At 57.5% G+C, this 44,190-nt stretch carries 43 protein-coding genes and 2 pseudogenes; 23 read left to right on the forward strand and 22 right to left on the reverse strand.

What is annotated here, in order from left to right:
* Positions 1-342 precede the first annotated feature (342 nt).
* The 3 genes from A8O26_RS27000 to A8O26_RS27010 form a co-directional block, all read right to left on the reverse strand.
* Entirely contained in the window at positions 343-4,812 is a 4,470-nt protein-coding gene (locus A8O26_RS27000; RefSeq protein WP_064120682.1) for a hemagglutinin repeat-containing protein, read from the reverse strand.
* Positions 4,813-4,909: 97 nt separating this feature from the next.
* A complete protein-coding gene (locus A8O26_RS27005) occupies positions 4,910-6,637 on the reverse strand; it encodes a ShlB/FhaC/HecB family hemolysin secretion/activation protein (RefSeq protein WP_064120683.1) in 1,728 nt (575 codons plus the stop codon).
* Between the two features lie 108 nt (positions 6,638-6,745).
* Positions 6,746-7,879 carry an MFS transporter gene (locus A8O26_RS27010; RefSeq protein WP_064120684.1) on the reverse strand — a complete coding sequence of 378 codons (1,134 nt, stop codon included), beginning with the start codon at positions 7,877-7,879 and terminating at the stop codon, positions 6,746-6,748.
* A 98-nt stretch (positions 7,880-7,977) separates the two neighbouring features.
* On the opposite strand from A8O26_RS27010, the gene A8O26_RS27015 reads away from it, so the two are divergent.
* The 3 genes from A8O26_RS27015 (at position 7,978) to A8O26_RS27025 (ending at position 11,537) form a co-directional block, all read left to right on the forward strand.
* A complete protein-coding gene (locus tag A8O26_RS27015; RefSeq protein ID WP_064120685.1) occupies positions 7,978-8,742 on the forward strand; it encodes an AraC family transcriptional regulator in 765 nt (254 codons plus the stop codon).
* Between the two features lie 96 nt (positions 8,743-8,838).
* The gene (locus A8O26_RS27020; RefSeq protein WP_064120686.1) at positions 8,839-9,948 is read left to right on the forward strand and encodes an HlyD family secretion protein; all 1,110 of its coding nucleotides are present in this window, start codon (positions 8,839-8,841) and stop codon (positions 9,946-9,948) included.
* Positions 9,945-11,537 (forward strand): DHA2 family efflux MFS transporter permease subunit, encoded by a 1,593-nt coding sequence (locus tag A8O26_RS27025; protein WP_064120687.1) that lies wholly within the window; start codon positions 9,945-9,947, stop codon positions 11,535-11,537. Before A8O26_RS27020 ends, A8O26_RS27025 begins: the two co-directional genes overlap by 4 nt.
* Positions 11,538-11,675: 138 nt before the next feature.
* Here the strand turns inward: A8O26_RS27025 and A8O26_RS27030 are convergent, their stop codons facing one another.
* On the reverse strand, positions 11,676-12,116 hold the full coding sequence (locus tag A8O26_RS27030; RefSeq protein WP_064120688.1) for a carboxymuconolactone decarboxylase family protein: 441 nt from the start codon (positions 12,114-12,116) through the stop codon (positions 11,676-11,678).
* A 186-nt stretch (positions 12,117-12,302) separates the two neighbouring features.
* Between A8O26_RS27030 and A8O26_RS27035 the strand changes: the two genes are divergently transcribed.
* A complete protein-coding gene (locus A8O26_RS27035; RefSeq protein WP_064120689.1) occupies positions 12,303-12,602 on the forward strand; it encodes a hypothetical protein in 300 nt (99 codons plus the stop codon).
* Positions 12,603-12,787: 185 nt separating this feature from the next.
* Here the strand turns inward: A8O26_RS27035 and A8O26_RS27040 are convergent, their stop codons facing one another.
* The 3 genes and pseudogenes from A8O26_RS27040 to A8O26_RS27050 all read right to left on the reverse strand — a co-directional run.
* Positions 12,788-14,359: a sensor domain-containing diguanylate cyclase gene (locus A8O26_RS27040; protein ID WP_064120723.1), complete on the reverse strand. Its 1,572-nt coding sequence runs from the start codon at positions 14,357-14,359 to the stop codon at positions 12,788-12,790.
* Positions 14,360-14,536: 177 nt separating this feature from the next.
* Entirely contained in the window at positions 14,537-15,310 is a 774-nt protein-coding gene (locus A8O26_RS27045) for an aldolase (RefSeq protein ID WP_064120690.1), read from the reverse strand.
* A gap of 12 nt (positions 15,311-15,322) precedes the next feature.
* A pseudogene (locus tag A8O26_RS27050) lies at positions 15,323-15,898 on the reverse strand (HAD-IA family hydrolase); the annotation flags it as partial.
* Here A8O26_RS27050 and A8O26_RS27055 point away from each other — a divergent pair.
* Positions 15,893-16,324 (forward strand): annotated as a pseudogene (locus tag A8O26_RS27055) (LysR substrate-binding domain-containing protein); the annotation flags it as partial. The pseudogenes A8O26_RS27050 and A8O26_RS27055 overlap by 6 nt on opposite strands.
* Positions 16,325-16,341: 17 nt before the next feature.
* On the opposite strand, the gene A8O26_RS27060 reads toward A8O26_RS27055, so the two are convergent.
* The 4 genes from A8O26_RS27060 to A8O26_RS27075 form a co-directional block, all read right to left on the reverse strand.
* Positions 16,342-16,869 (reverse strand): hypothetical protein, encoded by a 528-nt coding sequence (locus A8O26_RS27060; protein ID WP_064120691.1) that lies wholly within the window; start codon positions 16,867-16,869, stop codon positions 16,342-16,344.
* Positions 16,866-17,594: a hypothetical protein gene (locus A8O26_RS27065; protein ID WP_064120692.1), complete on the reverse strand. Its 729-nt coding sequence runs from the start codon at positions 17,592-17,594 to the stop codon at positions 16,866-16,868. Before A8O26_RS27065 ends, A8O26_RS27060 begins: the two co-directional genes overlap by 4 nt.
* Before the next feature lie 3 nt (positions 17,595-17,597).
* Positions 17,598-18,095, reverse strand: coding sequence for a PAAR domain-containing protein (locus tag A8O26_RS27070; protein WP_064120693.1), 498 nt, complete (start codon positions 18,093-18,095; stop codon positions 17,598-17,600).
* Positions 18,096-18,229: 134 nt separating this feature from the next.
* On the reverse strand, positions 18,230-18,895 hold the full coding sequence (locus A8O26_RS27075) for a ribonuclease T2 (RefSeq protein WP_064120694.1): 666 nt from the start codon (positions 18,893-18,895) through the stop codon (positions 18,230-18,232).
* Between the two features lie 165 nt (positions 18,896-19,060).
* On the opposite strand from A8O26_RS27075, the gene A8O26_RS27080 reads away from it, so the two are divergent.
* Complete coding sequence (locus tag A8O26_RS27080) at positions 19,061-19,531, forward strand: hypothetical protein (protein ID WP_064120695.1); 471 nt, start codon at positions 19,061-19,063, stop codon at positions 19,529-19,531.
* Positions 19,532-19,537: 6 nt separating this feature from the next.
* Here the strand turns inward: A8O26_RS27080 and A8O26_RS27085 are convergent, their stop codons facing one another.
* The gene (locus A8O26_RS27085) at positions 19,538-20,392 is read right to left on the reverse strand and encodes a LysR substrate-binding domain-containing protein (protein ID WP_064120696.1); all 855 of its coding nucleotides are present in this window, start codon (positions 20,390-20,392) and stop codon (positions 19,538-19,540) included.
* 101 nt (positions 20,393-20,493) lie between these two features.
* On the opposite strand from A8O26_RS27085, the gene A8O26_RS27090 reads away from it, so the two are divergent.
* Together A8O26_RS27090 and A8O26_RS27095 are read left to right on the forward strand one after the other, a co-directional pair.
* Positions 20,494-21,135 (forward strand): FMN-dependent NADH-azoreductase, encoded by a 642-nt coding sequence (locus A8O26_RS27090; RefSeq protein WP_064120697.1) that lies wholly within the window; start codon positions 20,494-20,496, stop codon positions 21,133-21,135.
* 104 nt (positions 21,136-21,239) lie between these two features.
* Positions 21,240-22,025, forward strand: coding sequence for a transporter substrate-binding domain-containing protein (locus A8O26_RS27095; RefSeq protein ID WP_172828218.1), 786 nt, complete (start codon positions 21,240-21,242; stop codon positions 22,023-22,025).
* Here A8O26_RS27095 and A8O26_RS27100 read toward each other — a convergent pair.
* Positions 21,994-22,845 carry a helix-turn-helix domain-containing protein gene (locus A8O26_RS27100; RefSeq protein ID WP_064120699.1) on the reverse strand — a complete coding sequence of 284 codons (852 nt, stop codon included), beginning with the start codon at positions 22,843-22,845 and terminating at the stop codon, positions 21,994-21,996. The two genes, A8O26_RS27095 and A8O26_RS27100, sit on opposite strands and share 32 nt — an antisense overlap.
* 160 nt (positions 22,846-23,005) lie before the next feature.
* Here A8O26_RS27100 and A8O26_RS27105 point away from each other — a divergent pair, with 160 nt between their 5' ends.
* Positions 23,006-23,917, forward strand: a complete 912-nt coding sequence (locus A8O26_RS27105; protein WP_064120700.1) for an alpha/beta hydrolase — start codon at positions 23,006-23,008, stop codon at positions 23,915-23,917.
* A 49-nt stretch (positions 23,918-23,966) separates the two neighbouring features.
* On the opposite strand, the gene A8O26_RS27110 is transcribed toward A8O26_RS27105, so the two are convergent.
* Positions 23,967-24,179, reverse strand: a complete 213-nt coding sequence (locus tag A8O26_RS27110) for a hypothetical protein (protein WP_064120701.1) — start codon at positions 24,177-24,179, stop codon at positions 23,967-23,969.
* Between the two features lie 178 nt (positions 24,180-24,357).
* Here A8O26_RS27110 and A8O26_RS27115 point away from each other — a divergent pair, with 178 nt between their 5' ends.
* A complete protein-coding gene (locus tag A8O26_RS27115; RefSeq protein ID WP_253757055.1) occupies positions 24,358-24,726 on the forward strand; it encodes a DUF7079 family protein in 369 nt (122 codons plus the stop codon).
* Positions 24,727-24,804: 78 nt separating this feature from the next.
* Here A8O26_RS27115 and A8O26_RS27120 read toward each other — a convergent pair whose 3' ends face one another.
* Positions 24,805-25,305 (reverse strand): Lrp/AsnC family transcriptional regulator, encoded by a 501-nt coding sequence (locus A8O26_RS27120; RefSeq protein ID WP_064120702.1) that lies wholly within the window; start codon positions 25,303-25,305, stop codon positions 24,805-24,807.
* Between the two features lie 119 nt (positions 25,306-25,424).
* Here A8O26_RS27120 and A8O26_RS27125 point away from each other — a divergent pair, with 119 nt between their 5' ends.
* From A8O26_RS27125 to A8O26_RS27135, 3 genes are all read left to right on the forward strand, one after another.
* On the forward strand, positions 25,425-26,459 hold the full coding sequence (locus tag A8O26_RS27125) for a histone deacetylase family protein (RefSeq protein ID WP_064120703.1): 1,035 nt from the start codon (positions 25,425-25,427) through the stop codon (positions 26,457-26,459).
* Between the two features lie 50 nt (positions 26,460-26,509).
* Positions 26,510-27,562, forward strand: a complete 1,053-nt coding sequence (locus A8O26_RS27130; RefSeq protein WP_064120704.1) for an ornithine cyclodeaminase — start codon at positions 26,510-26,512, stop codon at positions 27,560-27,562.
* 127 nt (positions 27,563-27,689) lie between these two features.
* Complete coding sequence (locus A8O26_RS27135) at positions 27,690-29,105, forward strand: amino acid permease (protein ID WP_064120705.1); 1,416 nt, start codon at positions 27,690-27,692, stop codon at positions 29,103-29,105.
* 44 nt (positions 29,106-29,149) lie between these two features.
* On the opposite strand, the gene lepB is transcribed toward A8O26_RS27135, so the two are convergent.
* From lepB to A8O26_RS27150, 3 genes are all read right to left on the reverse strand, one after another.
* Positions 29,150-29,947, reverse strand: coding sequence for a signal peptidase I (gene lepB, locus A8O26_RS27140; protein ID WP_064120706.1), 798 nt, complete (start codon positions 29,945-29,947; stop codon positions 29,150-29,152).
* A gap of 82 nt (positions 29,948-30,029) precedes the next feature.
* The gene (locus A8O26_RS27145) at positions 30,030-30,437 is read right to left on the reverse strand and encodes a hypothetical protein (protein WP_064120707.1); all 408 of its coding nucleotides are present in this window, start codon (positions 30,435-30,437) and stop codon (positions 30,030-30,032) included.
* A 147-nt stretch (positions 30,438-30,584) separates the two neighbouring features.
* Entirely contained in the window at positions 30,585-30,947 is a 363-nt protein-coding gene (locus A8O26_RS27150; protein WP_064120708.1) for a DUF6124 family protein, read from the reverse strand.
* A 462-nt stretch (positions 30,948-31,409) separates the two neighbouring features.
* Between A8O26_RS27150 and A8O26_RS27155 the strand changes: the two genes are divergently transcribed.
* From A8O26_RS27155 to A8O26_RS27170, 4 genes are all read left to right on the forward strand, one after another.
* The gene (locus A8O26_RS27155) at positions 31,410-31,955 is read left to right on the forward strand and encodes a PAAR domain-containing protein (RefSeq protein ID WP_064120709.1); all 546 of its coding nucleotides are present in this window, start codon (positions 31,410-31,412) and stop codon (positions 31,953-31,955) included.
* A 10-nt stretch (positions 31,956-31,965) separates the two neighbouring features.
* Positions 31,966-32,748 carry a hypothetical protein gene (locus A8O26_RS27160; protein WP_064120710.1) on the forward strand — a complete coding sequence of 261 codons (783 nt, stop codon included), beginning with the start codon at positions 31,966-31,968 and terminating at the stop codon, positions 32,746-32,748.
* Positions 32,733-33,095 (forward strand): DUF7079 family protein, encoded by a 363-nt coding sequence (locus A8O26_RS27165; RefSeq protein ID WP_064120711.1) that lies wholly within the window; start codon positions 32,733-32,735, stop codon positions 33,093-33,095. The genes A8O26_RS27160 and A8O26_RS27165 overlap by 16 nt, the downstream gene beginning before the upstream one ends.
* A 67-nt stretch (positions 33,096-33,162) precedes the next feature.
* Complete coding sequence (locus A8O26_RS27170) at positions 33,163-33,798, forward strand: hypothetical protein (RefSeq protein WP_064120712.1); 636 nt, start codon at positions 33,163-33,165, stop codon at positions 33,796-33,798.
* 414 nt (positions 33,799-34,212) lie between these two features.
* On the opposite strand, the gene A8O26_RS27175 is transcribed toward A8O26_RS27170, so the two are convergent.
* From A8O26_RS27175 to A8O26_RS27185, 3 genes are all read right to left on the reverse strand, one after another.
* Positions 34,213-35,091 (reverse strand): DUF2971 domain-containing protein, encoded by an 879-nt coding sequence (locus tag A8O26_RS27175; protein ID WP_064120713.1) that lies wholly within the window; start codon positions 35,089-35,091, stop codon positions 34,213-34,215.
* A gap of 174 nt (positions 35,092-35,265) precedes the next feature.
* Positions 35,266-35,580 carry a hypothetical protein gene (locus A8O26_RS27180; protein WP_064120714.1) on the reverse strand — a complete coding sequence of 105 codons (315 nt, stop codon included), beginning with the start codon at positions 35,578-35,580 and terminating at the stop codon, positions 35,266-35,268.
* Between the two features lie 356 nt (positions 35,581-35,936).
* Positions 35,937-37,079, reverse strand: coding sequence for an HNH endonuclease (locus A8O26_RS27185; RefSeq protein ID WP_064120715.1), 1,143 nt, complete (start codon positions 37,077-37,079; stop codon positions 35,937-35,939).
* Positions 37,080-37,295: 216 nt separating this feature from the next.
* Between A8O26_RS27185 and A8O26_RS27190 the strand changes: the two genes are divergently transcribed.
* The 3 genes from A8O26_RS27190 to A8O26_RS27200 all read left to right on the forward strand — a co-directional run bounded on the left by A8O26_RS27190 (position 37,296) and on the right by A8O26_RS27200 (position 39,067).
* Positions 37,296-37,568: a hypothetical protein gene (locus A8O26_RS27190; protein WP_064120716.1), complete on the forward strand. Its 273-nt coding sequence runs from the start codon at positions 37,296-37,298 to the stop codon at positions 37,566-37,568.
* A 65-nt stretch (positions 37,569-37,633) separates the two neighbouring features.
* Positions 37,634-38,620 carry a tRNA dihydrouridine(20/20a) synthase DusA gene (gene dusA, locus A8O26_RS27195; protein ID WP_081265266.1) on the forward strand — a complete coding sequence of 329 codons (987 nt, stop codon included), beginning with the start codon at positions 37,634-37,636 and terminating at the stop codon, positions 38,618-38,620.
* Positions 38,621-38,695: 75 nt separating this feature from the next.
* Positions 38,696-39,067 (forward strand): DUF2388 domain-containing protein, encoded by a 372-nt coding sequence (locus A8O26_RS27200; RefSeq protein ID WP_064120718.1) that lies wholly within the window; start codon positions 38,696-38,698, stop codon positions 39,065-39,067.
* On the opposite strand, the gene A8O26_RS27205 is transcribed toward A8O26_RS27200, so the two are convergent.
* Complete coding sequence (locus A8O26_RS27205) at positions 39,068-39,901, reverse strand: undecaprenyl-diphosphate phosphatase (protein WP_064120719.1); 834 nt, start codon at positions 39,899-39,901, stop codon at positions 39,068-39,070.
* Positions 39,902-40,406: 505 nt separating this feature from the next.
* Here A8O26_RS27205 and A8O26_RS27210 point away from each other — a divergent pair.
* The 3 genes from A8O26_RS27210 (at position 40,407) to A8O26_RS27220 (ending at position 43,846) form a co-directional block, all read left to right on the forward strand.
* Positions 40,407-41,147 (forward strand): winged helix-turn-helix domain-containing protein, encoded by a 741-nt coding sequence (locus tag A8O26_RS27210; RefSeq protein WP_064120720.1) that lies wholly within the window; start codon positions 40,407-40,409, stop codon positions 41,145-41,147.
* Between the two features lie 279 nt (positions 41,148-41,426).
* The gene (locus A8O26_RS27215; RefSeq protein WP_064120721.1) at positions 41,427-42,059 is read left to right on the forward strand and encodes a winged helix-turn-helix domain-containing protein; all 633 of its coding nucleotides are present in this window, start codon (positions 41,427-41,429) and stop codon (positions 42,057-42,059) included.
* Between the two features lie 392 nt (positions 42,060-42,451).
* Positions 42,452-43,846, forward strand: coding sequence for an undecaprenyl-phosphate glucose phosphotransferase (locus A8O26_RS27220; RefSeq protein WP_064120722.1), 1,395 nt, complete (start codon positions 42,452-42,454; stop codon positions 43,844-43,846).
* Positions 43,847-44,190 lie beyond the last annotated feature (344 nt).

Raw genomic sequence — 44,190 nt, forward strand, 5'->3', positions numbered from 1 at the left:
GAAGGTGGTCGCAGTCTGACGTCCAACGCAAAACCAAAGTGGGAGCGAGCTTGCTCGCGAAGGCGGTATATCAGGCACTGGTTGCAGTGACTGGACGGACGCTTTCGCGAGCAGGCTCGCTCCCACAGGTTTAATGGGGGGTTGAATCAGCCCTGCTGCTGAGATTCAGAAGGTGGTCGCAGTCTGACGCCCAGCGCAAAACCAAAGTGGGAGCGAGCTTGCTCGCGAAGGCGGTATATCAGGCACTGGTTGCAGTGACTGGACGGACGCTTTCGCGAGCAGGCTCGCTCCCACAGGGTTCGGTGGTGGATGGCCGATCAGGCACATCCATTGCCGTTGGTTTTAGCCTTTTTCGTCGATCCCGGCTTGCAGGGTCTGGGTGTCGAGATGACCACTCAGAGTGACGGGGCCGACTTTCAGATTGCCGTTTTCGAGGGAGACCTTCGGTGCGTTTTCCTCGGCTTTGTGCGGCAAATCAAGGCCCGCTTTCACGCCGTAATCACGATTGCTCAAGTCAGTGCTGCGGACCTTCGAACCACCCAGATCAACTTTTCCATCCGCCGCTGAAAGCCGCGCGCCGGTCAGTTGTGTCGCGCCGCCGACCGCGAGGTTCAGGCCTTGACTGGCACTGATGCCGGACGCCTGCGCAACGCTGTCCTTGTGCGCATATTCACCCTGCGCGTTCAACGTCGGCTTGTAGTCAGTACCGGCGACTTTCTCTTTGTCGCTCGGTGGATTTTTCTTCGCGGTCAGGCCCAGATCAACATCGACCTTGGCGTGGTTGCTTGAGTCCTGACGGCTTTCGACGCTGAGATCACCTGCGACTTTGCCGCTGACAGTTTTAGCGTCGATCCGCGCACCGGCCAGCTGTGCATCACCGGCGCTGTTCAACACCAAGCTGTCAGCCTTGATCTGACTGTTCTGCTGGGTGCTGCCCTGCAAGTAATCCACGCCCACCTTGGCCCCGGCATTGAAACCGTGATCGCTGCTCGCCTTCTCATCGGCGGCGGTCGGGGTTTTGCTGCTCAGGTTGCCGCCGGCATTCAGCGCAACATTCCAGTTATTGCGATGGTCGGTGGACTGCGCCGACTCCTGCACGTAACCACCCTTTTGCGCGTCGATGCTGACGCTCGGCGCGCTGACTTGCGTGCCTTGCAGATGAATCGAATCACCGCTCAGGGCAATGCCGTTCTGGCCGTTGAGCTGGCCACCGGTGAGGGTCTGCGAATCCTCATTGACCCGACCGATATTGAAGTTGCCACTCAGATTGCCGCCCTGATCGCGGCTCTTCTCGCTGCTGGTTTTGCTGCCACCGCCCTTCAAGCCGCCGCCGAGGTTGCTGCCGGTGGCGGTGTGCGTGTCGGTGGCCGCTTGCAAATCGAGCTTGCCGTCGGCGTGCAGATCGATGGCGCCGGCGCTGTCGATTTTCGTGCCTTGCTGCGTTTGGTTGCCGCCGCTGCTCAACTGCACCGGGCCGTTGCCGGTGATGCTGGCAACCTGGGCCTGCGTGTCGGTGCTTTGCTTGCCGGTGTGATCGAGCTGGAAACCGGCGCCGAGATCGACATTGGTGCCATCGGTGCCCGGCAAGGTACCGACCGTCAACGAACCATTGCCGCGCAGGCTGCTGTCATTGTTGCTCTGGCGATCGTTGGCCTGATTCAGCGCCAGATCACCGCCGGTGTTGATGCTCACACCGCCCTGCCCGCCGTCGAAACGGCTGCCTTCGAACTGCGCATCGCCGCCGACCTTGATGTTCACACCCTGACTGCCAGCATAAGCGCCGACCACGGCGCTGGCGCTGTCCTTGCTCGACGCACTGCTGCCACCCGCGCCGCTGCCAGCGACGTTCACATCTTCACCGGTTTTGGTGTAAACGCGCACGTCGACCTTGGCATCCACCGCGTTGGCGCTGCTGTTGTGCGTGTTGCTCGCGGCATCGGCAAGCAGTTTGTCGGCACTGATGTTCACAGTGCCTGCGCCGGCGTTGTATTGAGTGCCTTGGTCGTGCAGCGTGCCGCTGGTTTTCACATCGACGCTGCCACCGTCAAAACGGCTGACCACGGCGTTGCTGCTTTGCTCGGTTTTGCTGGCGCTGCCGTGACCGACCGCGACGTCGATCCCGACATTCGGCTGACCGAGATTGGCCAGTGCGTCCTTGTCCGGCACCTTGCCGTTCAGCACGTCCTTGACCGCGCCCGCAATCGGCCGGGCGATGTCCTTGTACTCGACGTTGGCGCCGATGTCCGCCGACCAGTTGCTGTCGTTGTGCGTACTGCTTTCGCTGTTGCTGGCCGCGCGATTGTCGACTTCGTTGGCGGCGACGTTCAGACCGTTACCGGCCTTGAGCTGCGCACCTTCAGTGGCGAGTTTGTCGGCATTGATCGTCAAGCCGCCGCTGCTCTGCACACTGCTGGTTTGCGCGGTGGTTTTGCTGGTCGAATCCTGCGCCGTGCCGTGGGCGAAATCGATGCCGCTGCCGGCACGGTCGAGGCCGCCGGTGTAGTAGAAACCACCGCTGGTGCTGGACGTGTCGGAAGAAGTTTTGTGGCTGTCTGCTTCGGCCAGCAACGACACGTTTTTGCCGCTCAGCGTGGTGTCGCCAGCGCTGGATTTCACTTCCGCGCCCTTGAGCGTGACGTCACCGCCAGCCTGCACCTGCACGCTGCCGCCGCTGAGGCTGGAGCCTTGTTGGGTGACATCGTTCTGGGTCACGGTTTGCTGTTTGTCTTGGTAGTGAATCCCGGCGCGATACTGCTCTGGCGTCTGCTCTTTGGCGTACGCATCGAAGCCACGGGTTTGCGTGGTGGAACTGCTGTCAGCCGTGTTCTGCGCCGCATGCACATTGACGTCGCCCGCCGCGTCGGCGGTCAGCGCACCGTCAGCCTTGACCGTCGAGCCCGCGACCTCGATGTCCTTGGCGCTCTTGAGCTTGAGGTTGCTATCGGACACCAGTTCGCTGCGCACGGTGCGGCTGTCCTGGCTGTTCTGCCGCGACTCGTCCTTGGTGATGCCGAAGAACTTGCTGTCCTTGTCGTGATTGTTGCTGTGCGAAGTGTCCTGCACGCCATCGATCACCAGCGAACCTTTGTCGCTGATCACACTGGCGTCGGTGCCGCCACGTACCTGGCTGCCGCTGATGCGCACGTCGTCAGCCTTGACGATCAGTTTGCCGCTGGCGTTGACCTTGCTGCCCTGATGCTGGGTCTTGCCCTTGTCGGCGTCGCCGGCCTTGCCGAAGAAACCACCGCCAACCAGGTCACCGGAATAGCGATTGTCGCTGCTGCGATCAGTCCGCGTGGCGGTGGTGATTTCCACCTGCTTGCCGGCCAGTTGCACGTCGCCGGCGCTGCTCAATTCAGCACCTTCGGAGCGCAACAACGCCGCGGTTTGCAGGGCAATGTTGCCGGCCTTCAATTGGCTGGTGATGCTGCGCTGCTCTTCGCTGCTGCTGTTCCAGTCGGCTTTCCACAGGTGCTTGCGGTGGTTGCCTTGATCGGTCTGGGTGTGGCTTTCAGTGGCGGCGGTCAGGCGCAGATCGCCAGCGCTTTGCACGCTCAGATTGTTCGCGGCTTCGACCTTGGCGGCTTTCAGTTCGGTGTCTTTGCCGGACGACAACCTGGCGTCGCGGCCGGCAATAATCTGGCTGCCGTGCTGACGCGATTCGCTGTCAGTCTGGGTGCGATCGTAAGTTTCCCAGGTGATGCCGATGGTGCTGTTATTCCAGTTTTCGCGCTTTTCCTGAAGCTTGCGGCTTTCGACTGTGGACAGGGTCAAGTTGCGTTTGGCGTCGACCGTGACGTCGCGAGCGCTGACATCGGTGGCCGCCAACGTCAGATCCTTGCCGCTGTGCAAACCGACATCACCCTGACTGCTGCGGATACCGGCGCGGGTCGCGTCGAGGCTATTGGCCACGGCTTCACCGCTGACACTGAGGTCACCGGCGGAACGAATCTGCACGCCGTCACGCCCGGCCACTTGCACCGCGCCAACCCGCACGCCTGCGCCTTCGGCGGTGCTTACAATATTGATGCGCCCGGCCTGCATCGCGCCAAACAGGCTAGCGTCTATGCGTTGATCGCCGGTGTTGCCGGCAGGATCAACGGTTTTCACCTGACCGCTGGCGTAGTCGACCTGATTACGCCCGACCGTAAGGTTCAACTGATCACGCGCAGTGATCGCGCCCTGGCTGTCGATGCGCGGCGCGATCAGGTTGATCGAGCCCTCGCCGTTACGCAGGCCGCCGCTGTGAATCTGCAACTGACCGCTGGCGTCGCGGCTGTTCAGGCTTTGCAGTTTGCCGTCATTCAACTCGGGGCGACCGACGACCAGATTGGCGTTCGGCGTGTTGATGAAACTGCCGCCATTGACCGAGATGCCGTTGGGGTTGGCCAACACGTAATCGGCGGGCCGGCCGAAGATTTCCTGCGCGCCGTTGATGGCCGACGGATTGCGGCTGATCACTTCGTTGAGGATCACGCTCGCGGCCTGCCCTTGCAGTTGCGGGTTGGCTGCCAGTTGCCCGGCCAGTTGCGATTGCCCGGCCTGCAAGGCGTTGTTCAGCACCAAACCTTGGCGGTCGACGTTGTAATCGAGGAACTGGTTGTGCGACAGGCCCGAACCGTTGGGCGCGACGATGTTGACGATGGGCACACCGCCCTGGGTCTGCAATTGCGCGGTGCCGCCGGGGCCTGGTGCGACCACGACGCCGCCGGCGATAGCGCTCGGCAGGTGCACGGCGAAGAACAGGCTGGCAATCGCCCAGCGCAATTTGCCCCGAGGCGAAAGATGAAATGCAAAGGTGTGTGCTGGCATAAAAACGTCTCCATGTGAGTACGGCATCACGTTGCGCGTTTAGTCTTGGCCGTGGCTGACGCGCTCAGATCCGACGGCTGTTGGTTCACTGCGTTGTTCAGATTTGCAGGCCTACGCGCATCAGCCAGGTCTCTGGCTCGTGCTGCAGACCGTTCGGTGTGGTGAGTGCGCGTTGGTAATCGACATCCACTTGCAGGTTCTTCCAGCCCAGATTCACACCGACACTGGCGCCACTCAGGCGTTGGCCCTGAGCGCCGTGATCGGCCTTGATCCAGCCGTGGTCGAGGCCCACGCGCGGGGTGATCTGCACCGGCCATTCACTGCGCAGCGGCAGCCGCAAGGTGTTGCGCCAGATCGCGCCGCTGGCGCCGGAGGCACTGCTGACCCGATAGCCGCGCACCGCCGAGTCGTCGGTGCCGAGCAGTTGTTCGATGGCCGGCAGCGGGTCCGGGCTGTACTGCACATTCAATTGGCTCTGCCACTGCCACGCCTGCGCGCCGAGCTGACCGTTGCGCCACTGGCTGAGGCCGGCGCGGTACTTGCGGAACTGCGCTTTGGGCAGGTTGTTGATCTGCTGTCGTGAATCGTCGTCGGCGCCAAACCAGCGCAGGCCCTGGGCGTAATTGACGTCGAGGTTCCACACCGCGCGGTCGAGCCAGAACAGATTGAGTCCGGCTTCGGCCACGGTCAGCGTCGGGCTTTGAATGCCGAGGCGGACGTCTTGCAGATAGCTGTCGACATCCTTGTGCGCCAGTTGCAGGTTGGCGCTGAGCTGGCGGCTCTGATCGCGCCACAACACGCGGTCGGCGCGCAGGCTGACTTGATCGGTGATGCCGGTGCTATGAAAGGTCACGCTCGGCAGTTTGAACGGCGCACGGTATTCGGCATGGCTGGCGAACACGCTGTAGGTCCAGTAGCCGTAAGGAATCGCGTAATAGAGGCTGGCATTGCGGCTGTAGCGGTCGCCCTGATTGAGCGTGTCGCTGGCACTGATGCTCAACAGGTCGTTGAGTTGCAGCGGGCTGTCGAGACTGAGGCTGACGGTGTCGCGATCACGTCCGGTGCTGGCGCTGCCGAGGTTGTCGATACCGGTATTCAACGCCCATCGGGACGGCGTGGCGCTGCGCGAACGCAGGATAATCCGCGAGGCACCGGGCTGGCTGCCGGGGGCGATGTCGGCGGTGAGATCGATCGAGCGCAGGCGATTCAGTTGATCGAGGCCCTGCTCCAGGTCACGCAGGTTCAACGGCTCGCCGAGCATTCCCGGGAACGCGCCGCCCAACGAAACCGGCAGACTTTGATCGGCCAGTTCGATGGACTCGATGTAGCCTTCGTCAACACGGATATCCAGCGACTGCCCCGCTGCCGGTGCGCTGAGCAGATACGGGCGGCTGGCGATGTAGCCCTTGTCGACGTAGCTCGCGGTGATGGTCGCCAGCAAATGATTGATCTGGCCGACGCCCATGCATGGCGCCAGCAGCGGTTTGATCCGCGCGTTGAGTTTGTCGCTGTCGATCAGCGTGACGCCGCCGATGCGCGCGCCGCTCAACGGCCAGCAACGTTCATCGGGGGCGACGGTTTGCGGCATGGCCGGCGTGACCGGTGCCGGGCCGAACGCGCCACGCTGCAGTTGCCGTTTTCTCTGCTCAAGTTGCAACTGTTGCAGATCGCGTTGCTGCTGTTGTTGCTGGCGCAGCACTTCCTGGCCCGGCGCGACAGGTTCGGCAGCTTCAATCGAGGAGGCACAGACACTCAACACAAAGGCCGACAACAGCGGGCAACGCGTGGAACGACGACGAAAAACAGCGCAGAACGAAAACGGCACGCAACATCCTTGCGATCATAAAATGGCGTAATGCCATGTCATCAATGATCGTGATAGTCGGAGCCCTCCTACACAAATGCAAGACGCTTCCTACAACGCTTACATTTCTTAAACAATTGCTTTGCCTGGCTTTATTGTCAGTAGCAAGGCCACGGCGCTGCACGTTATCAGGGTTTCCCCGAGGGCTTGAAACCAGCCCGCGAGCATCAGGGCTGCACCAATCAGCAGGTAATACATCAAGCCCAATAACGCCCCGGCGGTGCCCAGTCGATCAGCGTAATCGGCCAGCGCCGCACCGAGAATGTTGGGGATCGCCAAGCCGAACGCCAATACCACCAACAGCATCGGCAGGACGAACGCGACACTGTTCTGCAGCGACCACACGCCCACGCCACCGAGCAACGCGATGCCGCCCGCGAGGCGAATCAACTGCAATGCCTTGAACCCGGCTGTCAATAAACGCCGGTTAAGCCATGCTCCAAAACCTGAACCCAGCGCGAGGATCACACCGCTGTAACCGAACACACTGGCGTCCACCCCCAGCCGCTGAAACATGAACGGGCCGAGGCTGTAATAACTGAAAAGCGCCACGTTGAATGACGCGATCCACAGCGCCGAGCGCCAGATTCCCGGGTCACGCAACATGCGCCCTGACGTTTCGAACAGGCAGACGTGCGGTGGTTGTTCCGCTCGGGTTTCCGGCAAGGCGTACACACTCCACAACCAGAGCAGCGTGGCCAATAACAGCAAGGCGCCGAGCACACCGCGATAACCAAAGGCCTGAACCAGACCGGCGCCACTGAACAAACCAATCGCCGGACTGGCCGCCAGCGCAATGCCCACCAACGAAAACACCTGCGCCAGTTCGGCGCCTTTGAAGCGGTCGCGCAACACGGTTTGCGTGACCACCGAGCCCACCGCCGCACCGAACGCCGCCAACATCTGCACCAGTAACAAGCCGTTGAAACTGCTGACCCGCAGGCCTAAAAGCGTGGCAATCGCATAGATTGCCAGGCCCGCGAGCATCGCCGGGCGCCGACCGATGCGATCACACAAACGCCCCCACACCACCACCCCGACAGCAAACGCGAGGAAATACACCGACAACGTCTGCGCGGCGGCTTGCGGGCCAACGCTAAACACACGCCCGATATCACCGAGCGCCGGGCTGTACAGGGTTTGCGCGATCTGCGGAAACATCAGCAGCGAAATCGCCAGCCACAGGAAATGTCTGTTGTTCATTCTTCATCACTTCTCACATAAATCGCCGAGGAGTTTAAGAATCGGTGAGTGGCGTATTATCCGAACCCTGCCAACTAATCGCTGAAATCGGACAACCCATGGCTTGGCTCGACGCCCACGCAACCTTTGACGCTGATCGCTTTCAGGCACCGGTGATTGGCATCGCCTCGACTTTGAGTGATCACGATTCCGGCCTGCACCGTCATCAACGCGGGCAACTGCTGTACACGCGACAAGGCTGCACGCGGATTACCTTGGCGCAGCAGTTATGTCTGCTGCCGCCGTCGCGGGCGGCGTGGATTCCGCCGGGTGTCAGCCATCGTGCGGTGATGCAGCAAAGTGTCGATTACCGCTCGATCTACCTGATCCCCGAACTGTGCGCCGAGTTGCCGCAGCAGGTCTGCGTGATTGAAGTCAGCCCGTTGTTGCGTGCGGTGCTGGAACCGATGGCGCTGGCCGATTTCGCCAGCGATTGGCAGCAAGGCAAATTCGTCCATCTGCTCGGCCTGTGCCTGAGCGAAATCGCTGACGCGGCGCAGCAACCGATGCTGTTGCCGTTACCTCAGGACAAGCGCCTGGCGCCGCTGCTGAAAACGCCGGATCGACTGCCACCGGAACTGCAAGTGCTGGAACAGCAGATCGGCGCCAGCAGCCGCACCATCGGGCGAATCTTCCAGCGCGAAACCGGCATGAGTTATCAGCAATGGCGCCAGCAGTGGCGCTTGATGCGCGCGATGGAATTGCTCGCCACCGGACGCAGCCTGAGTTACTGCGCTTTTGAAACGGGTTTTGCCAGCGACAGCGCCTTCATCGCCTTCTTCAAATCCATGACCGGCAGCACACCGGGCCACTGGCTCAAATGAACAACTGACGATCGGCGTCAGAAATCATTTGCGACTAAATATTACCTGCGTCATATTACAGCCGTAATAACTACCCGTTTACCCAGGTAATCCGCCATGACCAGCATGCCCAACCTCGAACCTGTTGTGGTAAAGACCAAGCCGCCCCTGCTTAAACGCTTGCTGCTTCCCGGCGCTGGTTTGCTCGCGCTGATCTTCGCCGGTGTGTACGCCGTGCACTGGTGGGGCGCCGGGCGTTTTCTGGAGGAAACCGACGATGCCTATATCGGTGGCGACGTCACGGTGATCGGGCCGAAAGTCGCCGGTTACATCGACGAAGTGCTGGTCAGCGACAACCAGCACGTGAAGGCCGGCGACGTGCTGATTCGCCTTGATGCCCGCGACTATCGCGCCAATCTCGCCAAAGCCGAAGGCGCCGTCGCTGCTGAAGAAGCGCTGCTGGCCAACCTCGACGCCACCGAACAACTGCAACAAGCAGTGATCGGCCAGGCCCGCGCCGGTATCGATGCCGCTGGCGCGGAAACCGCACGTTCGCGCGATGACAACGCGCGCTACAAACGTCTGGTGACGACCAATGCCGTGTCGGTGGAAAGTGCACAACGCGCCGACGCCACCTTCAAAACCGCGCAAGCCCTGAGCGCCCGCGCCCAGGCCGAACTGCTCGCCGCGCAACGCCAACTCGCGGTGATCGATACCCAGAAACAACAGGCCCGCGCCGCCCTCCAGCAAGCCCGCGCCGAACGTGATCTGGCGCAACTGAACCTCGGCTACACCGAACTGCGCGCACCGGTCGATGGGGTGATCGGCAACCGTCGCGCACGGGTCGGCGCCTACGCCCAGGCCGGTTCGCAACAATTGTCAGTGGTGCCGGCCAGCGGCTTGTGGGTGGATGCCAATTTCAAGGAAGACCAACTGGCGCGGATGAAACCCGGCCAGCGCGTGAGCATCCGTGCTGACGTGCTTTCCGGTCAGGAATTCCACGGTCGCCTCGACAGCCTCGCCCCGGCCACCGGTTCGCAATTCAGTGTGCTGCCACCGGAAAACGCCACCGGCAACTTCACCAAAATCGTCCAGCGCGTGCCGGTGCGCATCCTCCTCGACCCGGCCGACGGCGTGCTCGGCCACTTGCGTCCGGGCCTGTCGGTGACGGCGGAAGTCGACACCCGCGCACAACCTGAAACCAGCGCCGTGGCCGTCGCACCATGAGCAGCACCCTCGCCGCCCCGGCGCAGCCGTTCAACGCGGCGGACATGGCAACCGCGACCAAGGTGTTCGCCTTCGCAACCATGTGCATCGGTATGTTCATCGCGTTGCTGGATATACAGATTGTCTCGGCGTCACTGCGTGATATCGGCGGTGGACTGTCGGCCGGCACCGACGAAACCGCGTGGGTGCAGACCAGTTACCTGATCGCCGAAATCATCGTGATTCCATTATCGGGCTGGCTGTCGCGGGTGTTCTCCACACGCTGGTTGTTCTGCGCGTCGGCGGTCGGTTTCACCCTCGCCAGCCTGCTCTGCGGCGTGGCCTGGAACATCCAGAGCATGATTGCCTTTCGCGCGCTGCAAGGGTTTCTCGGCGGCTCGATGATTCCGTTGGTGTTCACCACGGCGTTCTTTTTCTTTACCGGTAAACAACGGGTGATCGCTGCGGCGACCATCGGCGCGGTCGCCTCATTGGCGCCGACAATGGGGCCGGTGATCGGTGGCTGGATTACCGATCTTTCCTCGTGGCACTGGTTGTTCTATATCAACCTGGTGCCGGGGATTTTCGTTGCCGTGGCAGTGCCAATGCTGGTGAAAATCGACCAGCCGGAATTGTCGCTGCTCAAGGGCGCGGACTATCTGAGCATGGTCTTTCTTGCGCTGTTTCTCGGCTGCCTGGAATACACCCTCGAAGAAGGCCCGCGCTGGAACTGGTTCAGCGACCAGACCATTCTGACCACAGCGTGGATCAGCGGCCTCGCCGGATTGGCCTTCATTGGCCGCACCTTGCACGTGGCCAATCCGATCGTCGATCTGCGCGCCTTGAAGGACCGCAATTTCGCCCTCGGTTGCTTCTTTTCGTTCGTCACCGGCATTGGTCTGTTCGCCACGATCTACCTGACGCCGCTGTTTCTCGGCCGGGTGCGCGGCTACAGCGCACTGGACATTGGTCTGGCGGTTTTCTCCACCGGCGTGTTCCAGATCATGGCGATTCCGCTGTATGCCTTTCTGGCCAATCGCGTCGATCTGCGCTGGATCATGATGGTCGGCCTGGGCCTGTTCGCGGTGTCGATGTGGGAGTTCAGCCCGATCACCCACGACTGGGGCGCGGGGCAATTGATGTTGCCGCAAGCGTTGCGCGGGATTGCCCAGCAACTGGCGGTGCCGCCAGCGGTGACATTGACCTTGGGAGGGTTGGCGCCGGCACGCCTCAAGCATGCGTCGGGCCTGTTCAATCTGATGCGCAATCTGGGTGGGGCGATTGGTATTGCGGCGTGCGCGACCATTCTCAATGACCGCACCAACCTGCACTTCACGCGGTTGGCCGAGCATCTGAACAGCAGCAATGAGGCGATGAATCAGTGGCTTTCGCAGGTCGGCGGCAACCTTGCCGCACTGGGCCAGAGCGGCGACGTCGGGGTCACCGCCAGCCTGCGCCAGTTGTGGTTGCTGACCTACCGCGAGGCGCAGACGCAGACCTACGGCGACACCTTTTTGATGATCGGGGTGTGCTTCGTCATCGCCACGGCGATGGTGCCCTTGATGCGCAAGGTGCAACCACCGGCCGCGCCGAGTGCGGATGGGCATTGATCACTATTTTCTGGCCATGCTTATTTCCCCTGTGGGAGCGAGCCTGCTCGCGAAGGCGTCGTATCAGTCACCATGGTTGTTATCTGACACTCCGCTTTCGCGAGCAGGCTCGCTCCCACAGGGGTCATGCGTTGAGGCTTAGGCCTGTGGGGTTTTGCGGAAGCCTACGGCGAGACGGTTCCAGCTGTTGATGGTGCTGATCGCCACGGTCAGGTCGACCATTTCTTTCGGCGTGAACTGGGCCGCGACCACGTCGTAATCTTCATCCGGCGCGTGGGTCAGGCTCAGTTGCGTCAGCGACTCGGTCCACAGCAGCGCGGCGCGTTCGCGGTCGCTGAAGAACGGCGCTTCACGCCAAGCGGTGACTGCGAATAGACGGCGCGGGGTTTCGCCGCCCTTGATCGCATCTGTGGTGTGCATGTCGATGCAGAACGCGCAGCCGTTGATTTGCGAAGCACGCAGCTTGACCAGTTCGATCAGGGTCTTTTCCAGCGGCAGTTTAGAGACCGCGGTTTCCAGGGCGATCATCGCTTTCAGGGCGTCTGGGGAGGCGGTGTAGAAATCGGTACGAGGTTTCATGGTGGCTCCGGGCAGCAAGTGAATGTGTGGCTACGTTAGTCCTCGTACCAGCTTCGGCAAATAGCCAATATTCCAGAAGAACAGGAGGCCACTCGAATTCGCCGCTGACCGCTCGTCAGCCGACTGGCACCAAGGCGTCTGTGCGTCTGACCAATATCAGGAACATCCCCTTTCTGGAGACGGATCATGATCACGCGCAAACTTACCTCGCTGTTATTGGCCGGGCTGCTGGCCAGCGCATCGGCCGCCAGTTTCGCTGCCAACGACGGCGCTGACGCCACCGGCACCAAATCCGGTGGCCCGACCAGCTCGACCACGCCGCCGGACAACACCCCCGGCGCACCTTCCGGTGGTAGCGGTTCTTCGAGCATGGGTTCCGGCACGGGCACCAATGGTGGGGCCAGCGGTTCGGGTTCGGGAGCGGGTGGCGGTACCGGTTCGGCCGGCGGCGGCACGGGTGGTGCGGGCGGTGGCACTGGCGGCTGAACGAACAAGAGCCATCCGTGGTGAAGACCCTTGATTGTTTGGGTATTCACATAACCTTGCCTTGATGAAAATCCCTGTGGGAGCGAGCTTGCTCGCGAAGGCGCTAGATCAGCCAATATCTTCATCGCCTGATACTGAGCTTTCGCGAGCAAGCTCGCTCCCACAGGGGTTGTGTTGTGCCTGAGTTAACGGTCGGAGCGCATCAGCTCGGCCAAACCACTGTCCAGCGACAACACCGCCGCGCGATTGCGCCCGGCATTTTTCGCCTGATACAGCGCCGCATCCGCGCGCTGGATAAACACTTCCGGGCTGTCGTTGCCGCTCGGGATGAACGAATAACAACCCAGGCTCACGGTCAGGTAACCGGTCGGCGAACCACTGTGGATGATGTGTTTGTCGATCACGCTACGGCGAATCTGCCCGGCAATCGCCAGCGCGCCGTTGATGTCGGTGTCCGGCAACAGCACCGCAAACTCCTCGCCGCCGTAACGCACCGCCAGATCCGCCTTGCGCTGACAGCAAGTGCGCAACACCTGAGCAACCTGAGTCAGGCAATGATCCCCGGCGACATGGCCGTAGGCATCGTTGTAACGCTTGAAGAAATCGATATCGAGCATGATCAGGCTGACCGGGCTGACCTGCCGCGCGCCACGGGCAAACTCGATCTCCAGCGAACGCTCGAACAGACGTCGATTGGCCAGTCCGGTCAGGCTGTCGTGCGTCGCAATCTGCTCCAGCGTGCGCTGGGCCTTGCGCAGGTTTCTCTCGATCCGCTCGCCATCGCGCACCTGGTGAATGAACACCCAGCCAAACAGGCCAACGCCGAGAACCACCAACGCCACAATCACACTCGACTGGAAGGCGCGCTCGTACCAACCCTTGAGAATCGTGTCGCGCGAGGTCGCCGCCGACACCACTAGCGGATATGCCGACAAGCGTCGATAACCGTACAACCGCACCACGCCATCGACCACTGAGTTGATCATCGCGGTGCCGGCCGCCGCCTCGGGCAGCAACTTCTGATAGATCCGACCCTGCGCCAGCGACGTCCCGATCAGGTTTTCATCAAACGGTCGGCGGGCGAGCAAGGTGCCGTCGCTGAGGCCGAGAAACATGATGCCTTTGTCATCGAGGCCGAAGCTTTCGAAGAAGCGGTCGAAGTACGACATCTTGATCCCGGCCAGCAACACCCCCTGAAAATTGCCGGCGTGATCATTGATGCGTTTGGAGATCGGAATGATCCACTCGCCGTTCTCGCGGCTGCGGATGGCCGGACCGATGTGCGCCAGTGTCGAAGCGTTCTGCTGGTGAAACTTGAAATACTCGCGATCCGCCACGCCATTGCCACGGGGCAGATCGGCAAACGAGGTAATCACCCACTGGCCCTGGGTGTCGAAGAGGAACATGCCGTGCAACTGCTCCAGTTGCTGCACGCGCCGGGCGAAGGTTTTTTGCAGGCGCGGGCGTTGCGCCGCGCCGTAGCCGTCGTCCTGAATCCAGTCGACCAGGCTGGTCATCACCAGATCCGCCGCCAGAAAGGTGTCCTCGGCCTGCTGCGCCATGGCCCGGGTCAGGTTGCTCGAAGCCATTTGCGCCACCGCCAGATCCTGACGCCGCGACTGTTCCAGTTGCAGGTAGAGCAAACCGAACAGGCACAACCCCACGGCAACGACAAACAGCGCCGCCGCTTTGCGCAACGGCAGGCGTTTAAGCGTGCCTCCGGGGGCCTGGTGCGGATCGTGAATGGGGATAGGCAAAAGCATGTCCTGGGCAGGTACGACAAGGGCAAAGGCCCGTAACCCTTATGTTTTGTGAGCGTAGCCCACCGGGATGCACGGGGCAAACGCCACGGTCCCGCCCAGTTGTATCGGCGCGCAGCGGATTTGGATGATCGCTGTTCGCAAAATTATTTTCGATCCATTCTTTGCGGTTAGTCAGTTGTGAAGGGCCAGACGCCGCATGGCACTGTGCAGATGCGCCCGCGCACTCTGCGGATCACCTTCGCGCATCTGCTCATAGGCCCGTTGCGCAATTGCATGGGGCACCGGTTTCAGCTCGCGCTGCGTGGCCATCGCCAAGATTTGCACCTGGGCGGCGCGCTCCAGGTAATAGAGATCGTCCCAAGCTTCGGCGATGGTCGGCGCGGCGACAATCACACCGTGGTTTTTCAGGAACAGAATGTCGGCGTCGCCCATGACTTTGGCAATCCGGTCGCCCTCGGATTCGTCCAGCGCCAGGCCGTTGTAGTCCTCATCCACCGCCGTACGCCCGTAGAACTTCAGCGCGGTCTGCCCGAGCCATAACAGCGGCGGCCCTTGCAGCAGACACAACGCCGTGGCGTGAGGCATGTGCGTGTGGAACGCGACTTTCACTCGCGGCAGTTGTTTGTGCAGGCGCGCGTGGATATAGAACGCCGTGGCTTCCGGTTGGCCTTCGCCCGCCACCACGTTGCCCTCGAAGTCGCAAACCAGCAGATTCTGCGCGGTGACTTCGGCGAAGGCATAGCCATAGGGATTGACCAGAAACAGATCGTCGTGCCCAGGCAGCATCACCGAAAAATGATTGCAGATGCCCTCCTCCAGGCCGTGCAGCGCGGCCAGTTGAAAGCACGCCGCCAGCTCGGTGCGTGCGGTGATGATCGCTTCTGTGTCGAGGTTCAGCGCTGTCGGGCGTGCAGCCGATGCACTGGCGGCCAGGGTGTGAGCCATGACTATTCTCCGTTACCAACCGAGGGATTTGAACAGCGGCGGTACTTGATCGAGGGTGTCGAGGATCGCGTCGGGACGATAGTCCGGGAGCAATCGGCGACCGGTGCCGCGATCAATCCACACACAACGAAAACCCATGTCCCGCGCCGCCGTGTGGTCGAGCATAGGGCTGGCGCAGATGTGCACCACTTCATCGCGGCTGACGCCCAATTGTTCATGAGCGTAGTCGAACAGCCGTGGCGCCGGCTTTTAGGCGCCGGCCTGTTGCGCGGTGATCACTCGGTCGATGTAACCGCCAAGTTGCGCGACGTTGCCGGCAATGATGTCGTCGTCGGTATTGGAGACGATGCACAGTTTGAAACCCATGGTTTTCAATTCACGCAGGGTCTCGATCACCTCGGCAAACGGCGGCATCTTCGGGATCGCGGCGGCCAGACGCTGGCTGTCTTCTGGCAGGCTGGGCAGGCCCAATTCTTTCAGGGCCAATTGCAGGCCGAGGGTACTGAGTTCGCGGAACGATCGGTGCGGCGGGGTTTGTTCGAGGCGATGTTCGTGGCGATCATAGACTTCGATCAGGTGCCCGACATCGCCCTGATCAAACGCGAACCCGACAGCGGCCCGGCGTGGGCGACCTGGCCGGAACGACTGGTGTGGGTCAAAGGTGCGGGGTTTGATTCGTCCACTGGCGTGTTGCCGTTGGCGTTGTTTCCGCAAGGCTGTCTGTATCGGCAGCGCGCCACTCGTTTGCTAGATGTTGCCCAGCGTCCCTGGCGGGTCGCGTTCGGCAGCCACAGCCTGACCGGGATTCAAGCAGCGGTGGCCGCAGGGTTGGGAGTGTCGGTGCTGCCGATGTCGGCGGTGTTGCCTGAGCATCAGGTGTGTACGGATCTGCCGGAACTGGCGCCGACGGAATTGGCGTTGGTTAGCCGTGATGGGGCTTTGAGTGGGTTGCAGCGCGGTCTGGTGGAGTTTTTGCGTGGGGAGTTGGGGGTGGATGCGGGGGGATTCGCCTGAAATCCCCCTTGCTTCTGTTATCGGGGTTTGTTGATTTCCCGCAGCAGAGCCGCAACGGGAATGTTCATGGTGTTGGAGTAGTAGGGTTTGTAGCCGTAGGCGGTGACGACGACTTTGCAGGGGATTTGTTGTTTGTTGGCGAGGAGCTGGTTTAGCTCTGCCACCGAGAGATCTCTTTCAGAACTTCGGTTGCTGGAGGTTTCACTCAGGAATGCGCGAGTGAGATAGGAAAATTTCGCTGTGGTGCCTTCATTTTTTTCCGACCTTATCAAGCCAGATGCAGAAAACTGAATGGCTTTGCCTACGGAAAAATCATAATCATCCGCCAAGGCGCAATGAAGCATGCCCGAAATCATCCCGACTCGTTCTCCGCGATCAAAAAGATCCAGCACATCAACATCCGACTGATACCGGATGACATAGAGCAGAGACTTTTCTCTTTCAACAGACTCGAAACTCAGGTTCGCCGGAGGCTTTACCGGGTCCTTCGCACAACCAGAAGAAGAAATAGCCAACAACCCGCAAAGGAGCAACCTGTAGATCATGGAAACTCCTTCATGATGGCGTCAAAAAGCATATCACCTGCCGATTTGCTCCCGGCAATGCGCGCAGTGAACAACCCCAACGCATTCGCATGATTCGTGTCTACATTGACGTTCAATGAAGGGCCGCAGGAGATAACCCATTTCTCACCAAAGTCAGCCACCCCGTCTGATGAATCTCTTTTAGTGGGCATTGCTTTGATGTTGATCCAATCCGCAGTCACCGGATCGGGATACTCGCGATAAATATCCGAACCCAACCAGACCAAGGCCCCTTCCCCCACGGGGTCAAGGGTAACCAGCATCTGAATCCTGTAACCCCATTGCGACATGATTCTTGTCAGATGCGCACCATTCCACCCGCCGAGGCTATGTCCGACGATATAGACAGGACAGCTTTTGTAGGGAATCAAACTCAGGACATTCCGCTGAATATCCTGTTTTCCTTTGACTTCGTTGTAACCCAGCCATTCAGATTTGTATTTACCCTCCTTTGCCAAGCTTGTCGTACGTTCATCAAAGTCTTTCCGGGCCTCTTGGATGTTTCCATAAGGACCCGAAAAATAATAACTTTCTTTGTCTCCTGCGCCTCCGACGAATACAACAATCGCCTTGGTACTCTCCACCGGCACAGGCTTGTCACTGACATCCTTCTTGTCCGTCAGCGCATGTTCCTTGTGCAGCCTGTAATTGTTGCCCTTCGCGCACGTTACCGTTTCAGCAGCCATGCCTCACTCCTCCAAAAACAACTTGATGGTTTCCGGCAGATGCGAGCTGACTTGGTGAGTAAATCCGTTCGAGTCAGACACCCCATGTTCCAGACGTCCGTCAGCGCGCTGAATAACGTAAGGATGATCTGGCATGGACTCACCGGTCACGTCATTGACCAGTTTCAACCGGTCAGTGAAATGCACCGGCATCGGCAACAAGCCACTGAAGGGAGCCGATGTCACTGTGTCACCGATGATGACCGTGCCTGAACCGCCGATGACGACATTGCCGTGACCACCGGTGCTGTCCAGTGTCGCGGCGTTCAAACCATTGATGAACACCGTCGACGCAACAGCACCGGTAATCGGGCTGCCGCAGGCGGATTTGTCGGTCATCCGCGCAGCCGCCAAGCCGTCGAAATTCACATTCGGGGAGCCACTGACAATGGGATTGGTGCCATGTCCCGGCAATGGGCAGGCGGTTGGATCGGTGACGCGGGCGGCGGGTTTTCCGCTCATGAACAGCTCCTTGCAATGTAACGAGGTCATCCTTTCGGGGGCGCAAGCATGCGGGACTTCGCCGGGGACTTCAAACCTTCAGACCAAAAAAGGCGCCCGATCGGGCGCCTTTTTATATGTGGAAACCGCTCAGGTTAGCGCGACGGCGGCACCCGAATATCCCCCGCCCGGCACTCGGTTTTCACACCCTTGCCACACGCGCCGAACTGCAAATCCTTGCCCATGCACACGCGCACTTCCGAGAGTTCCGGGCCGCTGCAAATGACCGCGATGCCATCGGCCGGAATCCCCGGGTTGGCCTTGCGGAACAAGTCGGCGATTTCCTGCGCTTCGAAGTAATACGAGCTGCTGAACGGCTGCAGTTCATCGGGGATTTTCACCGCCGCGACAGCTTTGTCCGCCTCATCCAGATAACCCATCGCGCCGAGGCCGCTGCAGGTGCCGTGCTTGGACCATTCGTGGTCGAGCAGTTTTTTGGTCGGGAACAGCGTCAGGCCTTTGCTGGTTTGCGCCGCGTTCAGCGTGGTCAGCGGTGGGCAGGATTCCGGCCAGCCGCCCTTGGCGTATTGCGGCCACAAGCCGTGCAACACAAAGCCGTAGCCCTTGCCCGTGCACTGCGAGTCATCTTTGTGTGTCAGACAAAAGGTCGGCGACCAGGACAGCGCCAGCAGGTAGTAATCAAACACCCCCGCCACCGATTCCGCCTGGGCTTTGCTCGACTGCGATTGCCGCGCCGAACTCAAACCGATGCTACCGGCCGTCAGCGCAATCACTGCCAAAATTGTAAACAGCTTTTTCATCTACCCGCTCCTTGGGACGCCTGCGTCCGTGGTTTTCGATCCCGGCCAGACTTGGCCAGCGCTGATTTCGCCATGTTTGTGTTGCAAGCGCATGACGCAAGGCAACGCCGTACCCCGTTGAAAGGTCTACGATTAACAGGCAGACATCAAACCAAGGGATCCGAAATGAGTAAAGCAGACGAACTCGCCGCCAAACTCAAGCAAACCCGGCACACCCACGCGGATGCCGCGCTGGAGATCGATTGCTGGCCGGCGCAGGTGTACGACTTGTACCACCGCATCGAGGCGTGGCTGCAACCGGTGACTGAAGTCGGCCTGAAGATTCGGCGCAATCCGACTCACGTTTGCGAAAGCTCACCCGATGGCGAAACCCACGATTACGCCATCGATCAACTGGTGATCGAGGCCAATCATCAAACCCTGACATTTGATCCCATTGCGCGGTTTACCGAGGATGGCGCCGGGCGGGTGCAGATCAGCCCGTCAGCCACGGACACCTATCTGCTGCGTACCGTGGATGAGCACGGTGAAAGCCATTGGTGGATGCAGTCGATTGAAACGGGCCAGCAACTGGACGCTATTGCGCTGACCGAAAACAATTTGTTGCTGGCGGTGCAAGAAGGCCTCGGCCTGTAATCTGCGTCACTGCCGCCGCGCGGAGCAAAATTCGATGATCGCCTGCGATAGCGCGTCGATCATCTGCGGATCGGCATGAGACGCGACAAACAAGCGGAACTGCGCATCCGGTAGCGCCGGCAAGCCCTGTTCCGCGCCCAGCGCGGCCAACCCCTGGCCCAACTGACTCGCCGGCATCGGTGCCACAGCAAATCCGGACAATGCCGCAGCGCGCAAACCGGCGGTGCTCGAACACAACATGGCGGTGCGCTGGGAAACGCCGGCCTGAGCCAGGCGCGTCAACGCAGCTTCGCGATACGGACACGGCTCGGGAAACAGCGCCAGCGGCAATGGCGTCGGCAATTGCGTGACAGGTTGCGCAGCCCACGCCCACACCAGCGGTTCCTGCCAGAGTAAACGTCCCGACTCAGCGGTTTCACACAGCGAACCGATGACCATCTCCAGATCGCCCTGCTGCATCTGGCCCAGTAACGTCCCGGGAATGTTCACCTGCACATCGATCTCCATCCCCGGATGCTGCGCCGCGCAATCCTGCAACGCGCGCAACAATCGCGCCTCGACAAAATCCTCGGAAACACCAATCCGCACCCGCCCCTGAAACGGCGTGCGCGTGAGCTGCGCCCAGGCATCGCGGTTCAACGCCAGAATCGTTCGCGCATAGGCCATCAAACGCTCGCCATCGGCGGTGAGTTGCTGAGAGCGGGTGGTGCGCTTGAGCAGCGGTTTTCCCACCTGATCTTCGAGCCGGCGCAGATGCCCGCTGACCGCCGATTGCGTCAAATGCAGTTTTTCTGCGGCACGGCTGAAGCCGTCCTCGTCGACAACGGCGACAAAGGTCTTCAGTAACAGGGCGTCAAACATAGTGAGATTCGTGATCAGTGACCGATTTATTCACGATTTATAGTTTGAAGCGCGCTATGTTGCAATGCCTCGCACTCTTCCCCCGACTGCCGAGGCTTCACGTGACCACCCTTCTGCACATCGAATGCTCACCGCGCAAACAACGCTCCGCCTCACTGCAAGTGGCGCGCAGCTTCATCGACCGCTATCTGCAGCATCAGCCGCAGACCCACGTCGAAACCCTGGATCTGTGGGGCATGCCGCTGCCGGAGTTCGGCGAGGAGGCAATGAATGCCAAGTACGCCGGCCTCAATGGCACGCCGCTGACGTCCGACCAACAATCGGCGTGGAATGAACTCAAGCACCTCGCCGCGTACCTGCATCGCGCCGACCTGATTGTGCTGTCGGTGCCGCTGTGGAATTTCAGCATTCCGTACAAGCTCAAGCATTTCATCGACCTGGTGTCGCAGAAAGACATCCTCTTCAGCTTCGATCCGGAGCACGGCCTGCAAGGTTTGTTGAAAAACAAAACTGCTGTGGGCGCCTATGCCTGCGGAATGGATTTTTCGGCGCAATCGGTCACACCCGCCGAACGCTTCGACTTTCAGAAACCTTATGTGGCCGCGTGGTTCGATTTTATCGGCATCAGCGATGTGCATGAGTTAAGCGTCGAGAAGACCATTCTCGGCGAAGATGTCGATCGGCAGTCGCGGCTTGCTGCGTCACAACGGGCGCGGGATCTGGCCGATCATCTCGCCCGCTGAAGCGGTCAAAATAGTCATCCGCCGATCAGCGACCCGTTCTGATGACACTCACGAGAGGCTTTTACTACACTGGGCCACCTTCCCTTTCAGAAGCCCCCAGCTCAATGACAATTCTAAAAAGCACGATGACGCTCTGCGGTGCGCTGACATTGGCCACCGCCGTTCAGGCTCAGGAACTCCCTTCGCATCTCGACAGCATCCAGCAACAAGGCCAGTTGCGCGTTTGCACCACCGGCGACTACAAGCCCTACACCTTCAAACGCCCCGACGGCGAGTTCGAAGGCATCGACATCGCCATCGCCCGCTCGCTGGCCGACAGCCTCGGCGTCAAAGTGCAATGGGTGCAAACCACCTGGAAAACCCTGATGCCCGACATGCAGGCCGGCCAATGCGACATCGGCATGGGCGGCATCTCGGTCACGCTCGAACGGCAGAAAAAAGCCTACTTCAGCAACACCCTAAACACCGACGGCAAGATCCCGCTGGTGCGCTGCGCCGATGTCAGCAAGTACCAGACGGTCGAACAGATCAACCAGCCCGGCGTGCGTCTGGTCGAACCCGCCGGCGGCACCAACGAAGCCTTCGTCCACGCCTTCCTGCCCAAGGCGCAACTGGCCCTGCACGACAACGTGACGATCTTCCAGCAACTGCTCGACAACCAGGCCGACGCGATGATCACCGACGCCTCGGAAGCGCTGTATCAGCAGAAACTCAAACCGGGCCTGTGCGCGGTGAATCCGCATCAGTACATGCAGTACGGCGAGAAGGCTTATCTGCTGCCGCGCGATGACATCAGTTGGAAACTGTATGTCGATCAGTGGCTGCACTTGAGCAAAGTCACCGGCAAGTACCAACAGGTTATTGGCGAGTGGCTGGCGGTGCCGCAGTAAGTTGCCTGAGTGCTTCGCTCGCGTCACTGCCCGGCTCAGCGGTCATGACGATGAGCGCCTGATCCGGGCTCTCTGCGCAGGACACAATTTGCCAATCGAGGCTGAGCTTGCCCACCTGCGGGTGCAGAAAAGTCTTGCTGCCGCAGGTCGGGCTGGCGACCAGATGGGTGGCCCACCAGCGACGGAAATCTTCGTCGCGCAGGGAAAGCTCGCCGATCAGCGAAGCCAGACGCGGATCGTCCGGAAAGCGCGCCGTGTCCATTCTTAAAAATGCCACACAGTTGCGCCCGTTGTTCTCCCAATCGACATACAGGCTGCGAAACCTTGGGTCGAGAAATGACAGGCGAATGAGATTGCGTTGTTCGATCGGCATCTCGGCGAAATCAACATACAGCGCCGCCGCCAACGGATTCCACGCCAACACATCCATGTAGCGACCGATGACAAGCGCCGGAATGCCCTGAAGGCTGTCCAGCAGGCGCTGAGTCTGCGGGCCCACGGTTTGCCGACGATGCTGGTCGACAGTGGTTCGACCGAGTCTCGCCAATCGGTAGAGGTAATCCAGATCGTCTTCTTGCAGGCGCAGACTGCGCGCTACCGCCGCTAACGCCGACTTGGACGGTGACAGACGCCCCTGCTCCAGACGCGTGTAGTAGTCGACGCTGATGCCGGCGAGCATCGCCACTTCTTCGCGGCGCAAACCGGCCACACGACGCGCACGGCCTGCGTCGGCAGGCAGACCGACCTGCGTTGGTTCGAGTTCGGAACGACGCGCGCGGAGGAATTCGCCGAGGTCGTTGGGAGTAGTTTGTGTCTTCATGGGGCGATCATGGCGCGCAGGCGCGATTCAGGGAAGGCACTCCTTATCATAGGAAAAACTTTCCCAGGAACTGCACTCTCTTTTTGCCCCCCACCCACCGGTTCACTCTTTGCCTCGTCAGCCGCCAGACGCGGCGCCGCACCAACCGTGGAGTGCACCTATGAAAACCAATGTCAGCTTCCTCAGCAACGGCCTCAAACTCGCCGGCCACCTCTACCTGCCCGCCGACCTGCAACCCGGCGAACAACGCCCGGCCATTGTCGTCGCCCACCCGTTCGGCGGCGTCAAAGAACAGACCGCCGGCCTGTATGCAGGCAAACTCGCCGAAAAAGGCTTGATCGCCCTCGCCTACGACGCCAGCTATCAAGGCGAAAGCGCAGGTGAGCCGCGTTATCTGGAAGACCCGTTCGTACGTGCCGAAGACATCAAAAGCGCCATCGACTTTTTGGCCAACCATGCCTCGGTCAATCCTGAGCGCATCGGCGCCCTCGGCATCTGCGCATCCGGAGGCTACGTGCCGTTCGCAGCCCAGACCGAACGCCGCATCCGCGCCGTCGCCACCGTCAGCGCTGCCGACATCGGCCTGCTCTACCGCGAAGGCCTTGGTGGCACCGGCAGCCCGGAACAACTCAAGCAACTGTTGGAGGAAGTCGGCCAGCAACGCACCCGTGAAGCTCGGGGTGAACCGGTGCGCATCGACCCGATCGTTCCGGAAACCGCTGACATCCGTGCAGACACCCCGACCCTGTTCCGCGAAGGCAGCGATTACTACCGCACCGCCCGCGCACAGCATCCGAATTCGCCGAACAAATATGTGTTCACCAGCATTGGCCGAATCGCGGCGTACTCTTCGTATGACCACATCAACCTGATCTCGCCGCACCCGCTGCTGATGATTGCCGGCACTGAGGCTGACACCCGCTACTTCAGTGAAATGGCGATCGAGAAGGCAATGGAACCCAAGGAGTTGGTGTTGATTGAAGGCGCAAGCCACATCGACCTGTACGACAAAGAACAGTTTGTCGGCCCGGCGGTGCAGAAACTGGCGGGGTTCTTCAAACACTACCTGTAACCCATCGCGATGCACAAAAAAGGGCGCCTTCAACAGGCGCCCTTTCTATTCAGTCGTCATGCAACATCCCGGAGCTGTACTGATTGAGGCTACTGCCAATACTGTTGCCACCAAACTTCAACGTATTGGCATTACGTCCTTCCGGCGACTGACAGTCGCTGGAGAAACAACTGGTGGTAGTAAAGCCACCCGCGCCCGAACACGCGCTCAACACCGATACCGCTGCAGCGATCAACAGCACTTTGACGACATTAAGGCGCATGGCACGATTCCCCTTGGGATGAACAACGACGATCTTGTCTGAGCATCCTAGGCCTGCTTCGCACGCGGCAAGATGAAACTTTGCTGATCGACAGCGCGCGTTCAGAATCGCCTATCCATCAGCCAGGGACCGCCCCGTGCAACCGGATCAACGCCATTTAACGCCAGGAGGCCCAAGCTTGAGACGAGAACTGAGCCCTGCCGAACTCTACAACATCAGATCCGCCCTCTCCGACATCTTTGTCGACAGCGGCGTCGATTACCCCTACATCGCCAGGCAAATCGAAGGCTACGACCCGCAACAGATCAAGGACATTCTGTACTCGGAAGTCGCCGTCGTCTGCGCCGGGAATCTGGAATGCGTACTGCCGCCAGTCTGGACAGGTTTCGAACCTGATTCGTTGAATCGAGAAATCGAGCAAATGCTGCTCGCAAACAAGCACAGCTGGATTCGGCGGCAACTGCATAAGCTGCACACCGCGCGGTTGCGGTTTAGCTATCGAGAGGTTTGGGAGGAGATTACGGCTCACTGCAAAGGGTGGGATTGATACGGGCCTGCGTGGCAAGGGCGCAGCAGCGGAAGACAACGCTTTCGAAACCGAAAAGATCATTGCCCCCTTCTGCGCTCAGGCCTTTGCCGGTTTAGGAATCGCAATCCGGCTCCCAGTCTTGACCTCGCGCAACGCCAGACTCGACTGGATGGAGGCAATCCCCACCTGACGCCGGAGCACCTGCTCGATGAAGTCGCTGTAGCTATCAAGATCCTCGGCCAATACCTGCAACACATAATCGGCATCGCCAGTGATCTTGTGGCAGGCCACCACCTGCGGCAATTGCGCAATCACCGCCTCGAAGGCGTCCGGCGCGTGGTCGGCGTGGGTGGAAAAACGAATGTGCACGAACGCCATGATATCCAGCCCGAGCATTCGCCGATCAAGGTTGGCCTGATAGCCCTTTATGACCCCGGCCTCCTCCATGCGCTTGCGCCGCCGCCAGCACGGCGTAAGGCTCAGCGACAGCCGCTCGCTGAGTTCAGCGTTGGAAATACTGGCGTCTTCCTGCAACAACTCAAGAATCGCCAGGTCGGTCTCGTCGAGGCTGATGCGTTTGGATATTTTTTTCTGCATGACGCCATTCCTGAGTAAAAACGCCCGATTAATCCACCAAACCACGAACACAAAGCAAAGAAAGCGCAGCCCAGACGGAACAGAATATTTGCACTGGCTAACAATAACGGATGCGCAGAATGTTTACAGTTTTCAGTGATTCCCACCGTTTGCACCACGGCACCGAATTGAAAGACGGCGTGCTCAAACCGTCGTTCGAACAACCGAGCCGGGCCGACACCGTGCATAACCGGGTCAAACAGGTCGGCCTCGGGCAGATCGTCGAACCGCGTTCGTTTGACCGCTCGTGCTACGTCAACGCGCACAGCGAGCGCTACGTCAGTTTTCTCGAAAGTGCCTGGGCCGAATGGTGCGCCACCGGTCGCACCCACGACGCCTTGCCGCTGGTATGGCCGGTGCGCGATCTGGCCGGCGAAGAGGTGCCGACGTTCATCGACGGCAAACTCGGTTTCTACGCGATGGATGCCGGTTCGCCGATCACCGCCACGACCTGGCAAGCGGTGAAAACCAGCGCCGATATCGCCCTCACCGGCCTGGCCCTGCTCGATGAAGGCCACGACAGCGCCTTCGCCCTGTGCCGCCCGCCCGGCCATCACGCCGCGCGCGAATACATGGGCGGTTATTGCTACCTCAACAACGCCGCGATTGCCGCGCAACAAGCCATCACCCAAGGCGCGAAACGTGTCGCGGTGCTGGACGTCGACTTCCACCACGGCAATGGCACGCAGAACATTTTTTACCAGCGCAGCGACGTCATGTTCGTCTCGCTGCACGGCGAACCGGCGGTGTCCTATCCGTACTTCTCGGGGTACAGCCATGAAGTCGGCGCGGGTGTCGGCGAGGGTTACAACCTCAACTATCCCCTGCCGAAAAACACCACCTGGGAGAGCTACCGCAACGCCCTGCTCCACGCCTGCAAAAAACTCCAGCAGTTCGCGCCTGAAGTGCTGGTGATTTCCCTCGGTGTCGACACCTTCAAGGACGATCCCATCAGCCACTTCCTGCTGGAAAGCGATGACTTCATCGGCATCGGCGAACTGATCGCCAGCGTCGGCTGCCCGACCCTGTTCGTCATGGAGGGCGGTTACATGGTCGATGAAATCGGCATCAATGCCGTCAACGTGCTGCACGGTTTCGAGAGCAAACGCAGCTGAGCCGCCCGCCGCTCTACAACTTTTCAATGACTGGATCGGAAAATAAGACCATGACGCTTTTTATTGATGTCGATGATGCTGCACGCCTGTTCACCCAAGTCGGTATCCGCCGCGCCATCCGCGAAATGGCCGGCTACATCGAAGCGGACTACGCACGCTGGGCGCAGTTTGATAAATCGCCGCGCACAGCCAATCACTCGGCGGACGGCGTGATCGAGTTGATGCCCACCGACGACGGCCAGCAGTACTCGTTCAAATACGTCAACGGCCACCCGAACAACGGCCAGCAGAATTTGCTCACGGTCATGGCTTTTGGTCTGCTGGCCGATGTGCAAAGTGGCTATCCGACCTTGCTCAGCGAACTGACTCTGACCACCGCCGTGCGCACCGCCGCAACCTCGGCGCTGGTGGCGAAATCGCTGGCGCGCCCGGGTGCAACCTCGATGGCCCTGATCGGCAACGGTGCGCAAAGTGAATTCCAGGCGGTGGCCTTTCATGAAATGTTGGGCATCAATGAAATCCGCATTTTCGATATTGATCGCGACGCTTCGCTCAAACTGAAGCACAACCTCGCCGCGTTCCCGGACATCGACGTGATTCTGGCCCGCTCCGTGAAAGACGCGGTCAAGGGCGCGGACATCGTCACCACGGTCACCGCCGACAAAGCCTACGCAACGATTCTGACCCCCGACATGATCGAGCCCGGCATGCACATCAACGCGGTCGGCGGTGACTGCCCGGGTAAAACCGAGCTGCATGCCGACATCCTGCGCAACGCCCGGGTCATCGTCGAATTCGAGCCGCAGACGCGTATCGAGGGCGACATTCAGCAACTGGAAGCAGATTCCCCGGTGATCGAGTTTTTCCGGGTTGTGCAGGGCGAAGTGGCCGGGCGCGAGAACGACACGCAGGTCACGGTGTTCGATTCGGTAGGTTTTGCCCTGGAAGACTTTTCCTCCCTGCGCTACCTGAAAGACCTGGCGCAGGCCCAGCAAATCGGCCAGCGCATCCACCTGGTGCCGACGCCGGCAAACATCAAAAACCTCTTCCAACTGCTCGATCCACAACCGGCCAAAGCCTCGCGTCTGCGCACCGTCAGTTGATCGCTAATCGCCGCCCCCCAGCCACAGGGGGCGATTCACCTCGTGATTAGCCGCTGCACATCTAACAAGAACGCTCGACACCTACTTTCTGCCAAAACTCAAAAACATAAAATCAAGAGGTTTTGCAATGAAATCGACCCCTTCCGGGCTGCTCGAACAGCCCGCGCTGCAGCGCACGCTCAGCAATCGTCACATCCAGTTAATGGCCATGGGCGGCGCCATCGGCACCGGCCTGTTCATGGGCTCCGGGAAGATCATCGCCCTCTCCGGCACGTCGATCATCCTCATCTACATGATCATCGGCCTGTTCGTGTTTTTCGTCATGCGCGCCATGGGCGAAATGCTCCTGTCCAACCTCAACTTCAAAACCTTCGCCGACTTCGCCGGCGCCTACCTCGGCCCACGCGCGGCGTTCTTCCTCGGCTGGTCGTACTGGCTGAGCTGGAGCGTCGCAGTGATCGGCGATGCCGTCGTGGTCGGCGGATTCTTCCAGTACTGGTTCCCCGACGTCCCGGCGTGGATACCCGCCGTCGGCATGCTGGCGACCCTGTTCGCGTTGAACGTGCTGACCGTCAGGCTGTTCGGTGAGGTGGAATTCTGGTTCGCGATCATCAAGATCATTGCCGTCGTCACCCTGATCGGCGTCAGCACCGTGCTGATCGCCAGCTCATTCGTCTCGCCCAGTGGCGTCACCGCGTCCCTGAGCCACCTGGTGGACAAACAGGCAGCGTTCCCCAACGGCTTGTTCGGCTTCTTCGCCGGATTTCAAATGGCGATCTTCTCCTTCGCCGGCACCGAACTGATCGGCACCGCCGCCGCCGAAACCCGCTCGCCGGAGAAAACCCTGCCCAAGGCCATCAACTCGATTCCGCTGCGGATCATCCTGTTCTACGTACTCGCGCTGACCTGCATTATCGCCGTGACCTCGTGGCAACAGGTCTCCCCGGTCAAGAGCCCGTTTGTCGAACTGTTCCTCGTCGCCGGATTTCCCGCAGCGGCCGGCATCGTCAACTTCGTGGTCCTGACCTCGGCGGCCTCATCGGCCAACAGCGGCGTGTTCTCCTCAAGCCGCATGCTGTTCGGACTGGCCAATCAAGACAACGCCCCCGGCCTATTCCGCCGACTGTCGAGCAACAGCGTGCCACTGCTGAGCCTGGCGTTCACCACGCTGTTGATGCTGGTCGGCGTGCTGGTGCTGTTCATCGTGCCGGAAGTCATGACCGCGTTCACCATCGTCTCCACCGTGTCGGCGATTCTGGTGATCTTCACCTGGTCGACCATCCTCGCGTCTTACATCGCCTACCGCAAAAAACGCCCGGATCTGCATGCGAAGTCGGCTTACAAGATGCCCGGCGGTGTGCCGATGGCGTGGTTCTCGTTGGCGTTTTTGGGGTTTGTGCTGGGGTTGCTGGCGTTGCGGCCTGATACGCGGATTGCGCTGATGGTGATGCCGGGGTGGTTTGTTTGGTTGGGGATTGCTTACCAGTTGACGCGGTTGAGGAAGCCTAAATCTGCGGTGGAGTCGGCGGGGCAGTTTGGCTAGATCTGCAAGAGAAAGCCGTCACCCTAAAGTGACGGCTTTTGGTCTCACTGAAAGGCCGTGCCAATCCTCGAGCGTTCCTCTGAAAACCAGATTCCGGTGACTTTACCGGTAATGTCCTCGAGTGCGACCTGGCCCATAAAGCGGCTGTCGTTACTGACATCGCGGTTATCACCGAGCAGATAAACATGATCCTTCTCGACCACCGTCGGCGGTGTTTGCAGATAACGAGGATCCTTCACGCGATCTGGCGGCGCAAAGAACAGCCCCATGTTCTCGCCGTTGCGAATGACCTTACCGTCAACAATCGACAAGGTATCGCCACCCACAGCCGCCACACGTTTGACCGCCTCCGTGCCGTTGTAGCGATAAGTCACAATGTCGCCCACCTGCGGCGCGTCAATGCGCATTTTGGTCACGATATAGTCACCGATCGAAAGGGTCGGAACCATTGAGCCAGAGGGGATGAAGTAAGTCCTGAACCCCAGCGTCGGGCCTCGCAATGGCCCCAAAAGAACCAGCGTGAGAATGACCAGCGCCACCACGTAAAGCACATGGAAACGGGTGCTGGGGCTGTTCACCGGATGGTCGTTTTTGCGCACCGATATCGCTGCTGCCGTGGCCGAGCCGAGTTTCACCAGGACAATAAAGGTAGCGAAGACATACAGGCCCACTGGCGTGGCAGGCACCCCGCAGACACCGAGTAAAATCACACCCAGATAGAGCAAAGCGGCAACACGCACCGCCCACTTCACCTGACCGGCATACACCAGACCCCAGCCGGCCACCAGGCACGACATCACAAATGCTTGCAGCGGCAGCTTCGGCTTATCAGGAGCAGACATAAATTCTCTTCACGTAAATAGCTGATAATCAAGCGCCCGGCCTATTCAGCCAACAGGGCGCTACGGGCAATGCAGAGGGGGGTTATTTAGCGGAAAAATAACCCGTTGTACGCAATTGCAGGCTGTACACCCAGATACCAAACACCAGTGCATATTCTTTGAACATTGGCAGGGTAAGCAGATGCACAACCGAACCGCTGTTCATTTGCGACACAGAGAAGGCAATTCCCAGGATCAACGCCAGAACAAAGCACAGCGAGCTGATCTTCTTTCTCGCCAGCAACAGCAAGCCGCCGACAAACATCAACAATGCCACCACGCAGACGTTCAACAACATCAAGAACGAAATATCCCCTTCCCGCGCTTGTTGAAACCCGTCATGAGCCACCCACAGGCCGGCCTGAATCAACACGACAAAGCAATAAAAAACGGCCATGAAGACAACGGCGGGACGTGTGTTGTACCAAGCTTGGGGCGATGTAGCTTCCATGGTGCGGCGACTCCTGAGTAAAGGCGCGGAATGCTACTAAATGGCCATCACCCTGTCCATTTACTCACCCTCCTCCCGGCTGCTTTGCTCAGCGCCAACAGCCCCTCCGTGGCAACGGCTAAGCCGTTTGCCACAAAGGGAGCTGATTTACGCCTTCACCTCAACATTATCCAACGCCTGATTCACCGCCAACTCGCCCAGCATCACCACCTGCGCAATGCCCAGCGCGGTTTTGCGGTGCGAGGGGTCGAGTGCTGCGGCGAAGTTGTTGAGCATTTCCGAGGCGGAACTGAGAGTTTCACTGGCATTGGCCAGCAGGGATTCCGAGTCGTATTTGGGGTTGGCGAGGTACATGCGCTCGGGCTCGTTGACGCTGGCCATGATGTGCCCGGCGGGAAGGAGGTAGTGATCGAGCGCGCGCTCGGCGGCTTCGTGGAGTTTTTTGGGGTTGAGGGATTCGTAGGGGGATGCGGGATCGGTTTCTGGTGGGTTGGGCGTTACTTTGAACATAGATGGAACCTCTAGCGCGATTACTAAAAGAAGCCATCACCCACGCTACCAAACGATGGGTGGCGGCCATACGCGGGTTGGTAGACCGGTCGCACTAGAACCCGGCGCCCACGAATGGGCCCCACGCATGACCACCATGAAATCCTAGTCCTGGGAAAGCGACTGAATTAGGTGGTGCGATGCATCTAGACACGAAGCGGGCTACCAAACCCGATCACTGGTTTTCAGTGACGTGAGGACGATAGAACCTGCGGGCTAGACGCACAAGCCGGGGGATTCTGTCTTAGGTGTAGGGGGTGGCGCAAGGTGTTGTAGGTCTTGGACGACACCGCCTCAACTTACTTAAACAAGCGCAGCCTTTGCTGTTTAAATTCACGAAAATCCGAGCGCCTCGCCGTCAGACATCGAGCAAAGTAAGTCTGATACAGTCGCAACGGTTAATTCGATGACAGGAAGTCAAACATGGCAAAGCCAGCCGCACGCATTACCGATCCCACCAGTTGCCCCATGCCCGGGCACGGCGCGAAAGCCATCGCCTCCGGGTCCCCCGATGTATTTTTTGATGGGCTGGCAGCTGCTCGAAAGGACGACACTTGCACCTGTGGCAGTGCACTATCCTCAGCTGTGTCTGGCACGGTATTTATCAATGGCAAGAATGCTGCGCTTGTTGGCACTACCGGAAGTCATGGCGACGTTGTCATTGGCGGCTCAGGTCCAGTGATCATTGGTAACTCGCATACACCTGCGTCCTTTATCCCGCCTATCCCGATGATCGTTCATGGAAACTGGATTGGCTTCAAGATCTCGGCTGCCGAAAGTTACGAAGGACTTTCTTGCGTAGCTCATTTTGAAGATGGGTCGAAGATGCAAGGCGTGTTCGACGCTAAAAACACCGTGAAATTTTTCAACCCAACGGGTAAAGCCTGTACCGCGATCGATTACGGAACTGATGAGCTCCAAAACGGCCCGTCCCTTCTAGAAACTATTCTCGGCAAAATTCAGAGATAAGGAACATCTCATGACAGAACCCATGCTCATCACAGGCAGTTACGTCTTGAAAAGAGAGCACGACCTACATAGCTCGCCTCTAGAAATGGCGATTGCTGGGATGGAAGGTGCAGCAGCACGCTTTGCCACTGACGCTATCAAGGACGCCGACACTCGATTGAAATATCAGAGCAAGATCAAGGAAATGTCTCGACTTGTTGAGAGCGAAGTCTTGGCAGGAAATGTTTCCGCAAAGGATGGCGTCGCATATTGCCAAGAAATGCGTAACAACATCATGAGCGAACATCGAAAATTCACTTCCGCTCAAGGCGTTGCTGTTGCTGAATACATCAAGCTCAACGGCCCAACATTGCAAACCACTCTAGATAAGTACGCCCACTCATTATTCAAGAAAAAATTTGACCTTTTGACCGATTTAGAAAAATCTAAAGTCCATTATCTGATCCTGAAAAAATCGGGGGTAGACAACGCAAAAGTGACTCGTGGCACAAAGATGATGAAGGTTACGGGAAAAGTCGCCTGGATCATCACCGCTGCCTTCGCAGCCTCAGAAATCTACAAAGCTGACAACAAAACTAAAGAAGCCGGTCGCCAAGGGATTATTCTAGGTGGCGGTGCCGCCGGTGGCGCGTTGGCTGGACTGAGTATCTCAATGCTGTGCGGTCCCGCCGCCCCAGTTTGCGCAATCGCTGTTGTGATTGCGGGAAGCGTAGCAGGAGGCATCCTCGGCGACTATGTGGCAGATAGTTTTGATGAGGAACTGGAGGAGTTTTTGACATGGAACGTTCAATGACGGATGAGGAACTCGCTTACGTTTATTGGGCGCTATCCGACGCTTTTGTTGATACAGAGGTTGATTACGAAGCTATTGCACGTCAAACCGAAGAATACGACCCAGAAGAAATAAAACGAATTCTTTATCATGAGGTTGCGCCAGTCTGTCATACCAATCTTGAAACTGTCATTCCAATAATATGGTCTGCCTTCAATTTAGAAAACCTCAAATCCGATATAGAAAAAACATTAAAAGCTCGAGAAGGCAGCTATTTTCGACGACAAAGAGACAAACTACTAATTCGCTGGCTGGAATTTAGATACGGCTACATCTGGAAGGAAATCAGCAAACAATATCAAAAGTAAATTGCCTCGCACAAAGCGCAAAATCCAGATATTTCAGACTCACCTCAACAAGCGAAAGGATTAATAAATGACTCATCTGACAGACAACTGCACAGGCGACGCAAAAAAGAACAAAATCTGCAGCACATACACTATAAATGTCATCTCGAGAATTGCGTTAATGCCTGGCAAAACAATTCAAGGATGCTGCAGGGAGCTTGAGGGCGAGCACACTATTTTTCACTACCAGAGCAAAACAGTCGCAAAAGACGAAGGATTTTTTTCAGTAGGAAAAAGCTGCGCACAAAGCTTTCTAAAAATAATAAAACAAGAGCTTCCTGCGCTCATCGACCCGATTCAACACCTCTCAATACCCACAACCAGAACAATTTCCAGCAATACCACTACATCCACCTCATGCCAGACAAGCACTCCGACACCCGCGATAAACCAAGAGCTTTACACCGCCATTAACTTATTTGCCATTTTACAAAACACAATTCCGAAATACGCTCTGCAGCGAATATTACTAACCATACATAACACACCACATCAAGCTGTCGACGAAAAAGTCGTATGGGACTTCATCAAAGTACTCTCATCCTTTAAGAAACCACTTAACGAACTTATTACAGATGCAAAACAGAAATACCCCAACATGAAAACCTACAGCTTTCCAATAATCAACTCCATTGCCAGTAAAAACTGGATTAACCTCCCTTAACTACACAGTTATAAAAAAATGGGGCAGACCACCATACTCAGACATTCAGTGTCAGCCCCATCAGCGAATGTAACTACACAATTGCAACACTTGAGATTTTGCCCAACCCCATTTCTGATAAACTCCCTCGCCTTCGCCCCTCTGATCCAGATTCCCCCAATGCCTCTACAACCCGCCCCACTCTCCCGCCGCTTCTCCGTCGCACCGATGATGGATTGGGCGTAGCCATCCACCAAGGTGCCAATCTGCTTGGCTATCCCTCTGTAACCTCTTCGCTTTGTAGCAATTTCTAAGCAAGCTGCAATCACTGCCTGACGCGGGCACTGTCGGTACTATGGCTTGTACTTTTTCTCGATAGGAGCCGACGCCATGCGTGGTGATTAATTGCGCAATTTCCACCCTATTTTGAAGAGATCAGTGCTCGGTTTTTTTAAGTTCAAGCTGATATTTATGATTCATGGTGGCTGCCTGTAAAATTTCGGCATGAGGATACGAGCGTTTTACTAAACCAGCTAAATCGACACGATCAGCCTCTGGCATTCGGCAACCAAGTATAACGGCAGTCAACTCCTTACTCCCAAACTTAACATCTTCGTGCGGCGCCAATCTATCACGCCCATCGCCCGAATAAATACGCCACTCCCTTTCATGAGCCCAAGCATCAGACTTAGTATAAATCAGGTCATCTACTCTTCTTTGCTGGTCGAATCTTATCAACCCAGCTAAAAAGTCTGAGAGTTCATCTTCACTGAACAGACTCGGAATTTCCTCTCGATATTTTACAGGCTTCGCTGTGGAGTACGGACTATCGGCGCCATGCTCTTGCTCGAACTTGAGTACAGCGCCTTTGTTGCTGTCTGCGTAGTAGGCCCACATAAGTTGATTATTCGGCGAATCAGTCAAGCATAATATTTTAGAAGTAGAGAGACAGCGTCGGGCAAAGTTATTTACTTCAGTGATTCCCTCATCCAAAACTTTAAAGGATTCAGCGATACCTTCGGCCAACCCCCTAATAAAAAAATTTTTCGTCATGCCTGGGCAGACTTCGCGAAACGCTTGAATTACGGCGTTCATGCCGTTGCCCTCCGCACCTACATACTCTCCCGTATAAACCTTCCAAGTTTTTTCTAGCGCGTCCTGCATCACCTTATTTCTATTGAAATCCACCCTTAAATCAAATTGGATATCATAAGGATCATTTAGAGTCGCGGGGGTCGTCCAGCGAAGAGTTTGATTCTCGAGAACGATTTTTGCCGTACTTAAACTCATATATTTATAGAAAGCGTCAGGCACAGTCGATTCTCCTGAAATCACACACACAAAAACAGCTCACCACTATCAAGTCGTCTAGCGCTTACTGACATCCATGCAGTTCTAACTTTCGGCCACACCTCGTAATCCAAGACATGGGCAGGGTTAGTGCAACATAGGCAAAACTTCAAGGCGCTATGTTAGCGTATCGGACGCCTATGCCGGCGCCACGCTGGATGGACCGCCCAATTTGGCCGCCGTGTTAACGAAGGCTGCCACCTCGCGGGGCTCCAGGGCCTGTAACTTGGCATCGGCCAGGATGTTGAGCCAGACGGCTAGACGGGTGGCACAGGAAGGGATTTTCTGCGCTACGGCATTCGCATGCTCGAACAGCACACGTTCCAGATCCTCCGGAGGTAGCGGTTGCTGTTCCGGGCGCAAGGCGGCGGCGATATCGGAGGTAAGTACAGCCACGTCGAGGGGTAGTTCGGCGAGGCGCTGCTGGTAGGTCGGGGTTTGCGGCAGGGACATATAAGCACTTCCTAGGGTTGAGGCCGAATAGCGTAGATCAGGACAGACAACAGTGAATACTTTCTATTCTCCCACTGCTAGGGCCAGGACGAATGATAGGGATTCGAACCCCTTCTGTCGTCGCCACACGCCGCTCAAGGCCAACATAAGCACACTTTTCCGCACGATCCTTTGGCGTCCTGCGGTCTATTGCGGCCCTAGATTTGCCCTAAATATGCCCTAAGCGTCATTGGGAACATTTTACTCAAGCCGCCTAGATCTTTCGACCGCCGCGACATAGTTCGCTTGCGGCCAAATGTCATAAGAGACCCATTTATCGGGAGGCGAACGCAAGAATCAGAACAGATACGTGGCAGTCATGGTTTGTGTCTCTCCGAGCGTTCGAGGAGAGCGCTCAGTTCGGGGTGCTTAGAAACTCCAGACTTGTAGGCCAGGTAAGAGGGAAGCTCAAGATGGATGCAGGTTCGAAGGGCGCGCACGAGTAGTAAAATCTGCCCGTCGCCAATCTTCGCAACGTCTTCTGCCGTTAAGACATCATTGGGCGCACACAGAACAGTCCAGTTTAGTTGTGAGTTTATGTTGAGGTTGATTGCAATGCCGTCTTGGGTTGGAAGCAAAACGATAGCCACCGCGTTAGGGAAACCCACTAGCCTATTAAAGGCTGGGTCTCCTTGCTTCGTGAACAATGTGCTACCACGCACCTCAGGCTCGTCATCCCCATCGCGAAACCAAAGTCCCTTGTGCAGCTCTTTGCCATAGTCTGATTCAAGGACTTTAGGCCCGAAAAGACAATAGGCCACGCCTATAGCAAGCTTACACATAAAGCGCTGATCAAACTTTCGATCAACCGTAACTCGAGTTTTTTGTTCAAGTTCGCCTTCAGTATTGGCCAGGAAAAAATCCGAGCGCATCCGATCCAAGTCATCAGGCTGCGCGAACCCGATGCTGCTCGGATCAGCGCCTTCGACCTTAGTGCACATGATCTTCTTGACCCTACGGCCATTAAACGCTTGTTCAAACGACAGCCAAGTTTTGAGCGGATCCTGATGCGACTTTTCTGAAAATAAAAAATACGCTCTTGTCTCTGTACTCTTCATCGTCCGCGGGTTTCCACCGACGTACGCAGCCAATCTATCATCGTGTGGGCGAAGCCAAAATACCTGCTCACCCAATGGTCCTAACCACATTTCACATACATGGCCCTCTGGAAGTTCGGGAGGGCAGAGGTCGGCGATGCCCATACACAGTAGTGATACTCCAACCGGATCATCCTTGTCATAAAAAGCTGACGAGGAATCGCGAAGCCAGTTAGAAACTAGCCAGTTTTTTTCGAAAGAAGCATCAACAAATAACCCGAGGTTGCTATTGCAGCTTTTGCAGACCTCTCTTGTCTTGAGAAAGTCGGGAACATGCGCCCCACCCAAAAACTGCGGAACAACGTGCTCTAGCGTGAACTCTTGATCATCCTTATCTTTGCGGCAGTAAATGCAATGTCCCATAGTCCCTCCCACAGTTCATACGAATACGTCGAGGGTAGCACAGTGACAGCATACTTCTGAGACGTGGTCAGATTGAACATCCGAGTCGAAGACAACTCCACAAAATCTTAATAACTGACCACAATTAGCGCCTGCTCGACCGGTATGGACACAAAGAGGGCGAGACTGTAGTTTGCCGATCCCGACTGGAAAGCCTCGATTTGCAAAGGAAAGATCATGGACAAGTGGTGCCTATTTGCCGCAGCAGAGAGGACGTGTACCAGCTTCGCCTCGAAGATTGCACTGACCTTCAACACTCAAGAGGATGCGAATGGTGTAATCAATAATTTTGGGCACGAGGTCACCCAAAATGCGATGGATTTAGCCGTTCTCGACTGGTGCCATCTATATGGCCAGCGCAAAGACGCAGTAAATAGGGGCCAGACCACAATATTCAGTCGATTCGTCTCGCCTCATCCGCAAGCCAGAGCACGCAGTAACGACGCGTAAACCTCCGTCCTATCCCAATCCTGATAAACTGCCCAACCTTCGCCCCTCTGATCCAGATTCCCCCAATGCCTCTACAACCCGCCCCACTCTCCCGCCGCTTCTCCGTCGCCCCAATGATGGATTGGACCGACCGCCATTGCCGTTTCTTCCTACGCCTCCTGTCGAAGAACGCCCTGCTCTACACCGAAATGGTCACCACAGGCGCGCTGCTCAACGGCGATCACGAACGCTTCCTACGTCACAACGAAGCCGAGCACCCTCTCGCCTTGCAACTCGGCGGTAGTGTCCCGTTGGATCTGGCCGCCTGCGCACGCATGGCCCAGGAGCATGGCTACGACGAAGTGAACTTGAACGTCGGCTGCCCAAGCGATCGTGTGCAAAACAACATGATCGGCGCATGCCTGATGGGTCATCCGCAACTGGTGGCGGATTGTGTGAAGGCGATGCAAGACGCTGTGTCGATTCCAGTAACGGTAAAGCACCGCATCGGCATCAACGGTCGGGACAGTTACGCGGAGCTGTGTGATTTCGTCGGCACCGTGCGCGATGCCGGGTGCACCAGTTTTACCGTGCATGCGCGGATTGCGATTCTGGAGGGGTTGTCGCCGAAGGAGAATCGTGACATTCCGCCGTTGCGCTATGACGTGGCGGCGCAGTTGAAGGCGGATTTTCCGGCGTTGGAGATTGTGCTGAATGGCGGGATCAAGACGATGGAGGCTTGCCATGAGCATTTGCAGACGTTCGACGGTGTGATGTTGGGGCGTGAGGCCTATCACAATCCGTATTTGCTGGCGGAGGTGGATCAGCAGTTGTTTGGCAGTTCGGCGCCGGTGATCAGTCGGGCTGAGGCGTTGGCGCAGTTGCGTCCTTATATAGCCGAGCATTTGCTGGCCGGTGGGGCGATGCATCACATCACGCGGCATGTGCTGGGCCTGGGCACGGGGTTCCCGGGGGCGCGGAAATTCCGTCAGTTGTTGTCGGTGGATATTCACAAGGCCAAGGATCCGCTGGCGTTGCTGGATCAGGCAGCTGAGTTGCTTGAAGGTCGTTGATTGAAGTTTTGAGTGTGCGGGCGACGCATGAGCGTTGCCCGGTGTTTTGTTGTACTGACAGGATGTCTTTTGTTTATGCCCGCGTTTACTTTTTCTGCTTTCAAGCGTTTCACCCTCCTCGCTTTGTTCAGCTTCACTTCCGACGTTTATGCGCACTGCGATGGCTTTTGCATGGGCCGGACCGATACGCCGTGGGAGGTGACGCAGTTTTCCGGCTTCACTTTGGTGTCTTTAATCCTTGCACCTATTTCGTCTAGCCAGGAAACGACCGACAGCCATAAACGCGTTTACTCCGCCGAGGAGCAAGAAGACGCGCGACTCTATCTGGCCAGCGACGGCATGCTGCAGGCCGCGTATTTCACCTCGGCCTTGCAGCGCTATCGCCAGGAGTCGTCAGATTCGGCGCTAAACGATCTCGCCGTTGCGGCGTTGATCAGCGCTCAGTGATCAGGCTGCCGCTGCGGCGGTCCAGTTGACCCAGCCAAACAGCCACGTCGCCAGAATCAATAAACCAAACGCGATCCGGTACCAGGCGAATGCGGCGTAGCTGTGGTTGGCAATAAACTTCAGCAAGCCGCGCACGGCGATCATCGCGAAGATGAACGCGGTGACGAAGCCGAGGGCGAAGACTGGCAGGTCGCTGGGTTGGAACAGGTCGCGGTATTTGTAGCCGGAGTACACGGCGGCGCCGACCATGGTCGGCATGGCGAGGAAGAACGAGAATTCGGTGGCGGCTTTGCGCGACAGGCCGAAGAGCAGGCCGCCGATGATGGTCGAGCCGGAGCGCGAGGTGCCGGGAATCATCGCCAGGCATTGTACGAAACCGACTTTCAGTGCGTGAGACCAGCGCATGTCGTCGACGTGTTCGACACTGATCACATGGCTGCGCTGTTCGGCCCACAGCATAATGATGCCGCCGACGACCAGTGCCACGGCGACGGTGATCGGGTTGAACAGGTATTCGTGGATGGCGTCGGCGAACAACACGCCCAAGACCACGGCGGGCAGAAAGGCGATCAGCAAGTTGAGGGTGAAACGTTGAGCATTGCGTTGAGTGGGCAGGCCTTTGATGATGTCGAAGATCTTCGGTCGAAACTCCCAGACGACGGCAAGGATGGCACCCAATTGAATAATGATGTTGAAGGCCATTGCGCGTTCACCGCCGAATTCCAGCAAGTCGGCTACGATGATCTGGTGGCCGGTACTCGAGATCGGCAAGAACTCGGTCAGGCCTTCTACCGCACCTAATATCAACACCTGGAAAAGGGTCCAGAAATCCATTAATCCTCCGTCAGAGCGCTCTTGGCGAGCGACCGGGTAATAACACTCAGGGGTTGAGTATCTGCAGTGAGACCATTGACATACATAAACGCAAAAGTTCATCAGCCATAAAGATTACGTCTTATTAAAAGACACACTCAAGCCATGTTAGTAATCGTCGGCCGACGAACTACGCAGAAAATATTTAGGCCTTTCTGCAGAAAAAAGTTGCTCGGACAAGAGAGTGTGATCAATATCACATTATTCCGAGATGGCCAGACAGTGGCAAATGGACACAAACAAAGCTATCGCATTCACCTCAAAATAGTGGCACCATTGCATATCGCCACCATCTAAGCAGTAGTTCACCCCTCCGAGAAAATCAACTAAAAGCTTGAAAAGCTTAATTATTGTTAGAAAACTCGCGAGACACGTCTAAAATCCGCGCAAATGTTACCAATTGTCAGTCACAGATGAGAACCGGTGCTTTAACATCCCGATGTCAGCACTTAATTCGAGTCAATGCATGATGCTCTCAGGGAACTTAGCGACTAGAAGCCCGCGCCCGACAAACGACGAACCTGGTGTTCTTACTCTGGGTCGTACCCGTGGCGTGGCTGAACATTTCAAAGCGCTAGTCGCCCAGCATGTACGCACTGATATGGCGCTCGAAGCCGATGCGTACACTAGTTCATATCAGTTGAATGAACAGTCTGGTTCGTATCGAGCCATCTTCCTGGTTATCGACAGCCCACAGGCTCTTGAAGACAATCTGGCGTTGGTCGAGAACCTGCGCAGCGACAACTTGAAACCGATCATTTGCGCAGTCATCACCGGTCGCGGCGCCTTCAACAAGATCAAGTACTATCTTGCCGGTGCAGATGTTTGTATCAAGCTCAATACCCTTTCCGAGGATGGCGCCGAGTTGCTGGGCGAGTTCTTCAACAGTGAAGAATGGCAACGCGATATCGATCTGACGCTTGATCCGACCCGCATTTGCCTGATGGGCACCAGCAAGAAGCTCGACATCTCGTTTGCCGAAATGAAGATCCTCGAAGCCTTCGCGCAAACCAGCAATCACATCCTGAGCCATGATGAAATCGCCAATATCATGGGCCTCAACAGCAATTTCTACGACCCTCGGGCACTGGAAAAATCAATCAGTCGCTTGCGTGGAAAAATCAAGGACATGTATGGTACAAACGCGATTCAGAGCATTCGCGGCTATGGCTATCGCCTGCTGCGGGGTCTGATATCGACTGCCTGAGTCTCGGGCAGCCATCCCTTTTGCATACGTACGAAGGATCGTCTGATGCAACCATATCGTTCCAATTCTGCTTCACGCCTGTTTGAAATCAAGCAATTGAATGAGCGCGACAACACGACCCATAACAATAAAACTCCATAACATAGCAGCAGATCGAGTGGAATTTATCGAGGGCCAATCTTGGGCCCAGACCCTGCCTATCGATTACTTCCGAGGAAGTCATTGCTCGCCTGCCGATTTTTCTTTTAGCCAATTTTGGTGTGTATTTAGGAGAGAGACATGGAAACTAGTACAACCCTCCCAAGGAAATATTTTGTTGTCGTGACTCACAGTACAACGTCGCAACGTGAATTGGAGAGCATGCTGTCCAGTGAACGTTTCAATTCGTTTGAAGGGGTTGATTCGCCCTCTTCCGCTCCAATGGTGATGGAGTTCACATATCCAAGCATCAGTCGCAAAAATGCCCCGCGCAGTATTGAACACGATACTCAGCGAATATTGGCCACGCTTGAGTCCGAATGGCTGGCAGCACAATCGGCCAATCCTTTCCAGAATGCCCCGGCAATCACTGCGGAAACCCGCAACATGCCGCCCGCCGCTGAAGGTGATATGCCTGGCAATGAAACCTGGCATCTTGATCCGGATCAGGGTGCACTGGTCAAAGAAGGTGTCGAAATCAGCCTCACTGGCCTGGAAACAGCACTGGTCAGAAAGATGCTCAGCCATGAAGAGCGTGTTGTCAGTCGTGACGAGCTGATCCTCAGCATCGGCCGAGAGCCGGAACAATATCGCGGCCTGGAAATGTGCCTGAGTCGCCTGCAAGACAAATTCAAAAGCGCCAGTCAGGGTGAACGACTGTTTCGTGCCGTCAGAAATCGCGGTTATTGCCTGATCCAGGAAATCGTCGCGTAACCACGCAAGACCTCCACGAACAGAACAAACAGACAAAAGTGCGATTACAAAAACAACAAGAGCACTCTGTTTGGCTTCATCTTCCTCCCTGAATTAAACATTCCCTGCCTCCACCCCTCCAACAGTAACAAATACAACATCATTTATTCACCCCCTCCTCTGCGACCTTTTCTAACACTCTTATATTTAATTATTAAAAAGTTGGCACTGTGCCATCTTGTTAGAACTCGTCAGACACCATTCCAGCCAATAACTTAGTCTATTGACTGACGACAGTTCGGCATATCGATGTTGTTACCTCAGGACACTCGTTAGAACAAAAACAATAAGTCTGCATAACAACTCGGTTTTCAACTGTTGAAACCTGAATGGACGTCTTTTGGGGATACCGTATGGATCTTTCTCTAAGTATCAATCGAAGCACAGGCCTCAAGGGACTGACCTTTTGGGGCCAATGGGCGCTGGCACAGGGCTTTGTGGTGACACTGTTGTTCATACTCGCCGAGCAGCACACCGGGACGGTCGCGTTCTACTACCGGATGTGTGCAACGCTGGCGGTACTGGCGTCGGTGCCGGCTTACACGTTTAGCGGTGTTTATCGCAAACGTGACAACTACCTGACCGGTCTCGGTCGACTGTTTATGGGTTGGTCGATGACCATGGCGGCGCTGGCGTGCATCGCTTTTGTCTGCCAGGCCGATGAGCTGTTTTCGCGGCAGGTGATTTTGAGTTGGGCGGTGTATGGCTTCCTCGGTCAGGCGTTTCTCTACGCGCCGCTGCATGCGTTTTCCAAGTACTACCAGCGTTCGCGTAAAAGCGAACACAAGACGCTGATCGTCGGCACTGGCGAACTGGCGTTGGGTCTGGCGAAGAAGCTCAGCCAGCTGGAGAATCTGCCGTTGGTAGGTTTGGTCAGCAATGGCGATGTGTCTGCGCTGGGTAAAGATTCACCGCGTGTGGTTGGCGCTCAGGAAGACTTGCTGAAGCTGATCGAAGCCCATGACATTCGTCGTTTGTACATTACCCTGCCGTTGTGTGAAGCGGCGAAAATCGAAGCGATTTATGGTGACTTGCTAGGGGCCAACGTTGATGTGGTGTGGGTGCCGGACTTGAACAGTCTGACCTTGCTCAATCACTCGGTGAAGGTTGTGGACGGTCTGCCGGCGATCTACTTGAACGAAAGCCCGTTGACCAGCCGCCCGACCGCTGCGCTGAGCAAAAGCCTGATGGAGAAAACCGTGGCCTTGCTGGCGATCATCGCGCTGAGCCCGATCTTGCTGATCATTGCGCTGGCGGTGAAGATCAACTCGCCCGGCCCGGTGTTTTTCAAGCAGGATCGCCATGGCTGGAACGGCAAGGTGATCAAGGTCTGGAAGTTTCGCTCGATGCGTGTTCACGATGACCGTGAAGTGAAGCAGGCCAGCCGTAACGACTCGCGCATTACTCCGGTCGGGCGCTTTATCCGCCGCACGTCGCTGGATGAATTGCCGCAACTGTTCAACGTGCTGCAAGGGCACATGGCACTGGTCGGGCCGCGTCCGCACGCTGTTGCGCACAACCATTTCTACTCGGGGAAAATCCTCGCTTACATGGCGCGTCACCGGATTAAACCGGGTATCACCGGGCTGGCCCAGATCAGCGGCTGCCGCGGTGAGACGGACACCCTCGACAAGATGCAGAAACGTGTGGAGATTGACCTGCAGTACATCAACAGTTGGTCGTTGTGGCTGGACCTGAAGATCCTGGTGAAGACGCCGTTTACGTTGCTGTCGAAGGATATTTACTGAGGTTCAACACTGGATACCGCAAGGGGACGAAAGTCCCCTTTTTTGTGCTTGGGATTTGGGAGCAAGAGTGGATTGTGGAGGGATGCAAAGAACTTGTGGGAGCGAGCCTGCTCGCGAAAGCGGCGGGTCAGGTAACGGGGATGCTGACTGTGCTGACGCCTTCGCGAGCAGGCTCGCTCCCACAGGGGATTTGTGGTTGGCTCAGGATTTTTGGCGTGATGAGAATCCAATGTGGGAGCGAGCTTGCTCGCGAAAGCGGTGGGTCAGGCAACGAGGTTGTTGACTGTGCTGACGCCTTCGCGAGCAAGCTCGCTCCCACAGGGAATTTGGGATGGCATCGGGAT

Origin of the sequence: Pseudomonas fluorescens, from assembly GCF_001648775.1 — a bacterium.
GTDB classification, from domain to species: Bacteria; Pseudomonadota; Gammaproteobacteria; order Pseudomonadales; family Pseudomonadaceae; genus Aquipseudomonas; species Aquipseudomonas fluorescens_M.

Excerpts from the sequence above, each read along its gene's own strand:
- A8O26_RS27000 (WP_064120682.1), bottom strand. The coding sequence starts at position 4,812 with ATGCCAGCACACACCTTTGCATTTCATCTTTCGCCTCGGGGCAAATTG.
- A8O26_RS27010 (WP_064120684.1), bottom strand. The coding sequence starts at position 7,879 with ATGAACAACAGACATTTCCTGTGGCTGGCGATTTCGCTGCTGATGTTT.
- A8O26_RS27015 (WP_064120685.1), top strand. The coding sequence starts at position 7,978 with ATGGCTTGGCTCGACGCCCACGCAACCTTTGACGCTGATCGCTTTCAG.
- A8O26_RS27020 (WP_064120686.1), top strand. The coding sequence starts at position 8,839 with ATGACCAGCATGCCCAACCTCGAACCTGTTGTGGTAAAGACCAAGCCG.
- A8O26_RS27025 (WP_064120687.1), top strand. The coding sequence starts at position 9,945 with ATGAGCAGCACCCTCGCCGCCCCGGCGCAGCCGTTCAACGCGGCGGAC.
- A8O26_RS27030 (WP_064120688.1), bottom strand. The coding sequence starts at position 12,116 with ATGAAACCTCGTACCGATTTCTACACCGCCTCCCCAGACGCCCTGAAA.
- A8O26_RS27035 (WP_064120689.1), top strand. The coding sequence starts at position 12,303 with ATGATCACGCGCAAACTTACCTCGCTGTTATTGGCCGGGCTGCTGGCC.
- A8O26_RS27045 (WP_064120690.1), bottom strand. The coding sequence starts at position 15,310 with ATGGCTCACACCCTGGCCGCCAGTGCATCGGCTGCACGCCCGACAGCG.
- A8O26_RS27060 (WP_064120691.1), bottom strand. The coding sequence starts at position 16,869 with ATGATCTACAGGTTGCTCCTTTGCGGGTTGTTGGCTATTTCTTCTTCT.
- A8O26_RS27065 (WP_064120692.1), bottom strand. The coding sequence starts at position 17,594 with ATGGCTGCTGAAACGGTAACGTGCGCGAAGGGCAACAATTACAGGCTG.
- A8O26_RS27070 (WP_064120693.1), bottom strand. The coding sequence starts at position 18,095 with ATGAGCGGAAAACCCGCCGCCCGCGTCACCGATCCAACCGCCTGCCCA.
- A8O26_RS27075 (WP_064120694.1), bottom strand. The coding sequence starts at position 18,895 with ATGAAAAAGCTGTTTACAATTTTGGCAGTGATTGCGCTGACGGCCGGT.
- A8O26_RS27080 (WP_064120695.1), top strand. The coding sequence starts at position 19,061 with ATGAGTAAAGCAGACGAACTCGCCGCCAAACTCAAGCAAACCCGGCAC.
- A8O26_RS27085 (WP_064120696.1), bottom strand. The coding sequence starts at position 20,392 with ATGTTTGACGCCCTGTTACTGAAGACCTTTGTCGCCGTTGTCGACGAG.
- A8O26_RS27095 (WP_172828218.1), top strand. The coding sequence starts at position 21,240 with ATGACAATTCTAAAAAGCACGATGACGCTCTGCGGTGCGCTGACATTG.
- A8O26_RS27100 (WP_064120699.1), bottom strand. The coding sequence starts at position 22,845 with ATGAAGACACAAACTACTCCCAACGACCTCGGCGAATTCCTCCGCGCG.
- A8O26_RS27105 (WP_064120700.1), top strand. The coding sequence starts at position 23,006 with ATGAAAACCAATGTCAGCTTCCTCAGCAACGGCCTCAAACTCGCCGGC.
- A8O26_RS27110 (WP_064120701.1), bottom strand. The coding sequence starts at position 24,179 with ATGCGCCTTAATGTCGTCAAAGTGCTGTTGATCGCTGCAGCGGTATCG.
- A8O26_RS27120 (WP_064120702.1), bottom strand. The coding sequence starts at position 25,305 with ATGCAGAAAAAAATATCCAAACGCATCAGCCTCGACGAGACCGACCTG.
- A8O26_RS27125 (WP_064120703.1), top strand. The coding sequence starts at position 25,425 with ATGTTTACAGTTTTCAGTGATTCCCACCGTTTGCACCACGGCACCGAA.
- A8O26_RS27130 (WP_064120704.1), top strand. The coding sequence starts at position 26,510 with ATGACGCTTTTTATTGATGTCGATGATGCTGCACGCCTGTTCACCCAA.
- A8O26_RS27135 (WP_064120705.1), top strand. The coding sequence starts at position 27,690 with ATGAAATCGACCCCTTCCGGGCTGCTCGAACAGCCCGCGCTGCAGCGC.
- lepB (WP_064120706.1), bottom strand. The coding sequence starts at position 29,947 with ATGTCTGCTCCTGATAAGCCGAAGCTGCCGCTGCAAGCATTTGTGATG.
- A8O26_RS27145 (WP_064120707.1), bottom strand. The coding sequence starts at position 30,437 with ATGGAAGCTACATCGCCCCAAGCTTGGTACAACACACGTCCCGCCGTT.
- A8O26_RS27150 (WP_064120708.1), bottom strand. The coding sequence starts at position 30,947 with ATGTTCAAAGTAACGCCCAACCCACCAGAAACCGATCCCGCATCCCCC.
- A8O26_RS27155 (WP_064120709.1), top strand. The coding sequence starts at position 31,410 with ATGGCAAAGCCAGCCGCACGCATTACCGATCCCACCAGTTGCCCCATG.
- A8O26_RS27160 (WP_064120710.1), top strand. The coding sequence starts at position 31,966 with ATGACAGAACCCATGCTCATCACAGGCAGTTACGTCTTGAAAAGAGAG.
- A8O26_RS27165 (WP_064120711.1), top strand. The coding sequence starts at position 32,733 with ATGGAACGTTCAATGACGGATGAGGAACTCGCTTACGTTTATTGGGCG.
- A8O26_RS27170 (WP_064120712.1), top strand. The coding sequence starts at position 33,163 with ATGACTCATCTGACAGACAACTGCACAGGCGACGCAAAAAAGAACAAA.
- A8O26_RS27180 (WP_064120714.1), bottom strand. The coding sequence starts at position 35,580 with ATGTCCCTGCCGCAAACCCCGACCTACCAGCAGCGCCTCGCCGAACTA.
- A8O26_RS27185 (WP_064120715.1), bottom strand. The coding sequence starts at position 37,079 with ATGGGACATTGCATTTACTGCCGCAAAGATAAGGATGATCAAGAGTTC.
- A8O26_RS27190 (WP_064120716.1), top strand. The coding sequence starts at position 37,296 with ATGGACAAGTGGTGCCTATTTGCCGCAGCAGAGAGGACGTGTACCAGC.
- dusA (WP_081265266.1), top strand. The coding sequence starts at position 37,634 with ATGCCTCTACAACCCGCCCCACTCTCCCGCCGCTTCTCCGTCGCCCCA.
- A8O26_RS27200 (WP_064120718.1), top strand. The coding sequence starts at position 38,696 with ATGCCCGCGTTTACTTTTTCTGCTTTCAAGCGTTTCACCCTCCTCGCT.
- A8O26_RS27205 (WP_064120719.1), bottom strand. The coding sequence starts at position 39,901 with ATGGATTTCTGGACCCTTTTCCAGGTGTTGATATTAGGTGCGGTAGAA.
- A8O26_RS27210 (WP_064120720.1), top strand. The coding sequence starts at position 40,407 with ATGATGCTCTCAGGGAACTTAGCGACTAGAAGCCCGCGCCCGACAAAC.
- A8O26_RS27215 (WP_064120721.1), top strand. The coding sequence starts at position 41,427 with ATGGAAACTAGTACAACCCTCCCAAGGAAATATTTTGTTGTCGTGACT.
- A8O26_RS27220 (WP_064120722.1), top strand. The coding sequence starts at position 42,452 with ATGGATCTTTCTCTAAGTATCAATCGAAGCACAGGCCTCAAGGGACTG.